The 53,917-nt window shown below is 67.6% G+C and carries 61 protein-coding genes (1 of these 61 cut by a window edge); 31 read left to right on the top strand and 30 right to left on the bottom strand.

Annotated elements, in window-relative coordinates; genetic code table 11:
• Both AB0H42_RS20560 and kstD read right to left on the bottom strand, forming a co-directional pair.
• Positions 1 to 627 carry the 5' portion of a MaoC family dehydratase gene (locus tag AB0H42_RS20560; protein WP_030522973.1) on the bottom strand. It extends 237 nt beyond the left edge of the window, so only the first 627 of its 864 coding nucleotides appear in the window; its start codon is at positions 625 to 627; its stop codon lies off the left edge, out of view.
• A 21-nt stretch (positions 628 to 648) separates the two neighbouring features.
• On the bottom strand, positions 649 to 2,337 hold the full coding sequence (kstD, locus tag AB0H42_RS20555; protein ID WP_357057979.1) for a 3-oxosteroid 1-dehydrogenase: 1,689 nt from the start codon (positions 2,335 to 2,337) through the stop codon (positions 649 to 651).
• A gap of 103 nt (positions 2,338 to 2,440) precedes the next feature.
• Here kstD and AB0H42_RS20550 point away from each other — a divergent pair, with 103 nt between their 5' ends.
• A complete protein-coding gene (locus AB0H42_RS20550; RefSeq protein ID WP_357057977.1) occupies positions 2,441 to 4,069 on the top strand; it encodes an FAD-binding protein in 1,629 nt (542 codons plus the stop codon).
• A gap of 150 nt (positions 4,070 to 4,219) precedes the next feature.
• Here AB0H42_RS20550 and AB0H42_RS20545 read toward each other — a convergent pair whose 3' ends face one another.
• The 3 genes from AB0H42_RS20545 to AB0H42_RS20535 all read right to left on the bottom strand — a co-directional run bounded on the left by AB0H42_RS20545 (position 4,220) and on the right by AB0H42_RS20535 (position 6,614).
• Positions 4,220 to 4,498 carry a hypothetical protein gene (locus AB0H42_RS20545; protein ID WP_357057975.1) on the bottom strand — a complete coding sequence of 93 codons (279 nt, stop codon included), beginning with the start codon at positions 4,496 to 4,498 and terminating at the stop codon, positions 4,220 to 4,222.
• A gap of 1,031 nt (positions 4,499 to 5,529) precedes the next feature.
• Entirely contained in the window at positions 5,530 to 5,733 is a 204-nt protein-coding gene (locus AB0H42_RS20540) for a DUF397 domain-containing protein (protein ID WP_357057973.1), read from the bottom strand.
• On the bottom strand, positions 5,730 to 6,614 hold the full coding sequence (locus tag AB0H42_RS20535) for a helix-turn-helix transcriptional regulator (RefSeq protein WP_357057971.1): 885 nt from the start codon (positions 6,612 to 6,614) through the stop codon (positions 5,730 to 5,732). The genes AB0H42_RS20540 and AB0H42_RS20535 overlap by 4 nt, the downstream gene beginning before the upstream one ends.
• Positions 6,615 to 6,952: 338 nt before the next feature.
• Between AB0H42_RS20535 and AB0H42_RS20530 the strand changes: the two genes are divergently transcribed.
• From AB0H42_RS20530 to AB0H42_RS20520, 3 genes are all read left to right on the top strand, one after another.
• Positions 6,953 to 7,102, top strand: coding sequence for a hypothetical protein (locus AB0H42_RS20530; protein WP_357057969.1), 150 nt, complete (start codon positions 6,953 to 6,955; stop codon positions 7,100 to 7,102).
• Positions 7,095 to 7,424 (top strand): hypothetical protein, encoded by a 330-nt coding sequence (locus AB0H42_RS20525; protein ID WP_357057967.1) that lies wholly within the window; start codon positions 7,095 to 7,097, stop codon positions 7,422 to 7,424. Before AB0H42_RS20530 ends, AB0H42_RS20525 begins: the two co-directional genes overlap by 8 nt.
• A gap of 223 nt (positions 7,425 to 7,647) precedes the next feature.
• Entirely contained in the window at positions 7,648 to 7,800 is a 153-nt protein-coding gene (locus AB0H42_RS20520) for a hypothetical protein (RefSeq protein ID WP_357057965.1), read from the top strand.
• Positions 7,801 to 7,976: 176 nt separating this feature from the next.
• On the opposite strand, the gene AB0H42_RS20515 is transcribed toward AB0H42_RS20520, so the two are convergent.
• The 3 genes from AB0H42_RS20515 to AB0H42_RS20505 form a co-directional block, all read right to left on the bottom strand.
• Complete coding sequence (locus AB0H42_RS20515; protein WP_357057963.1) at positions 7,977 to 8,246, bottom strand: Txe/YoeB family addiction module toxin; 270 nt, start codon at positions 8,244 to 8,246, stop codon at positions 7,977 to 7,979.
• Positions 8,239 to 8,496 (bottom strand): type II toxin-antitoxin system Phd/YefM family antitoxin, encoded by a 258-nt coding sequence (locus AB0H42_RS20510; RefSeq protein WP_357057961.1) that lies wholly within the window; start codon positions 8,494 to 8,496, stop codon positions 8,239 to 8,241. Before AB0H42_RS20510 ends, AB0H42_RS20515 begins: the two co-directional genes overlap by 8 nt.
• A gap of 111 nt (positions 8,497 to 8,607) precedes the next feature.
• Positions 8,608 to 9,219, bottom strand: coding sequence for a TIGR03086 family metal-binding protein (locus AB0H42_RS20505; RefSeq protein ID WP_357057959.1), 612 nt, complete (start codon positions 9,217 to 9,219; stop codon positions 8,608 to 8,610).
• 97 nt (positions 9,220 to 9,316) lie between these two features.
• On the opposite strand from AB0H42_RS20505, the gene AB0H42_RS20500 reads away from it, so the two are divergent.
• On the top strand, positions 9,317 to 10,270 hold the full coding sequence (locus AB0H42_RS20500; protein WP_357057957.1) for a WYL domain-containing protein: 954 nt from the start codon (positions 9,317 to 9,319) through the stop codon (positions 10,268 to 10,270).
• 135 nt (positions 10,271 to 10,405) lie between these two features.
• Here AB0H42_RS20500 and AB0H42_RS20495 read toward each other — a convergent pair whose 3' ends face one another.
• Complete coding sequence (locus AB0H42_RS20495; protein ID WP_357057955.1) at positions 10,406 to 11,500, bottom strand: alkene reductase; 1,095 nt, start codon at positions 11,498 to 11,500, stop codon at positions 10,406 to 10,408.
• A 65-nt stretch (positions 11,501 to 11,565) separates the two neighbouring features.
• Here AB0H42_RS20495 and AB0H42_RS20490 point away from each other — a divergent pair, with 65 nt between their 5' ends.
• Both AB0H42_RS20490 and AB0H42_RS20485 read left to right on the top strand, forming a co-directional pair.
• Complete coding sequence (locus AB0H42_RS20490; protein ID WP_357057953.1) at positions 11,566 to 11,943, top strand: MerR family transcriptional regulator; 378 nt, start codon at positions 11,566 to 11,568, stop codon at positions 11,941 to 11,943.
• Positions 11,944 to 12,176: 233 nt separating this feature from the next.
• Complete coding sequence (locus tag AB0H42_RS20485; RefSeq protein ID WP_357057951.1) at positions 12,177 to 12,926, top strand: hypothetical protein; 750 nt, start codon at positions 12,177 to 12,179, stop codon at positions 12,924 to 12,926.
• On the opposite strand, the gene AB0H42_RS20480 is transcribed toward AB0H42_RS20485, so the two are convergent.
• Complete coding sequence (locus AB0H42_RS20480; protein WP_357057949.1) at positions 12,905 to 13,318, bottom strand: helix-turn-helix domain-containing protein; 414 nt, start codon at positions 13,316 to 13,318, stop codon at positions 12,905 to 12,907. The two genes, AB0H42_RS20485 and AB0H42_RS20480, sit on opposite strands and share 22 nt — an antisense overlap.
• Positions 13,319 to 13,460: 142 nt before the next feature.
• On the opposite strand from AB0H42_RS20480, the gene AB0H42_RS20475 reads away from it, so the two are divergent.
• The 3 genes from AB0H42_RS20475 to AB0H42_RS20465 all read left to right on the top strand — a co-directional run bounded on the left by AB0H42_RS20475 (position 13,461) and on the right by AB0H42_RS20465 (position 16,006).
• Positions 13,461 to 14,342 (top strand): NAD(P)-binding domain-containing protein, encoded by an 882-nt coding sequence (locus AB0H42_RS20475; protein WP_357057947.1) that lies wholly within the window; start codon positions 13,461 to 13,463, stop codon positions 14,340 to 14,342.
• Positions 14,343 to 14,646: 304 nt separating this feature from the next.
• Positions 14,647 to 15,528 (top strand): NAD(P)-binding domain-containing protein, encoded by an 882-nt coding sequence (locus tag AB0H42_RS20470; protein ID WP_357057945.1) that lies wholly within the window; start codon positions 14,647 to 14,649, stop codon positions 15,526 to 15,528.
• A 52-nt stretch (positions 15,529 to 15,580) separates the two neighbouring features.
• Entirely contained in the window at positions 15,581 to 16,006 is a 426-nt protein-coding gene (locus AB0H42_RS20465; protein WP_357057943.1) for a thioesterase family protein, read from the top strand.
• 32 nt (positions 16,007 to 16,038) lie between these two features.
• Here AB0H42_RS20465 and AB0H42_RS20460 read toward each other — a convergent pair whose 3' ends face one another.
• The 6 genes from AB0H42_RS20460 to hsaA form a co-directional block, all read right to left on the bottom strand.
• Positions 16,039 to 16,455, bottom strand: a complete 417-nt coding sequence (locus tag AB0H42_RS20460; RefSeq protein ID WP_357057941.1) for a PIN domain nuclease — start codon at positions 16,453 to 16,455, stop codon at positions 16,039 to 16,041.
• A gap of 2 nt (positions 16,456 to 16,457) precedes the next feature.
• Positions 16,458 to 16,670 carry a type II toxin-antitoxin system VapB family antitoxin gene (locus AB0H42_RS20455; RefSeq protein ID WP_030522953.1) on the bottom strand — a complete coding sequence of 71 codons (213 nt, stop codon included), beginning with the start codon at positions 16,668 to 16,670 and terminating at the stop codon, positions 16,458 to 16,460.
• Positions 16,671 to 16,749: 79 nt separating this feature from the next.
• On the bottom strand, positions 16,750 to 17,367 hold the full coding sequence (gene hsaB, locus AB0H42_RS20450; RefSeq protein ID WP_357057939.1) for a 3-hydroxy-9,10-secoandrosta-1,3,5(10)-triene-9,17-dione monooxygenase reductase subunit: 618 nt from the start codon (positions 17,365 to 17,367) through the stop codon (positions 16,750 to 16,752).
• A gap of 98 nt (positions 17,368 to 17,465) precedes the next feature.
• A complete protein-coding gene (gene hsaC, locus AB0H42_RS20445; protein WP_357057937.1) occupies positions 17,466 to 18,365 on the bottom strand; it encodes an iron-dependent extradiol dioxygenase HsaC in 900 nt (299 codons plus the stop codon).
• 2 nt (positions 18,366 to 18,367) lie between these two features.
• Positions 18,368 to 19,246 (bottom strand): 4,5:9,10-diseco-3-hydroxy-5,9,17-trioxoandrosta-1(10),2-diene-4-oate hydrolase, encoded by an 879-nt coding sequence (hsaD, locus tag AB0H42_RS20440; RefSeq protein WP_357057935.1) that lies wholly within the window; start codon positions 19,244 to 19,246, stop codon positions 18,368 to 18,370.
• Positions 19,246 to 20,409 carry a 3-hydroxy-9,10-secoandrosta-1,3,5(10)-triene-9,17-dione monooxygenase oxygenase subunit gene (gene hsaA / locus AB0H42_RS20435; RefSeq protein WP_357057933.1) on the bottom strand — a complete coding sequence of 388 codons (1,164 nt, stop codon included), beginning with the start codon at positions 20,407 to 20,409 and terminating at the stop codon, positions 19,246 to 19,248. The genes hsaD and hsaA overlap by 1 nt, the downstream gene beginning before the upstream one ends.
• Before the next feature lie 262 nt (positions 20,410 to 20,671).
• Here hsaA and AB0H42_RS20430 point away from each other — a divergent pair, with 262 nt between their 5' ends.
• The 4 genes from AB0H42_RS20430 to AB0H42_RS20415 all read left to right on the top strand — a co-directional run bounded on the left by AB0H42_RS20430 (position 20,672) and on the right by AB0H42_RS20415 (position 23,000).
• Positions 20,672 to 21,916, top strand: a complete 1,245-nt coding sequence (locus AB0H42_RS20430) for a Rieske 2Fe-2S domain-containing protein (protein ID WP_357057931.1) — start codon at positions 20,672 to 20,674, stop codon at positions 21,914 to 21,916.
• A 1-nt stretch (position 21,917) separates the two neighbouring features.
• A complete protein-coding gene (locus AB0H42_RS20425; protein WP_357057929.1) occupies positions 21,918 to 22,247 on the top strand; it encodes a hypothetical protein in 330 nt (109 codons plus the stop codon).
• A gap of 124 nt (positions 22,248 to 22,371) precedes the next feature.
• Positions 22,372 to 22,629, top strand: a complete 258-nt coding sequence (locus AB0H42_RS20420) for a type II toxin-antitoxin system prevent-host-death family antitoxin (protein WP_265802785.1) — start codon at positions 22,372 to 22,374, stop codon at positions 22,627 to 22,629.
• Entirely contained in the window at positions 22,626 to 23,000 is a 375-nt protein-coding gene (locus tag AB0H42_RS20415; RefSeq protein WP_357057927.1) for a type II toxin-antitoxin system VapC family toxin, read from the top strand. Before AB0H42_RS20420 ends, AB0H42_RS20415 begins: the two co-directional genes overlap by 4 nt.
• 120 nt (positions 23,001 to 23,120) lie before the next feature.
• Here the strand turns inward: AB0H42_RS20415 and rsgA are convergent, their stop codons facing one another.
• Positions 23,121 to 24,167 (bottom strand): ribosome small subunit-dependent GTPase A, encoded by a 1,047-nt coding sequence (rsgA, locus tag AB0H42_RS20410; RefSeq protein ID WP_357057925.1) that lies wholly within the window; start codon positions 24,165 to 24,167, stop codon positions 23,121 to 23,123.
• 365 nt (positions 24,168 to 24,532) lie between these two features.
• Here rsgA and AB0H42_RS20405 point away from each other — a divergent pair, with 365 nt between their 5' ends.
• The 3 genes from AB0H42_RS20405 to AB0H42_RS20395 are packed head-to-tail and all read left to right on the top strand — an operon-like array spanning position 24,533 to position 26,502.
• A complete protein-coding gene (locus AB0H42_RS20405) occupies positions 24,533 to 25,471 on the top strand; it encodes a site-specific integrase (protein ID WP_357057923.1) in 939 nt (312 codons plus the stop codon).
• Between the two features lie 57 nt (positions 25,472 to 25,528).
• Positions 25,529 to 26,191: a hypothetical protein gene (locus tag AB0H42_RS20400; RefSeq protein ID WP_357057921.1), complete on the top strand. Its 663-nt coding sequence runs from the start codon at positions 25,529 to 25,531 to the stop codon at positions 26,189 to 26,191.
• Positions 26,188 to 26,502 carry a hypothetical protein gene (locus tag AB0H42_RS20395; protein WP_357057919.1) on the top strand — a complete coding sequence of 105 codons (315 nt, stop codon included), beginning with the start codon at positions 26,188 to 26,190 and terminating at the stop codon, positions 26,500 to 26,502. The genes AB0H42_RS20400 and AB0H42_RS20395 overlap by 4 nt, the downstream gene beginning before the upstream one ends.
• Positions 26,503 to 26,615: 113 nt before the next feature.
• On the opposite strand, the gene AB0H42_RS20390 is transcribed toward AB0H42_RS20395, so the two are convergent.
• The 6 genes from AB0H42_RS20390 to AB0H42_RS20365 form a co-directional block, all read right to left on the bottom strand.
• Positions 26,616 to 28,007 (bottom strand): DUF4158 domain-containing protein, encoded by a 1,392-nt coding sequence (locus AB0H42_RS20390; RefSeq protein WP_357057917.1) that lies wholly within the window; start codon positions 28,005 to 28,007, stop codon positions 26,616 to 26,618.
• Between the two features lie 220 nt (positions 28,008 to 28,227).
• Complete coding sequence (locus tag AB0H42_RS20385; protein WP_357057916.1) at positions 28,228 to 29,280, bottom strand: acyl-CoA dehydrogenase family protein; 1,053 nt, start codon at positions 29,278 to 29,280, stop codon at positions 28,228 to 28,230.
• Positions 29,281 to 29,354: 74 nt separating this feature from the next.
• Entirely contained in the window at positions 29,355 to 30,389 is a 1,035-nt protein-coding gene (locus AB0H42_RS20380; protein ID WP_357057914.1) for an acyl-CoA dehydrogenase family protein, read from the bottom strand.
• Positions 30,386 to 31,525 carry an acyl-CoA dehydrogenase family protein gene (locus AB0H42_RS20375; RefSeq protein WP_357057912.1) on the bottom strand — a complete coding sequence of 380 codons (1,140 nt, stop codon included), beginning with the start codon at positions 31,523 to 31,525 and terminating at the stop codon, positions 30,386 to 30,388. Before AB0H42_RS20375 ends, AB0H42_RS20380 begins: the two co-directional genes overlap by 4 nt.
• Positions 31,526 to 32,449, bottom strand: coding sequence for an enoyl-CoA hydratase (locus AB0H42_RS20370; RefSeq protein WP_357057910.1), 924 nt, complete (start codon positions 32,447 to 32,449; stop codon positions 31,526 to 31,528). It abuts the gene before it with no gap.
• On the bottom strand, positions 32,449 to 34,017 hold the full coding sequence (locus tag AB0H42_RS20365) for a FadD3 family acyl-CoA ligase (RefSeq protein ID WP_357057908.1): 1,569 nt from the start codon (positions 34,015 to 34,017) through the stop codon (positions 32,449 to 32,451). The genes AB0H42_RS20370 and AB0H42_RS20365 overlap by 1 nt, the downstream gene beginning before the upstream one ends.
• 193 nt (positions 34,018 to 34,210) lie before the next feature.
• On the opposite strand from AB0H42_RS20365, the gene AB0H42_RS20360 reads away from it, so the two are divergent.
• Positions 34,211 to 35,371 (top strand): acyl-CoA dehydrogenase family protein, encoded by a 1,161-nt coding sequence (locus AB0H42_RS20360; protein ID WP_357058108.1) that lies wholly within the window; start codon positions 34,211 to 34,213, stop codon positions 35,369 to 35,371.
• On the top strand, positions 35,368 to 36,165 hold the full coding sequence (locus tag AB0H42_RS20355; protein WP_357057906.1) for an SDR family oxidoreductase: 798 nt from the start codon (positions 35,368 to 35,370) through the stop codon (positions 36,163 to 36,165). Before AB0H42_RS20360 ends, AB0H42_RS20355 begins: the two co-directional genes overlap by 4 nt.
• Before the next feature lie 159 nt (positions 36,166 to 36,324).
• Here AB0H42_RS20355 and AB0H42_RS20350 read toward each other — a convergent pair whose 3' ends face one another.
• Complete coding sequence (locus AB0H42_RS20350; protein WP_357057904.1) at positions 36,325 to 36,831, bottom strand: nitroreductase family deazaflavin-dependent oxidoreductase; 507 nt, start codon at positions 36,829 to 36,831, stop codon at positions 36,325 to 36,327.
• A 351-nt stretch (positions 36,832 to 37,182) separates the two neighbouring features.
• On the opposite strand from AB0H42_RS20350, the gene AB0H42_RS20345 reads away from it, so the two are divergent.
• Both AB0H42_RS20345 and AB0H42_RS20340 read left to right on the top strand, forming a co-directional pair.
• Positions 37,183 to 37,743 (top strand): TetR/AcrR family transcriptional regulator, encoded by a 561-nt coding sequence (locus AB0H42_RS20345; RefSeq protein WP_357058106.1) that lies wholly within the window; start codon positions 37,183 to 37,185, stop codon positions 37,741 to 37,743.
• A gap of 43 nt (positions 37,744 to 37,786) precedes the next feature.
• Positions 37,787 to 38,941, top strand: a complete 1,155-nt coding sequence (locus AB0H42_RS20340) for an acetyl-CoA C-acetyltransferase (protein WP_357058104.1) — start codon at positions 37,787 to 37,789, stop codon at positions 38,939 to 38,941.
• Positions 38,942 to 38,980: 39 nt separating this feature from the next.
• Here the strand turns inward: AB0H42_RS20340 and AB0H42_RS20335 are convergent, their stop codons facing one another.
• The gene (locus AB0H42_RS20335) at positions 38,981 to 40,201 is read right to left on the bottom strand and encodes a cytochrome P450 (RefSeq protein ID WP_357057902.1); all 1,221 of its coding nucleotides are present in this window, start codon (positions 40,199 to 40,201) and stop codon (positions 38,981 to 38,983) included.
• Positions 40,202 to 40,368: 167 nt separating this feature from the next.
• Between AB0H42_RS20335 and AB0H42_RS20330 the strand changes: the two genes are divergently transcribed.
• The 4 genes from AB0H42_RS20330 (at position 40,369) to AB0H42_RS20315 (ending at position 43,708) form a co-directional block, all read left to right on the top strand.
• Entirely contained in the window at positions 40,369 to 40,917 is a 549-nt protein-coding gene (locus tag AB0H42_RS20330; RefSeq protein ID WP_357057900.1) for a helix-turn-helix domain-containing protein, read from the top strand.
• A gap of 19 nt (positions 40,918 to 40,936) precedes the next feature.
• Positions 40,937 to 41,407: a MarR family transcriptional regulator gene (locus tag AB0H42_RS20325; RefSeq protein ID WP_357057898.1), complete on the top strand. Its 471-nt coding sequence runs from the start codon at positions 40,937 to 40,939 to the stop codon at positions 41,405 to 41,407.
• A complete protein-coding gene (locus AB0H42_RS20320) occupies positions 41,404 to 42,870 on the top strand; it encodes an MFS transporter (protein WP_357057896.1) in 1,467 nt (488 codons plus the stop codon). Before AB0H42_RS20325 ends, AB0H42_RS20320 begins: the two co-directional genes overlap by 4 nt.
• Positions 42,871 to 42,964: 94 nt before the next feature.
• A complete protein-coding gene (locus AB0H42_RS20315) occupies positions 42,965 to 43,708 on the top strand; it encodes a DUF427 domain-containing protein (RefSeq protein ID WP_357057894.1) in 744 nt (247 codons plus the stop codon).
• A gap of 16 nt (positions 43,709 to 43,724) precedes the next feature.
• Here the strand turns inward: AB0H42_RS20315 and AB0H42_RS20310 are convergent, their stop codons facing one another.
• Positions 43,725 to 44,090, bottom strand: coding sequence for a helix-turn-helix domain-containing protein (locus AB0H42_RS20310; RefSeq protein ID WP_357057892.1), 366 nt, complete (start codon positions 44,088 to 44,090; stop codon positions 43,725 to 43,727).
• 53 nt (positions 44,091 to 44,143) lie between these two features.
• On the opposite strand from AB0H42_RS20310, the gene AB0H42_RS20305 reads away from it, so the two are divergent.
• On the top strand, positions 44,144 to 44,884 hold the full coding sequence (locus AB0H42_RS20305; RefSeq protein ID WP_357057890.1) for an antibiotic biosynthesis monooxygenase: 741 nt from the start codon (positions 44,144 to 44,146) through the stop codon (positions 44,882 to 44,884).
• Positions 44,885 to 45,245: 361 nt separating this feature from the next.
• Here the strand turns inward: AB0H42_RS20305 and AB0H42_RS20300 are convergent, their stop codons facing one another.
• The 4 genes from AB0H42_RS20300 to AB0H42_RS20285 are packed head-to-tail and all read right to left on the bottom strand — an operon-like array spanning position 45,246 to position 48,739.
• Positions 45,246 to 46,328, bottom strand: a complete 1,083-nt coding sequence (locus AB0H42_RS20300) for a nitronate monooxygenase (RefSeq protein WP_357057888.1) — start codon at positions 46,326 to 46,328, stop codon at positions 45,246 to 45,248.
• Positions 46,325 to 47,083: a CoA-transferase gene (locus AB0H42_RS20295; protein WP_357057886.1), complete on the bottom strand. Its 759-nt coding sequence runs from the start codon at positions 47,081 to 47,083 to the stop codon at positions 46,325 to 46,327. The genes AB0H42_RS20300 and AB0H42_RS20295 overlap by 4 nt, the downstream gene beginning before the upstream one ends.
• Positions 47,080 to 47,958, bottom strand: a complete 879-nt coding sequence (locus AB0H42_RS20290; RefSeq protein WP_357058102.1) for a CoA-transferase — start codon at positions 47,956 to 47,958, stop codon at positions 47,080 to 47,082. Before AB0H42_RS20290 ends, AB0H42_RS20295 begins: the two co-directional genes overlap by 4 nt.
• Before the next feature lie 16 nt (positions 47,959 to 47,974).
• Entirely contained in the window at positions 47,975 to 48,739 is a 765-nt protein-coding gene (locus AB0H42_RS20285) for an enoyl-CoA hydratase family protein (RefSeq protein ID WP_357057884.1), read from the bottom strand.
• Between the two features lie 65 nt (positions 48,740 to 48,804).
• Here AB0H42_RS20285 and AB0H42_RS20280 point away from each other — a divergent pair, with 65 nt between their 5' ends.
• The 5 genes from AB0H42_RS20280 to AB0H42_RS20260 all read left to right on the top strand — a co-directional run bounded on the left by AB0H42_RS20280 (position 48,805) and on the right by AB0H42_RS20260 (position 53,694).
• The gene (locus AB0H42_RS20280) at positions 48,805 to 49,602 is read left to right on the top strand and encodes an SDR family oxidoreductase (RefSeq protein WP_357057882.1); all 798 of its coding nucleotides are present in this window, start codon (positions 48,805 to 48,807) and stop codon (positions 49,600 to 49,602) included.
• A gap of 43 nt (positions 49,603 to 49,645) precedes the next feature.
• A complete protein-coding gene (locus AB0H42_RS20275) occupies positions 49,646 to 50,557 on the top strand; it encodes an SDR family oxidoreductase (RefSeq protein ID WP_357057880.1) in 912 nt (303 codons plus the stop codon).
• A 485-nt stretch (positions 50,558 to 51,042) separates the two neighbouring features.
• Entirely contained in the window at positions 51,043 to 52,158 is a 1,116-nt protein-coding gene (locus AB0H42_RS20270) for a hypothetical protein (RefSeq protein ID WP_357057878.1), read from the top strand.
• Positions 52,159 to 52,162: 4 nt separating this feature from the next.
• Positions 52,163 to 52,675, top strand: coding sequence for an ImmA/IrrE family metallo-endopeptidase (locus AB0H42_RS20265; RefSeq protein WP_357057876.1), 513 nt, complete (start codon positions 52,163 to 52,165; stop codon positions 52,673 to 52,675).
• Complete coding sequence (locus AB0H42_RS20260; RefSeq protein ID WP_357057874.1) at positions 52,672 to 53,694, top strand: hypothetical protein; 1,023 nt, start codon at positions 52,672 to 52,674, stop codon at positions 53,692 to 53,694. The genes AB0H42_RS20265 and AB0H42_RS20260 overlap by 4 nt, the downstream gene beginning before the upstream one ends.
• Positions 53,695 to 53,917 lie beyond the last annotated feature (223 nt).

Raw genomic sequence — 53,917 nt, 5'->3', positions numbered from 1 at the left:
GATCGGCGCCGGGAAACCCGCGCCCTTCGCGAATTCGGGGTCGGAGTGCAGCGGGTTGCGATCACCGCAGAGGCGGTAGAGCAGGGCCTGCTGCGGCAGGGTCGCGGTGGTGACGTCGAAATCCGGCGCACGGTCGGGGAGTTCGGCCTTGCTGCTCGGGCCGCGCTCACCGCCGAATCCGCCTTCGCCGCGGGCAAAGATGGAGGACCGCTCGGTCCACAGCGCTTCGCCGTCGGAACCGGTGACGGTGAACTCCTGCACGATCACCGCGTTGGCGCCCTTGTCCCACAGTTCGCTGATCCGGCCGGTGCGGGTCGCTTTGCCCGAGGCGGGCAGCGGCCGGTGTACCTGCACTTCCTGCGAACCGTGCACCACCTTGGCCAGGTCGATATCGACGCCGGGGAACTTCACCTTCGGCGGGTCGGTATCGCGCAGAGTATGGGCGACCGTGGCGAAAGTGGGCAGCACCTGCGGTTCCCGGTCGTCGAGGTAGCGCAGTTCGGCCGGCTCGGTCCAGCGGTGACCGGCGCCGATGCCCAGGTGGTAGAGCTGGACATCGGAGGCGGTCCAGGAGAATTCCTTGCTCGGGAGTTCCGCTCCGAGCGCGACTTTCGGATCGATGGGCATACAGATTCTCCTCGGATCGGCTCAGGCCGCGGTCTTCGAGCGGGCGATGATGTCGTGGACCGCGAGGTAGCCGAAGGCGATCGCCGGTCCGATGGTGGCGCCGGGGCCCGCGTAGGTGTGGCCCATGACCGGGGTCGAAACGTTTCCGGAGGCGTACAGGCCCTCGATGGGGGTGCCGTCCTCGCGCAGGACCCGCGCCGCGGTATCGGCGACCAGGCCGCCCTTGGTGCCGAGATCGCCGGGCACCATCTTGGCCGCGTAGAACGGGCCCTGGACCAGGGACGCGAGGCACGGGTTCGGTTTCACGGTCGGGTCGCCGTAGTACCGGTCGTACTGGCTGTCGCCGCGGCCGTAGTCCTCGTCCTTACCGGTTTCGGCGAACTTGTTGAACCGCTCCACCGTGGCCGCCAGCTTGTCGGCGGGCACGCCGATCTTCTCGGCCAGTTCCGGCAGGGTCGCGGCCTTGACGATGAGGTCGTTCTCCATCCACCGCGACGGGAACTTCAGGCCCGGCTGCAGGCTGGCGAACATGTACCGGTTGCGGTAGCGCTGGTCGAACACGAGCCAGGTCGGGATGTTCTCGCCCGGGCCCTCACCCTGCCCGTATTCACCGCCGTACATGGTGTGCACGGCCTCGACGTAGGGCGCGGACTCGTTGCCGAACCGCTCACCCCGCGGGTTGATCATGATCGAACCGGGCAGGTTGCGCTCGGACAGCGCGAACCAGGGCTTGCCGCCCTTGAAGATGGTGGGCCCCCACCAGGCGTCCTCCATGAAGCCGATCGCGGCGCCCGCGTCCATACCGGCCACGATGCCATCGCCGGTATTGGTGGCGGCACCGGTTGTCCACTCAGTGGTGATCGGCTCGCGCTGGTACTTGGCCCGCATTTCGGCATTGTGCTCGAACCCGCCGCTGCCGAGCACCACGCCGTGGCGCGCGGTGAAGGTGACCGTCTCGCCCTTGTGGGTGGCCTCCACGCCGGTGACCTTGCCGTTCTCGACGACCAGTTTGGTCATGGGAGTGTCGAGCAGCAAGGGTACGTTCGCGTCCATCAGGCCCTTGCGCATACCGGCGATGACCGCCTGCCCCATCACCATCAGATGTTTGTTGGTGAACTTGGCCCAGTAGGTGCGCGCCCCGACGCGCAGGGCCCGCAGCATGCCCTTCGGGTGGCGGCGGATCAGGTTCAGCCGCACGAAGTCGGCCTGGGTGACCGCCACGTTCAGCGGCGCCTTGGAATAGGGCGGATGGATATTGAACCGCTCCTCGCCGAGGATCTTGGCGTTGAACGGCTTCGGCTCGCAGGACCGCCCGCCCGCCCGGCCGCCGGGGGCCTCGGGGTAGTAGTCGGAATAGCCCTTGACCCAGGTCATTTTCAGCGGCGAGTGCGCGAGGACGAAATCCATGGCTTCGGCGCCGCGGTCGATATAGGTATCGATCCGCTCGGCGGGCACCACGTCGCCGATGATGCTGTGCAGGTACCGGCGCGCCTCCTCGCGGTCGTCGGGACCGCCCGATTCGCGCAGGGCCTTGTTACCGGGGATCCACACCCCGCCGCCCGAGCGCGCGGTAGATCCGCCGTAGTACGGCGCCTTCTCCAGGAGCACCACACTCAGCCCGTTGTGCGCGGCGGTGAGGGCGGCGGTCATCCCGGCGGCGCCGCTGCCGACCACCACCACATCGTATTCCCGATCGTTCATGTAGAACACGTTATAGAATGATGGCGCTGTTGGTCTATGTTGTCTGGCAGAAGACTTGTTCTGCGGCGTAAACAGCAGGGAAACTCGTTTCAGTTTGTGGTGGAGTTGGTAGATGACGCACGAATGGGACCTGACCGCGGACGTGGTGGTCGTCGGATACGGCGCGGCGGGCGCGGCCACGGCCTTACAGGCCACCGAGGACGGTGCGCAGGTACTCGTGCTGGACCGCTTCACCGGCGGGGGCGCGACCGCGCTCTCCGGTGGCATCATCTACGCCGGTGGGGGCACCTGGGTGCAGCGCGCGGGTGGTGTCGAGGACACTCCGGAACTCATGCTGGCCTACCTCGAACGCGAGGTCGGTGACGCGGTCTCCCCGGCGACACTGCGGCGTTTCGTCGACGACAGTCCCGCCATGATCGACTGGCTCACCGGGCACGGGGTGCCGTTCGAGGCATCGCTGTGCCCGTACAAGACCTCCTACCCGAACAACGACTACTACCTCTACTACTCCGGCAGCGAGATCTCCGGCGCGTTCGCCGATATCACCCCTGCCCAGCGCGGCCACCGAGTCAAAGGCTGGGGCACCTCCGGCAAGAAACTGTTCGCGCCGCTGGCCCGGTCGGCCGAGCGGCGGGGCGTGCGGGTGGAAACACTGACGACCGCTACCGCCCTGGTCACCGATGACACCGGCGCGGTCGTGGGAGTCGAATGCCGGAGTCTGCGCGAGGCACCCGCGCGCGTCAAGGCCCGTTACGCGCGGCTGGCCGCGATCGCCGCCAAACCCGGTATCTACTACCCGCCGCTGCGCCGGGCACTGGAGAAACGGCTGGCCCGGCTGGACCGCAGGTACGCGACCACACTCCGGGTGCTGGCCCGGCGCGGCGTGGTGCTGACCGCGGGCGGTTTCATCGCCAACCGCGAAATGCTGCACGCCCACGCGCCCGCCTACAAGAACGGGCTGGCGCTGGGTAGCTCCGGCGACGACGGTAGCGGCATCGAACTGGGCCGCAGCGTGGGCGCCGCGACCGATCGGATGGGCAATGTCTCGGCCTGGCGGTTCCTGCTGCCACCGAGTTCGTTCGCCGGCGCGCTGCTGGTGGACGGGAAGGGGCAGCGGGTCATCGACGAGACCCGCTACGGCGCGGCCGTCGGCGACGCCCTGATCAACCGGCACGACGGTATCGGCCGGCTGCTCGCCGACGACGCGCTCATGCGCACCGCCATCTCCCAGATCGGGCCACAGGCCGCCTGGTTCCAGCGGATGCAGTTCGAGGTGATGCGCCGGAAGGCGAAGCGCGGGAAAACCCTCGATGAGGTCGCCGCCGCCGCGGGTGTCGACCCGGCGGGATTGCGGGAGACCGTCGCCGCGCACAACAGCGCCTACGCGACGGGCGCCCCCGATCCGGTGGGTAAACCGGCCGAGTACGTGCGTCCGGTGGGCGCGGGCCCGTACTGGATGCTGAACGTTTCGATCGAACCGAGCCTCACCAACCCGTGCCCGATGTTCACCGTCGGCGGCCTGGTGGTCGACGAGCAGACCGGGGCAGTGCGCGATACGCACGGCGGTGAGATCCGGGGCCTGTACGCGGCGGGCCGGACAGCCGCCGGGATATGCGTGAATTCCTATGTCAGTGGTTTGTCCTTGGCAGATTGCATTTTCTCCGGCCGTCGTGCGGGCCGTAGCGCGGCGGGCGAAGCGTTGGCCGTGGAAGGCGTGACCGGAGAGCGCACTGTGGGGTAGGGCCGGTCCGTATCCGGCTGGAAGCCTGCGCCCGTACTCGCCGGGGCGCTTCGGAGGCAATGCTTACTCTGTGTGTGACGTGCCACCGGGTCGTTCGAACCGCCCGGCCGGTCCCACTGACGCGGCAGACCGGGGCCGGGCGGTGGGGGATCAAACGCCGGAGGCGCAGCCGATTTCGCGGCCCACGTCAGCGGGAACGCCATGCCTGTTCACGCAGTCGAGGCCTTCGCCGACATCGATTACGCGCCAGTGCAGGTGCCCGTCCTGCTCGGAGTACTCGAACAGATACATGACCGGGTGGAGAGTGCCCTCCGGTTGGGCCGAAGCCGATGCGAAGTTGCCGCTGCACCGTGCCTGTTCGAGATCGGCCAGGGGGTAGCGGGGCATCCCAGTCATCCGCAATGTGGTGATCAGGTACTCGTTGGTCACCTCGGCGCAGGGGTCGGCAACCGGCTGTGCGGCCGGTGGTTCGATTACGGGAGGTGCGGCCGGTGGTTCGGTTACGGGAGGTGCGGCCGGTGGTTCGGCCGCAGGAGGTGCGGCCGGCGGTTCGGCTACTGGAGGTGCGGCCGGTGGTTCGGCGACCGGCGGCGCGGTCTTCACAGCGGGCACCGTGGTCGGTGCAGTGGATGCAGTGGCCGCAACCGTGTTCGACGCCGACGGACCGGCATTGGAGCCACCGTCACCACCACACGCCGTGACAGCCATCGCGATGGTGGCCGCGGCGGCAGCGAATAGAACGGGTCGGATCATCTTGTCTCCCTTGTGCGGCCGTCCCCCGGGACAGCTGAAACAGCTGGGTCGGCTTCGCTCTCGTCCGAGCCGCACCGTTGCCGTGGCGGCCTGTGCCGATCGCTCGACCTTCGCCTGACAATCGATCGCGATTCGTGGGATGTTACAAACAGTGAGACAATGACCGTGACAGGCGTTGCAGTAGAGCACGTCTCAGGCGTCCGAGGCGTCGGCGAACGCAGATCCCGCCTTGAAATTGGTTGTGCTCCGATATCTTCGATCGATACGAGCAAGAATCCCGTGGACCAGCGTCCGAGCCCACTTGCTCGACAAGCTCTGGCAGCGTCAGATCGTACATATCATTTTGCTCTGACAGCTTCTCGTAGCCGCTTCGGATAATCCACAAAGGATGGCTCACGAGGCAGGAGGAGAGATACCGGTCGCCGAATGAGTCGGAAAAGTCAGTGTTGGTTTCCATCCATTCTCCTCCTCCATCAATTCGAGCATCGACTTCAGCGTCAGCAGCCGGAAGTGCCAGTGCCCAACCGCCTGGATCCACGCGGTGGCGATCAACGGTCCCGCTTCAACCCGCGATCCTTTGTGGGTCCGGGCGACTACTGCGAGTCGCGTAGCGTACCCAGACCCGGGACACCTTCTGTGTCGTGAAGCCAGGTGGAAGAGAACCCCCAACTTCTCACCAGATGAAGCCGGGGGTTGTCTGCGTGTCGTCAGGGGCGATCGAACTCGCCGTCTTTGGCGCCGGCCAGGAAGGCATCCCACTCACCGGGGGTGAAGATCAGGGCCGGGCCGGTGGGGTTTTTGGAGTCTCGCACGCCGACATGGCGGTTATCCAGGTGGGCGGCCTCGACGCAGTCGCTTCCCCCTTGGCTACGGCTGCTCTTGAACCATTCGGCCCGAGACAAGTCGGTCATTCTCGCTCCTTCGTAATCCACAGCATCAGATCCTGGGATGCCGACGGAGACAACGCTACATGCCGGATACGCTCGGCCTCGCGAGAAAACCTGGCGACCTCGAGGTCACGCTCGATGTAGAGGTCACCGGTGAGACCTTCCATGAAGGCAACTGGGGGCTCTTGGAGCTTGGAGGAAGGCAACGGAGGGAAGCTGAACAGAACGAATGATCGTGACATCAAGCCAACGGCGCTGGTCTCGGTGTTGGGCAGGATCCGAACCTCTACACTCGGCAACTCGGATTGCCCCAGCAGGTGCTTCACCTGAGCCCCCATGACAGTTGGGCTGCCGACGGTGTACCTGAGTACCGCCTCGCTCAGCAGGGCCTCGAAGCGAAAGTCCGCGCGGATCAACAGGTCTTGCCGTCGCTGTGCAATGTCCAGCGTTCGATCGACTTCCTCGGGTGACCACTCCGGGTTCGTGGCCCAGGTGAGTGCCTGCCGATAGTCGCGGGTCTGCAGTAGGCCGGGAATCACCGTGGATTGCCAGGAGGTCACCCAGTTCGCTGCTTCCTCCAGGGCGAGGTAGTGGTCGAATCCGGCAACGAGGGCATCAGCGTAAGCCCGCCACCATCCGCCACCTGATGCTGTTGCCTCCCGGATCTCCCGGGCGAGGTCGAGTAGAAGCCGCCGCTCCTCGTCCGTGGTCTCGTAGGCATTCGCCAGCGCGTTGAGTCCGAGATCGGTGACCTTCGTCTGCCGGCCGTCCTCGATCCGCCCGTAGGACTGTGGCGATACCTCGGCCACCCGGGATGCCGCGGACTGTGTTAGACCGGCTCTCTCGCGGAGTTTCCGCAGCTGCCTGCCCAGAGCACGGCGCGGAAGCGTAGATCCGTTTGCCATGTAGTTACCTTTGTTAATCGGATGCGTGCAATATGGAAGCCCCCATGTGGAAGCTGAGTTCTGGAAAACGCAATGCTGCAATCGTTGTGCAGGAATTCCAGAACTTCCCCTCGAATTCGCCGGCGTACGGCTTCTCGATTCCGCTGCGGCAGAGTTCTACTGAGGGGGCACCCGGTGCAGGCCACTCCCAGAGCCACCTGGGAGACACCAGCTCGACGCCAGGAGTTGCCGAAGGCTGGTGGTCAATTCGATTGGGTAAAGGGCGCACTGACACCATAGCCGCTCGTCGGACCCTGCGCCCGGTGCATACCAGAAATCTATGCCAGGAGCGGGGAATCATGTGTGCGACAACGCTGCCGACCAGAGTTCGCGGTGAGACCGATATTCCGGATGGGACCGTATGGGCGGTGCCGACGCTCGTTCATCTGGAGCATCTGCTGAAGGTGATGCGGCGGTGGGCGGAGGTAGCCGAGGAGCGCGGTGTCTGACCGGGTCCCGCTGCCGCCGGCAGTCGCCCTGATCCGGCTGAACCTCCCGATGAGCGATATCGACCTGCACGGGCTCGCCGAAAGATACGGGTACCGGCTGGTGTACACGGTCAAGACGGATACGGTCGCCCGGCTCGCCGTACATGCGCTGGCCCGGCACGCGGCCGAGGCCGGAGCCGAAGCTGTCGTGGTACCGAACTTCGAGCATGCCGACGACCTGCGCCACCTCATCACCGAGAACGCCGCGCTCATCACGCCGATACAGATCTACCCTCGTGGGTATCGCTGGCCCGGTGCAGATCCCGAGCGAGGGAGAGCCTGATGTGGGCCGATGCGGTGCTGGTACTACTGGTGGCAGGCCTGGTCGGTTTCACGATCGCGCTGTGCCGACCGGTCGAGGACCCGTAGGCGATGCCTTGTCGCCCAAGGCAGCCGAATGCGGGGGTACAGGGGTTTCGAGGTCGGTAGCTCGTGGGAGACTGTCCGATCGTGACCGATTCGCGCCGCCTCGTAGACAATCTGTAGTCAACCTCGACATCAACTGGTTGCGGGACGAGTCGCTCGAAGATACCGATGATTTGCCCGCACCCGAGATCATCGCCCGCGAGATCGTCGAAGACCTGACCGCCGCGCCGGCGGAGTTCGAAGCGGTCGCGGCAGCGTTGGAGCAGGCCGCGACGCCCGACGCTGCGAACTGAGCAGAGTCGACAAGATGGTGCGGTTGTGGGACCGCCGGGCGGGGCGGAGGTCGGCGGGTGAGGCGTCCGTGGTGACGGGTGCGACCGGAGCGCGGTTGGTCGGCGGTGTGCCGGAGGGAAGGCTCTTGTAGGCGGTCCCGCCTGGTACGGACCTGCGCGGTCGCCTCGCTGTGGCGCTACTCCTCGTAATGTCCGCCGACTCCGATGACCACCAATTCGGTGTCGGTGACGTAGTAGATCAGGCGGTGCTCGCGGGTGATCCGTCTCGACCATTTTCCCGCGAGCTGGTGTTTGAGCGGCTCTGGCTTGCCGATACCTGCGAAGGGGTCGGCAAGCGCCGCGGAGATCTGTTTGTTGGCCGCTTCGAGCACCGAGCGATCTCGGGCGAGCCCCGATGTGTAGGTCTCCCAGCCGTAGGCCGTGAACACCAGCTTGCGCTCAGGCATCGGGATCCAGCAGCTCCTGCGCTTCGAACCGCCCCTCTTCGGCATCACGTGCGGATTCGAGCAGCCGCACCCCGCCATGTGTCGCCAGAACGTAGAGCGTCTCCTGAATCGAATTCCAATCGGATTCCGACACCAGGACAGCGTTCTGGCCGCTCCTGGTGACCACTGTGACAGTGTCGTGGTCGTCGTTCACCTGCTGGACCAGTGAGAACAGCTGCTGGCGGACCGTGGAGATGGGTAGTGCGGTCATTGATGCCCCTCGATTGATTCGTACAACATATCGCACAACTTGAGGGTTGATCTGGTCCATCTCGGCGGACCGGGATTCGTCGCAACGGAACCCGGTCCGCGTCCGCGCTGATCAGCTCACCGGTCGGCGGCCCAGGTAACGCAGCAGCCGGTCCGTGCTGGAACCCTCGCCCGTGACGATCGGGCCGTAGGCGCCCCAGTCGCGCAGCGGTTCGATCCGGCCCTGGGCCGCGGCGAGGATCGGCGCCGAGAGTTCGTCGGTCAGCGGCGATTCCTGTCCGGTGGCGACCGCGATATCCCAGGCGTGCACCGCCGCGTCCAGGGCGCACAGTACCGCGGCCACCGGAGTGGGCAGCGGGCCGAAGGGGAGCGGGGTGGGGACGCTTTCGGTGTCGTCGGTGACGGTGGACCAAGCGGTCGCCGTCTCCTCGAGGGCGGCGGTGACCAGGGCGACGGGCCCGTCGGCGATCGTGCCGGTGGGAGCGAAGGGGTCGTAGGCCGGGCCGGCGCCCACACCGAGTGCGGCAGCGAAGGCCCGCTGATCCCCGGCGGCGTGCTCGGCGACCTGCGCGACATTCCAGTCCGCGCATGGGGTCGCCAGCTGCCACTGATCGGAGTCGACTCGCGCGATCACCGCACGCAGCGCGTCGTGGGCGGAGGTCAGTACCTCGCGCCAGATCGGGGCGAGCTGAGCGGTGATGTCCTGTGCTGCGGTGGTTTCCATTGTTCTGCCTCTCGGTCGTTTTCGGCGTTGAACTCAGACTATGGCCCTATTAGGATCATTTTCTTCCTGATAAGAACAGCACGGAAACGAGGAATATGTGACCTCCATCACAACCCGGGTTCTCCGGTTGCTGTCGCTGCTGCAGGACCGCGGACATACCGGTCCCGAACTGGCGCAACGGCTCGGCGTCACCGACCGCACCCTGCGCCAGGACATCGCCCGCTTACGCGAACTCGGCTACCCGGTGCACGCCACCCGGGGCCCGGTCGGCGGCTACCGCCTCGGTCAGGGCGCCACCATGCCGCCGCTGCTGCTCGACGACGACGAAGCGGTCGCGGTCGCCCTGGCCATGGGCCTCGCCGAGGACGGGTCCACCGGCATCGCCGATATAGACCACAGCGTCAAACGGACTCTCGCCAAATTGGAACGGATCCTGCCGAAGCGTTTACAGCGCACCGTCAACGCCCTGCGCGAGACCACCGCGGTCGGTCCGGCGACGATCGGCTCCCGGGAACCGGACGCGCCCGTTCCCGCGGAAACCCTCGCCACGATCGCGGCGGCGATCCGCGCCGCCCGGGAACTCGAACTCGACGACCAGCGGGTCGAGCCGTACCGGCTGGTCAGCTGGCAGCGGCGCTGGTACCTGGTCGCCTACGACCTCGATACGCACGCCTGGCGCGCGTTTCCGGTGGCGAACCGGCGCCGGGTGGTGGCGGGCACTCGCCGCTTCGCCGCCCGGACTCCGCCCGAGAGCGATCTGGTCGCCTTCGTACTCCGGGAGGTGGCCTCCGCCGGCTACGCCGTGCACGCCCGGGTCACGGTCCTGGCACCCGCGGAAACCGTTATCGCCCGCATCAATCCGGCGGTCGGGGTCGTGGTGCCGGTCGACGAGAACTCGTGCCTGCTGCTCACCGGAGCCGACGCGATGGAGACGATCGCCATCTACCTCAGCATGCTCATGATGGATTTCCGTATCGACGGCCCACCCGAACTCGTCGAGCACATCCGCACCCTGGGGCGGCGGTATCGGGAGGCGGTCGCCCACCTCTGACAGGGCCGGGTCTGTCTGACGAGCCGGTACCGCGAGCGGCGTACCGGGACCGATATGCGACCGGGCGGGGTCGGCCCCGCCCGCGCGCACGGGTTCATATCGCCGGAATACGCGGCCCGGCGCGGTGCCGGATACTCAGGCGGTCGCCGCGAGGGTCGGATAATCCGTGTAACCCTCGGCCCCGCCCACGTACATCAGATGCGCGTCGCGGATCGGGTTGAGCGGCGCGCCGGTGCGTAGGCGTTCGACCAGGTCGGGGTTGGCCAGGAAGGCGCGGCCGAGGGCGATGTGGTCGGCTCCGGCGGCGAGCAGACGCTCGGCCCCGTCGATGATGGCGCCCGGGTCGCGGGCATCACCCGCCGGGTTGGCGACGAGGTTGCCGGGCCACAGTGCACGGAGCCGGCCCAGCAGTGGATCGTCCGCGTCGACTCGGACGATGTGCAGGTAGGCCAGGCCCAGCTCGGCGACCGCGGTGACCAGCGCCGGATAGATGGCCTCGGTATCGCCCTCCGCTATGCCGTTGACGGGATTCGCCGGCGAGATGCGCAGCCCCACCCGTTCCGCGCCGATGGCCGCCGCCACCGCCTCGACGACCTCGACCGTGAACCGGATGCGATTCTCGACCGGACCGCCGTACTCGTCGGTGCGGCGGTTGGTGTTGCCGGCCAGGAACTGGTGCAGCAGGTAACCGTTGGCGCTGTGGACCTCGACCCCGGCGAAACCGGCGTCGACGGCGTTGCGCGCGGCGGTGACGAAATCCGCGACGGTCGCGTGGATCTCGTCGACCGTGAGTTCGCGTGGCGTCACGGCCGGCTGATGACCCGACGGGGTGTGCACGGTATCGGGCAGCGGGATCGGCGAGGGCGCGACCGGGACCAGGCCGCTGTTGTCGGGATGGCCGACCCGGCCGCCGTGCTGGAGTTGCAGGAACATATGGCTCCCGGCAGCCCGGACGGCCTCGGTGACGCGGCGCCAGCCGGCGATGTGCTCGGCACGGTGGATACCGGGGATATTGGCGTAGGTCTGACCCACCTGGTTCGGGGTGGCGGCCTCGGCGATGATCAGGCCCGCCCCGGCCCGCTGAGCGTAATAGGTCGCCATCAGGTCCGACGGGGTGCCGTCCGCGCCCGCGCGGTTACGCGTCAAGGGAGCCATCACCAGGCGGTGCGGAAGCTCGAGGCCGGCGAGACGGGTGGGAGCGAATAGATCACGGGGCGCTGTGGTTGTCATGCCTTGACGGTAAGACCTGACATTAATGTGAAGTTCAAGCCCGAACGGGAAAATGCGAGGTGAGTATGCGAATCGGAGAACTGGCGCGGCGGACCGGGGTCAGCGAACGATCGCTGCGCTACTACGAAGAGCAGCGGTTGCTCACCGCTGACCGCACCCCGGGCGGCCATCGCGACTATCCGGAGCACGCGGTGGACCGGGTCGTGCAAATCCAGGAGCTGTTCGCGGCCGGACTGTGCAGTAAGAAGATCGTGGAGCTCCTGCCCTGCATGCGGGCCGCCGACGGCGGCGCCAACGAATTCGCCACGCCCTCGCTGGTGCACGAGCTGCAGGTCGAACGGGACCGGATCGACCGCATGATCGCTGATCTGCTCCGCTCCCGCGAGGTACTCGACGAGGTCATCAAGCGGGCGGGGGCGAGTTTCACGGCGACGGCTGCGTGAGCGTCGGCGAATAGACCGTCCGCGTTCGGAATCCGTCTCCGACGTCGAACGCGGCGCTGCGCCGGTGGGTCGACGATTCCCGCGGTCCGCACCGGGTGGCACACGAAGCTGCCGTGAAACCGGAAACCGATCCGGCCGGTTCGCGTCCCGGCGGGTCACGTGCTCGATTCTGCCGACTTCGCCTCCGCCCCGGCTACACTCGGGCCCACTGTCCCCGAGTCAGGTGGTGACCCATGACGTTCGCGGTGTGGGTACGGTCGGTTCCGGTTTTCACGTCGCTGCTGGTGGCGGCGCTGAGTGGCTGTGCGTCGCCGAGCGGCGGCGATCCCGGCGCGGTGGTCTCCTCGGCCGCGCGCCCGGGGGCGGCGCAATCGCCCCCGGCCGCGGCGACCGAGGAGCAGCAGCCATCGGACCCGCCGCCCACCACAGTGGTTTCCCTGGTCGCCATCGACGGATCCGGTTGGCCGACCGACGGGTTCGACGTATCCGGTACCGCCCCCGCCGGTCGACTCGACTGCAGCAACGGCATATCCAGCCGTTCCGCGACCAGCCCGGGTATCTACCACTGCGGTGCCTCCGCCGATGCCGCCGATATCTGCTGGGCCCGGGCCGGTGGAACGGAACTGCTGTGCGCCGATGATCCCTGGAACCGTGAACTGCGCTGGTACAGCGTCGAGCCCCGGCTCGAACCGATCGGGAAAACCGCCGATCCCGAGCCGTGGGCGCTCGAATTGGCCGACGGCCGCCGCTGCCGTATCCGGGTAGGTGGGGCGTGGGGCGGCCGGGCCGACGGCCTGGTGGGCGCCTACTCGTGCACCGGCGGCGCCGAGGTCGTCCTGCAACCGTCCGACGCCCGGACCGCCATCGACACCTCGGCCTCCACCTGGCATATCCGGCTGGGCGAGCTCGGCGCGGGCTCTACCGATCTCCCCCCGCCGACGATCGTGGACGTACGGACGGCCTATTTCGCGGCGGCGTCCTGACGAAGGGCGGTGCCACCGAGCACCGCCGGGGCAGCGGCCGGCTGCGGATGGACGCGCGCGGCGCCGATGCGCTCGATGCGATCCCGCCCCCACGCACCGAGCGGTTCGAGCGCGGTATTGAGGGAGCGGCCCAGGTCGGTGAGACGGTATTCCACCCGAGGCGGGACCTCCGGGTAGACCTTCCGGTCGATCAGCCCGTCTTCTTCGAGCTCACGTAGCTGCTGGATAAGCATTTTCTCGGACACCCCGGGTAGCCCGCGGTGTAGCTCACCGAACCGCCGCACACTGTAGTTGTCCAGTTCCCCGAGAATCAGTCCTTTCCATTTACCGCTGATCACATCCATGGAGGCGTCGATTCCGCAGAAGTACGGCCCGAACCTTTTTTCTCCCATTTCGACCTCGCTACCTGTTCACACACCTTTTGGTAGGTACCCCACCGAATTGTAGGTACTTGCCCCGACGTCCGGTGTTGACGATCGTTGGTCACGGCGCGCCGTACACACGACCATTCGCCTCAGCAAGGAGTCGACAAATATGACCGCAAACGAACAGACAACCGTGGCCGTGCTCGGGCTCGGACCGATGGGCCAGGCCATTGCCGCCACCCTGGTAAAGGGCGGCAACCCCACCACCGTGTGGAACCGCACACCGGGGAAGGACACAGAACTGGTAGGCATGGGCGCCGTGAGCAGCCCCGATACCGCGTCGGCGATCGACTCCGCCGACGTGGTCGTCGCCGTCCTCGGTGATCACGCGTCTGTGCACGAGGTGCTTGATCCGGTAGCCGATCGGTTGCGCGGTAAGGCGCTGATCAACCTGACCAGCACCGCTCCAGAGGATTCCCGGGAACTCGCCCGCTGGGCGGCCGGACACGAGATCGACTTCCTCGACGGCGGCATCATGGCGATACCGCCGATGATCGGGGGGCCGGGCGCCTCCATCCTCTACAGCGGCTCGGAATCGGTTTTCCAGAGGTTCCGTTCGGACCTGGAGAAACTGGCCGCGGCGGACTACTTCGGTGCCGACGCCGGAACCGCGGCGCTCTACGATTTCGCACTGCTGGCCGGTATGTACGCGATGTTCACCGGCTTCTTCCACGGGGCCGCCATGGTGCGTACCGCTGGTGTCAGTGCCACCGACTTCGCTCCCCGGGCGACCGCGTATATCACTGCTATGGCGCAGTCGCTCCCGGCCTACGCCGGGGTGATCGACAGTGGCGACTACACCCAGTCGATCCAATCCATGAAGGTCCACAAGCCCGCCTTCGACGCGATCGTGCGGGCCAGCCGGGACGCCGGGGTCGCCCTGGACATCGTCGGCCCGATCAAGAACCTCATCGACCGGCAGATCGCCGACGGCCGGGCGGAGGAGGGATTCGAGCGGATCACCGAGGAACTGGCCGGGCACCGCGAGTAGGGCCCAGGGCTCCAGGCGCACACCCGGGCAGTAGGACGCGCGGGTAATTGCTGACTCGGTTTGCGGTTCCGGTTCGGGCTCAGGAGTGGTCGCCCGAGGAACTGATCGAGTTGTGGACGCCGGCTATCGCGAATTCTTACCCATCTCGGCCTCGCTGCCTGCTCGCATACGTTGTGGTAACTACCCCACCGAATAGTAGGTACTTGTCGCGGCACCCGGGGTCGGCGATTCTCGAACACGGCGCGCCGAAGCCAGTGTTCATCGAAGCGTGTGCAACGCATTCAGCAGAGGAGTCGGCACAGATATGACCGCGAACGAACAACCAGCCGTGACAGTACTCGGACTCGGACCGATGGGTCGGGCCATCGCCGCCGCCCTGGTCAAGGGCGGCACCCCCACCACGGTATGGAACCGCACACCCGGAAAGGACACCGAACTCGTCGGAATGGGCGCGGTGCGTGCCGCCGATCCGGCCGCCGCCGTCGCCGCGGCCGACCTGGTGATCGCGGTGCTGGGCGACCACGCCTCGGTCCACGCGGTACTGGATCCGGTGGCCGATGGGCTGCGAGGCAAGGCGCTGATCGATCTCACCAGCACCACTCCGGAGGAGTCGCGGGAGTTCGGCCGATGGGCCGCCGACCGCGGTATCGACTTCCTGGACGGCGGCATCATGGCGGTACCGCCCATGATCGGCGGGCCGGGCGCCTCCATCCTCTACAGCGGGTCGGAGCAGGTCTTCGAGCGATTCCGCACCGATCTCGAAAAGCTCGGCGCGGCAGACTATTTCGGCGACGATCCCGGAACCGCCGCGCTCTACGATTTCGCGCTGCTGGCCGGTATGTACGCCATGTTCACCGGGTTCTTCCACGGCGCCGCCATGGTGCGTTCGGCCGGGGTCACGGCCACATCCTTCGCACCCCGGGCGGCCGCGTACGTCACCGCCATGGCGGGACTGCTCCCGGCATATGCCGAGGTGATCGACAGCGGCGACTACACCGACGAGGTACAGCCCGCGCGATTCCACAAACCCGCCTTCGACGCGATCGTGCGGGCCAGCCGGGACGCCGGGGTCGCCCTGGACATCGTCGGCCCGATCAAAAACCTCATCGACCGGCAGATCGCCGACGGCCGGGCGGGGGAGGGGTTGGAGCGGATCACCGAGGAGCTGGCCGGGAACCGCGAGTAACGCGCACCGCCGGCGCCCGCCGCCTGTCGGTGGTGACCGGCATGATCCGGTCATGGCGTTCACCAACCGGATCGAAGTGCGAGTTTCCGACCTGGATCTCCAAGGACACGTGACCGGCGCGGCATATCACCAGTACGCCGATCACTCCAGGTTCGCGTGCGTGCAGGCGGCGGGTATCTCGGTGGCGGAGATGATCGCGGCCGGTTTCGGCCCGGTGAACCTGGAAACGGTCCTGCGTTTCCAGCGGGAGCTACGCGGCGGCGACTTCGTCGATATCACCTGCGACTGGGTGTGGGGGACGGGCAAGACCTACCGGGTCGAGCATGTCCTCACCCGCCCGGACGGGGAGGTCGCCGCGACGGTGACCCACGTCAGCGGGCTACTGGACCTGACCACCCGCCGCCTCGTCGCCGACCCGGCCGGGCAATGGCGGTCGATGGCGAGCCGGCCCGAACTGCTGCAGCTTGTCCGATATTGATGCACGTATAAAGGTTTGCGCCATCAAGCCTGTCAATCTGCTGTGCCCGGCCGGGCTACCCATCGCGTAGGTTGTCCCGTGACCGCAGCGATCATGTCGTAGTCGCCGTCGTAGTGCAGCACGGTGGTGTGGTGCCGTTCGGCGACGGCGGCAATGATGAGGTCGGCAACCGACAGTGCTCGCCAAGTTCCACCCTCTATCAGCAGGCCCTGGATCTCGACAGCGCGATCCCAGGCTTCGTCGGGGGTCGGCAACCAGTCGAAACCGCGCAATTCATCGCGAATCCGCTGGGCGTCGGTCTTCGACCGGGCCGAGTGCAATATCTCCAGCTCGACCGCCCCGCAAATGGCCAAGAGACCGGCATTGTGTAGCGGCTCGATAACCGCGCGGACGGCGGGCTTCGGGTAGCGAGCGAACGCCGACTTGTCGATGAGGTACCGGGTGGGCAACTTCAGGCCGCACCTTGGCCGGCCGGCGGATCGACTGGGCCGGTCAGGTCCGGGAGGCCGCCCGCGCCGATCCAGTCGAGGAAGGATTGTCGCCGACGGCGCTTGATCGCATCCTCGAGGGCGGCATTCACGGTTGCGACCTTGGTTGTCGTTCCGAAAATCTCGGCTGCGGCGGCCAACTTCTCGTCGTCTACGTCGATGACAGTTCGTGCCATGGCGCGTCACCTCCTGATATCGGTTCCCTTCAGATGATATCGCATACGCCTGAGGTTGATATCAATCAGCGGTACCGCCCTACAACCAGGTGTCCAGGGTCGTGGTGGTGAGGAAGTGGTCGAGATCGGCGCGCCAGGGGGCCGGGGTGGTCTTCTCCGGTTCGATGGCGGTGTACTGGCCCCGGTAGAACAGCAGCGGGCGGCCGTTGGTGGTGGCGGGGGTCTCCGACATGGCCAGGACGCGGCCGATGACGATGAAGTGGTCGCCGCCGTCGACCACGCTGTCCACCCGGCAGTCGATGGTGGCCAGGGAGTTGTCCAGCCGGGGCAGGCCGAGGTCGGAGGTGTGCCAGTCGGTTCCGGCGAACTTGTCCGGTTCGCGGGAGCCGAATTTCGCGCAGACCGGTTGCTGTTCCTCGGCGAGTACGTTCACGCAGAATCGGCCGTTGGCCTCGATGGCGGCCCAGGACCGCGAACCCTTGGTCGGGCAGAACAGCACCAGGGGTGGTTCGAGGGAAAGGGCGGCGAAGGACTGGCAGGCGAAACCGATGGGGGTTTCGTCGTCGGTGAGCGTGGTGATGACCGTGATGCCGGTGCAGAACTGCCCGAGGATATTGCGGAACTGCCGGGGGTCGATGGTGGCCTGCTCCGCGGCCGCTTCGCCCGCGCCGTCGGCCGGATCCGCTGGTGCCGTCACGTTCATACCGTCCTCGCCTCGTTCATGGAGCTGCCGGCGGACGGGCCGCCGGATTCAGCCGGACCCGATGCGAGTATCGCACCGGGTCCGGCCGGAGATCACTTGAAACCCACGGAGAAATCGTGGCCCCAGAGGCTCACCGCGGTGGATTCCCGGGCGGTCCAGCTGTGGTCGTCGACTTCCAGTCCTTCACAGCCGAATTCGACGTCGAACCCACCGGGAGTCTTCATATAGAACGACAGCATCTTGTCGTTGATATGCCGGCCCAGGGTGGCCGACATCTTCACCTTCTTGCGCATGGCCCGGTCCAGGCACAGGCCGACATCGTCGGAGTTCTCCACCTCGACCATGAGGTGGACGATGCCGGTCGGGTTGGGCAGCGGCAGGAAGGCGAGCGCGTGGTGCCGCGGATTGCACCCGTAGAACCGCAGCCAGGCCGGGTCCCCGTCCTCCGGCCGGCCCACCAGCTGCGGCGGCAGGCGCATCGAATCGCGCAGCCGGAATCCGAGTACGTCCTGGTAGAACGCCTGGGCCGCGGCATCGTCGTTGCAGGTCAGCACGACATGGCCCAGGCCCTGTTCGGCGGTGACGAATTTGTGGCCGTACGGGCTGACGAACCGCCGGCCGAGGTACTGCGCGCCGTAGAACGCCTCGAGGGTGTTGTCGGAGGGATCCCGGAAGCGGATCATCCCTTCGACCCGGCGCTCGGCGAGTTCCTCCTTGGTGCCTTCTTCGAAGTCGACGCCGTTCTTCTCCAGCGTCTCCCGGAGGCGTTGCAGCGCGGGACCGTCGGTGACCTCCCAGCCCGAGACGAGCAGGCGGTCCCGCTCGCCGGGCACGATCACCAGGCGGGCGGCGAAATCGTCCATCCGGAGATAGAGCGCCTCGGGGTTGTTCCCGTCGCCCTCCATCATGCCGAGCACTTTCAGGCCGTACTCGCGCCAGGCCGCCATATCGGTGGCCTCGATACGCATATAGCCGAGTGCCTTGATACTCATCGTCACTTCTCCTTGACGCCGAGCAGGAAATCAGTGGCCAGCCGGTTGAATTCGGCGAACTTCTCCAGCTGTGCCCAGTGCCCGCATCCGCCGAATACGTGCAGTTGTGCGCGCGGGATGCTTTTGAGCGCCACCAGCGCGCCGTCGAGCGGGTTCACCCGGTCCTCGCGGCCCCAGATCAGCAGCACCGGCTGGCGCAATTTGTACGCGTCCCGCCAGAGCATGCCCTTCTCGAAATCGGCGCTCGCGAACGATTTACCCATGGCACGGGTGGCGGCCAGCGCCTCGGGGGTGCTCGCCGAGGCGAAACGTTCCTCGATCAGTTCCTCGGTGACCAAGGACTGGTCGAAGACCATGATCCGCAGGAACGCCTCGAGGTTCTCCCGGGTGGGTTCGTAATTGAACTTGCCCAGCAGTTTGACGCCCTCGGTGGGGTCGGGGGCGAAGAGGCTGGTGCTCAGACCGCCCGGCCCCATCAGGATCAGTTTCCCGGCGCGATCGGGATAGTCGAGCGCGAAGCGCACCGCGGCGCCGCCACCGAGCGAGTTGCCCAGCAGGTGGACCCGGCCGGTGAGCTCCAGAGTGTCGAGCAGATCCTTCAGCGCCGAGGAGCTGTGTACGAAGTACTGCGGGTGCTCGGTCGGCTTGTCGGATTGCCCGTACCCGGGCTGATCGACCGCGATCACGTGGAAGTCGCGGGCCAGCACCGGAATGTTGCGAGAGAAGTTCGACCACGAGGACGCGCCCGGCCCACCGCCGTGCAGCAGCACGATGGTGGGACCGTTGCCGACACCGGCCTCGTGGTAGTGCAGTTTCAGATCCGGACGAACCTGGGCGAATCGCGAGGTGGATTCGTAGGTGAGTTCGGCGGTCGAGGTCATCACACCATCCCGTCGGAAACCGGCAGCCCGAATTCGTGCGTGCCGTACATGACGTAGGCGCGCTCGGGATCGTTGGAGGCGTGCACGCGCCCGGCGTGCGCGTCACGCCAGAACCGCTGCAGCGGGGTGCCGTTCACCAGCGCGGTGGCACCGGAGCTCTCGAAGAGTTTGTCGATCGAGGCGATGGCCCGGCCGGTCGCGCGGACCTGGTCGCGCCGAGCGCGTACGCGCAGGTCGAACGGGATCTCCTTGCCCTCGAGCAGCAGCGCGTATTCGTCGGCCACATTGCCCGACAGCTGACGCCAGGCGGCATCGATATCGCTGGAGGCCTCGGCGATCCGGACCTTGGTGAAGGGATCTTCCTTGGCCTTCTCACCGGCGTAGGCGGCGCGCAGCCGCTTGCCCTGGTGCTCGACGTGGGCCTCGTAGGCGCCGTAGGCCATACCGACGATCGGCGCGGAGATGGTGGTGGGGTGGATGGTGCCCCACGGCATCTTGTACACCGGGTCGGTATTACTTTCCAGGCCGGGCGATTTCAGGTCGTTCATGGTCTTGTAGCTGAGGAACCGGTGCGTGGGTACGAAAACGTCCTTCACCACGAGCGTGTTCGAACCGGTGCCGCGCAGGCCGACCACGTTCCAGACGTCGTCGATCTCGTATTCGGAGCGGGGGATCAGGAAGCTGCCGAAATCGACCGGTTTGCCGTTCTTGATCACCGGTCCGCCGACGAAGGTCCAGTCGGCGTGCCCGGAGCCCGAGGACCAGGCCCACGAGCCGCTGACCCGGTAGCCGCCGTCGACCACGGTGCCGGCACCCATGGGCGCGTAGGACGAAGAGATCCGCACATCGGTGTTCTCGCCCCACACCTCTTCCTGCGCGTCCTGGCCGAACAGCGCCAGATGCCAGTTGTGCACGCCGATGATCCCGGCGACCCAACCGGTGGAGCCGCAGGCGCTGGCGATCTTGCGGACGGTGTCGTAGAAGACGACCGGGTCCGCGGCGTGTCCGCCCCACTGCTTCGGCTGCAGCAGCCGGAAGAAGCCGGCTTCCTGCAGGTCCTTGATCGATTCCTCGGGGATCTGCCGAAGGTCTTCGGCCTCCTGTGCGCGGGCGCGCAGCGTGGGCAATAGCGCTTCGACCCGTTCGGTCACTTCTCGCGTCATCTCCGGCCCCTGCTCCTGCCTGGTCGTTTGCTAACCGGTAGTCATCTGCTCGGCGCAGAATTTACCTCTGAGACTAGAACAGGTTCTCGTTCATGTCGAGAACCGGTGCCGGAGGGCCGCATATATGCGACATGTGCTGGATGTGGCGTGAATAGCTGGCGTTCGGGGCGTCAGTTTTGTAACGTGTTCTAGTACAGCAGGAGGAGGAATTGCGATGGCAGTAACCCCCCCGTCGCCGAGCGATGGGCCCGGAGGAGGCAGCGTGCGTAACCACGGAGGGACCCGCGCGGCGGCGGATCCGGCGCAGCGCGGCGGTGCGAAGGTCCGGGAGCTCGACGTCGGCTCGGTTCCCACCCGGTACGCGCGCGGATGGCATTGCCTGGGGTTGGCGCAGAATTTCCGGGACGGCAAACCGCATTCGGTGCAAGCGTTCGGCACCAAACTGGTGATCTGGGCCGACAGTGCCGACGAATTGCACGTACTCGACGCCTACTGCCGGCATATGGGCGGCGATCTCAGCATGGGTGAGATCAAGGGCGACGATGTCGCCTGCCCGTTCCACGATTGGCGCTGGGGCGCGACCGGCAAATGCACGTCCATCCCCTACGCGCGGCGGGTCCCGCCACTGGCGCGTACACGGCGCTGGACCACGCTCGAGCGCAACGGCCAGCTCTTCGTCTGGCACGACCACGAGCGCAACGAACCGCCGCCCGAGGTCACCATCCCCTATATCAAAGGTCCCTACACCGATGCCGACGGCAATCCGGTGGAGGAACTCGACAGTGGCTGGACCCAGTGGACCTGGAACTCGTTGCTGATCGAGGGCGCGAACTGCCGTGAGATCATCGACAACGTCGTGGATATGGCCCACTTCTTCTATATCCACTACGCCTTCCCCACCTTCTTCAAGAACGTTTTCGAGGGACATGTCGCCACTCAGTTCCTGGAGACCAAGGGTCGGCCCGATGTCGGGATGGGCGCCAAATACGCGGGCGATCAGCTCCTGAAATCGGAGGCTTCGTACTTCGGGCCCTCCTACATGATCAATCCCCTGGTCAACAGCTACGGCGGTTACGAGATCACGGTCAACCTGATCAACTGCCACTATCCGGTGTCCCAGGATTCGTTCATGCTGCAGTGGGGTCTGACCGTCGAAAAGCCGAAGGGCCTCGACGACGAGACCGCGCAGAACCTCGCGAAGACCATGGCCGATTTCTTCGGTGACGGCTTCCTGCAGGACGTGGAGATCTGGAAGCACAAGTCCAAGGTCGAGAACCCGCTGCTCTGCGAGGAGGACGGTCCGGTCTATCAGTTGCGGCGCTGGTACGACCAGTTCTACGTCGACGTCGCCGACGTGACCGAGAAGATGACCCAGCGGTTCGAATTCGAGGTCGACACCGCCAAGGCGAACGAGGCATGGGAAGCCGAGGTCGAAGAGAACCTGCGGCGTAAACGCGAACAAGAGGCGGCCGCGGCGGACGCCGACCAAGCGGAGGCAGGAGTCTGATATGACCCGCTGGGCAAAAGCACCCGACTTCGCCGACCAGCCCGCCCGGCAGGCCGCGGTGCGGGCCCAGACGGTCGTGGACCAGCAGCGATACCTGGAGGACGGCCTGACACCGCTGCGGTGTCAGGCCTGCGACGCCGAGGTACGGGTCCGTAAGAGCAGCTCCCGGCAGACCTCGGTGCAATGGGCCGAGAACCCGGCTACCCGCTGTCCGGTCTTCGCCGAACTCAGCGCCAAGGGGTACGGGCCCGGGCGGCCGGATACCTGTGAGCGTTTGCAGAAGACCATCAAATGGGCCGTCGACGAGGGGTTGCTCGAGGTTCCGGAGTAGCCGTCCGGAATCAGGCGGCCTGGTACGGCCGAGGTGTCTCACCGGCGACATCCCTTCTGCGGAGTCGCACGGGCGCTGTGCTGGGACATCTCAGTGGGCTAACCTGTTAGCTAAGGAGGTGTCCATGGCGAGCAGCGCAGCAGAGCAGTTCAATATCCACGAGGCGAAGACCAACCTGTCCCGCATCGTGGAGCGGGTGGAACGCGGCGAGGAGATCGTGATCAGCCGGGCCGGGCATCCGGTAGCCAAGGTGGTGCCGCTGGTCCGGCGAGCCGACCGTACCGGTCGTGGGTCGCTCCGTGGAACGCTCGTGCTGGAAGCGGATTGGGATTCCGACGAGACGAACGAGGCGATAGCCGACGAGTTCGGCATGTCGCGATGAGCCTGTTGCTCGATACCCATGTGGTTCTGTGGTGGCTCGCGGACGCCCCCACGCTCAGCGGCGAAATGAAGGATCGGCTCGATCACGACCCGGATGTTTTCGTAAGTGCTGCATCCGTCTGGGAGGTGGCGATAAAGCAGGCAGGTGGCAAGCTGGGCGGACCGGCCGACCTTCCGGAGCGAGTGCGTGACAGTGGGTTCAATTTGTTGCGCATCGATGCAGAACACGCAATCGCTGCCGGTCGAATGCCACTGATCCACCGCGATCCGTTCGACCGCATGCTGTTGGCGCAGGCCAGTTCGGAAGGCTTGGTGCTGGCCACCCGCGACCCGTGGTGCCAGAAATACGAGGTACCGACGCTGGCGGTCTGACGGGCTACAGTCCGCGCCAGGGCGCAGGTGAAAGAGCACCGGTTGCATGGCTACGGCCGCTTCCAGAAATCTGGAAGCGGCCGTATTTCATTTGGTGATAGGATCGTATCGGCCGTGCGGTCAGCGCCGGGAGCCGCGCTCGCGATACATGCGCCGCTGTTCCTTGGCGATACCCCGCCACACCTTGTCGCGCTCGGCCTGGAGCCGCTTGTCCGCCCGCGCTTCCATCCAGGCGTTCTCCTTGTCCAGCTTGCGATAGCTGCGCACCCGCCGTTCCGGTACTTCCCCGGATTCGACGGCCGCGCGGACCGCGCAACCCGGTTCGGCGTCGTGGGCGCAGTCGGCGAACCGGCAGCCGGTGGCGAGTTCCTCGATATCGCTGAAGGTCCGGCTGATGCCCTCGGCTGCGTCCCATAGGCCGACACCCCGCAGTCCGGGGGTGTCGATGAGGGTGCCGCCGGTGGGTAGCGGCCGCAGTTCGCGGTGCACCGTGGTGTGCCGGCCTTTCTTGTCGGCCGCGCGAACGGTGTCGGTGGCGAAGACCTCCGCGCCGAGCAGTGCGTTGGCCAGTGTGGACTTACCCGCACCGGACGGTCCCAGCAGAACCACCGTGCCGCTCAGTACCGCGACCAGCACATCGAGACCGAGTTCGGCGGTCGCGCTGACCGCCAGCACCGGGGCGCCCGGCGCCACGGCACGGACCTCGTCGAGCGGAAGATCCTCGGTGGTATCCGCCTTGGTGAGTACGACCACGGGCTGGGCGCCGCTCTCCCAGACCAGGGCGAGCATCCGTTCGATGCGCCCCAGATCCACGTCGCCGTCGGCGGGCGCGCAGATCAGCACCGTATCGACATTGGCGGCCAGTACCTGGCTCTCCGACCGTCCGGACGCGGCGGAACGGGTGATGGCGGTACGCCGGGGCAGCAGGGCCCGGACATGTGAACGAGCATCCAGGCTCACCCAGTCGCCGGTGCACAGACCGCTCACCGAGGAGTCCGCGCGCGGGCAGGTGGCCCGGGCGGGCCCGGTGGGGGTCACCACATCGCATTCGCCACGATCCATCCGGACGATGCGGGCGGGGACGCAATCGGCGTCGAGGAGCGGGAGGTACTGCTCGGCTACATTTTCTGTCCAGCCGAAAGGGACGAGTGGGTCGAAGTCGACCATGAGGGAGGAAATCCTTCGTCGGGGCCGAGCCCGACCGGGCTCAGCGAGTGGAGTTCGAGAGGGAGAACGACGGGGCGGTACGAACCGGTGCGGTTCGCCGCGCCACGGCAATCCGGGCGACCGTCACGTTCTCCACCTCCTTCACAATTCGCTGTTGCCGGCTACTTTGGCACGGCACCCGTGCCCACGCAATTCTTTTTTCTCGCATCGCATGCCGCTGCTCGGGGTCGAGGAACATCGTTGAGAAATCCGGCGCTTAGCGGTTACCGCACATGGCAGCTCACTATGTGCGGTAGTGTCGCAGTCGTCCTGCTCACGCGGCGGCGGGTCGGGAACTATCTGCGGTACTGGTGGGAGGCCGGTCGATGGGACGGGATCGGATGCTGCCGACGCCGGTGAATGATGTGCGATTGGCCGACGCGGTGCGGATCTACCTGGCCACGATCACGGTGTCCAACACGCGTGCAACCTATGCGGCGGCGCTGGAGAAGTTGGTGGCAGATTTCGGCGCGGACACGAATGTGGCGCTGCTGGATCAGGAACCGGACCGGGTCAGTGGCTGGTTCACCTTCGTGTGGGGCAGCAAGGCCCCCAAGACGTTCAACATCCGGTTGACCGCGCTCGCGGCAGCGTGCGGGTATTGGCGCGAACAGCAGTGGCTGGCCGGTGATCCGTTGGTGCGGTTGCGGGCCCGGCCCGCACCAACGGATACCAGTAGGGCACTGAGCCGTGAGCGGGTCGCCGAGATTCTGGGATCGGATGCGGCGCTGCGGGAACGGGTGTTGTGGCACACGCTGTACGAATCCTCGGCGCGTGCCGAGGAGGTGCTGATGCTCGATGTAGCCGACCTGGATACGGCGAACCGGTGCGCGGTGGTGACCCGTAAGGGCGGGGCGCGGGAGGTCATTGCGTGGCAGACCGGCGCGGCGCGGTTGTTGCCGCGGATGCTGGCCGGCCGCAAATCAGGTCCGTTGTTTCTCACCGACCGCAGAGCGCGGCCTTCGGTGGCCCGCAACGATATCGACCCGTCGACCGGGCGGGCGCGCCTGTCGTATCGGCGGGCGGCGGAGTTGTTCGAGACTCACACCGAACGTTTCGACGACGGCCCGTACACGCTGCACCAGTTGCGGCATTCGCGGCTGACCCACGCCGCCGAGGAAGGAGCCTCGACGCCGGTGCTGATGAAACTGTCGGGGCATACCTCCGTACGCAGCCTCGCCAAATACGCGCGGGTATCCGACGACGGGCTACGGCGGTATCAAGCCGACAGCGACCCCGCCGCACGGCGGCGAGCAGGTCGGTGATCAACAGATGAGATCCGCGACCAGGCCCGATGCGCGCGTCGGAGGCGGCGGCAAGCGATGAAGGGCGTGCCCGGTGAGCTAAGGCAACAGTTGCAGCGGATGGCGGACGACATGATCGAACTGCTCAGCCGCCGGACCGGTACCCACCTGCACGACACGTTGGGCGACGTGGCCGATGAGGTCCGCGCCGCGCGCAGAACAATTGGCGATGCCTCCGAGCACGGCGCCCGCGAGATCGAAAAAGCAAGCGAGGGACGGAGCCCCGAACACACGGGAGCGACCCCACACGAAGACAATGTCCATTCACCACCGCGCCTGATCGATCGGTCCATCCCAGGTCAGCGATACTACAAACAGGATACGGCGAGCCCACGGCTCCACGCTGAGGGTAAGGTTTTGGGTAGCAGTCTCTTCGTGAGCCTCAGAACTGAACTGGAAAACGGACAACGGTCGACTCTGCTGAACGGTGCGGAACAGTTCCAAACAATTCTGAAATTCTTCGAAGGAAAGTTCACTTCGATAGTGGGAAATTGGCAATTCGGATCGAACCTTGCCGGCTTGAACGAGCTCACTGGTAAGGGATTGTCGCTGGAGGTCGCAGCGGCGAAGACATGGACTGGAAAACAAGCTGCTAAAGCGGGGTTCGAGAGGGTGGAAATTGTGAACGTCGAGGGGAGCCCCGGAGAGTACACCAGTGCAATGGTGGAGTTTAACCGATGAACTATTACGAGCCGAAGTTTGACGAAGGGGCTGCCGCGCTGGTGGCCTCAAAATATCGAGAAGGATGGGTTCCCTCTCGGATACTTCGAGAGATGGTGACACTGTACCCAGATGTGTCGACGCTCGACTTAATGGAATTGATGCAGACTGCATTCAATCTACCTTACCCGGCCGTTCAATGCATCGGGGGCTGGTGGATGGACGGGACTGGCGAACTTTCCGATACCGAACTCGACGCTTTCCTGATCGAAGAAATTGCGAAAGTATTACCACGATGCGGAAGAGATGGAAAAGGGGATTCGAAGCAATGAGCGAATATTCGGCTTGCGACCCTTGGATTTCGGCATAGACTGATCGACCCGTTCATGTATTCGTCGGCTTCGACACCAGTATTGCTGTGGGCACCCGGCCGGCAGCGAGTGCCTCATTCGTCGTTGTCCGCGTCCGGATCCCGTAACGAACGGTGGGTTCCGCCGAGGTCGGGCAGGTGGAAGGCGTAGTGCCCGTCCAGGCCGCTGTGGCTGCGGATGAACGCCGACAACCGGGCGGCGTCTTCCTCGCGTACCGGATAGTTCAGTGCGCGAAGCTGTTCCAGGGCGCGGTCGCTGTAGACGGTGTTCCACAATACGATACAGTTGAGCACCAGCCCGAGCGCGGAGAACTGGTCTTCCATGCCTTCGTAGTAGGCGCGCACCATCTCCCCCTTCTTACCGTGGTAGATCCGCCGTGCCAGGTCGTGGCGCCCTTCGACGAGGTTGGCCTGGGCCTTGCCTTCCAGCACCGCCGCACCCGCGGCGGTCGCGCCGAACTCGGCCACTCGCATCATCGGTGGCAGGAACGTGCGCACCGTCGCCAGTCGCCCAGCCAGCTCCTCGAGCCGCTGCCCATCCAACTCGGCGTCATCGACCGGCACCAACTCGTCGATCGCGGCCACCGCCCGGCGCAACTCGCTCTTGGTGACGGTGCTCTCGATGTGATCCCAGATCAGCTCCAGGCTCAGCTCCAGCCCCACCTCGGTCATCTCCAGCAGCACCTTCACCGCGGCGGCGAGCCTGCCCGCGTGCCGGAACACCCTGGGGTAGCGGCGAAGCTTCTCGTCCTTGGATTCGCGTTCGGCCTTGGAGTACAGGTCGGTGACCATCAGCAGGTCGAACAACTCGAGGACATCATCGGTGGCGCGCTCGATCAGCACCTTCACCGTCGCCACCAGCACCGCCAGCCGGTACTCGGGCGGCTCTAGCCGGCGCAACTGGGGTGCCTTACTCGACAACCCGTAGGTCGCCAACCCGACCAGCCGCCGCGGCACCTCCGAGACATCCAGGTTCATTCCGACCCCGATCAGGCCCGACAACCGGCCCACCGCCGCGACCATGCCTTTCGAGGTGGGCCGGAACACACCCTTACGCAGCCGCTCCAACTCGGTGACCCGCCCCTTGCCGTCGGCGGGCGGGCTCAGCAGCGACCGCAGCGCCGCCTTGGACGACCCCGGCAACCGTTCCGTGAGCTGAGCCCACAGCCGCCGATCGGCGGCCTTGCGGCCCTCGCCGACGAGGCGTTCCAATGTCGTGATTCCCGGCAGCAGGGCTTGGCGCTTCCGCAGCCAGGCCACCGCGCCGTCGAAAATTGCTTTCGGCCCGTCGCCGGTCATCCACGACTGATCCGCGATCCACGCCGACAACTCCGCCTCGACCTCGCCGAACGAAACCAGACCGCACTCACGCTGGATCTCCCAAGCGTGCTCAAGCTTGGTCTTCTCCCGATTCAAATAATTCTTCACGCACGACGGATCAGTGATACCGAGCTGCTCAGCGATCACCTACCAGCCAACCCCGTTCACCGAACCAGCTCACTAGCGCCGGATTCCGCGAAACTGTTCCTCGACCCCCTGCTCGTAGCGGGGACTCACGAAAAAGCTGTGGACGCCCCTCTCCGGCGATCGTGTCATCGCCCGGCCCCGGTTTCGAGCAGCTCGAACATCCGCCCGGGCTTCATCGATCACCCTGGCCGCGATGTACTCGCGCGAGTGCCCGAGCACGTCAGCCGGTGACCAGCGGACGCCGCGGTACGCCGAAGAGCTCGGCGTCGCCGTGGGCGCGTTTGAAGTACAGGTGCGCGTCGTGCTCCCAGGTGATGGCGATACCGCCGTGCAGCTGGATGGTTTCCGCGGCGATCGTGGAGAACGATTCGGAGCACTGCCGACGGGCGGCCCAGACGTCCTCGGCGGCCGACGGCGCGTCCTCGGCCACCGCGAAGCCGGCGGCCAGGGCGGCCGATTTCGCCGACTCGGCGAGTACGTACATATCGGCCATCCGGTGCTTGAGGGCCTGGAAACTGCCGATGACCCGGCCGAACTGCACCCGGGATTTGGTGTACTCGACCGTGGCCTCCAGGCAGTATTCGGCCGCGCCCACCTGTTCGGCGGCGACCGCGGCCCACGCGACGCGGTGCAGCCGTTCGATGATCGGGGCGGGGTCCGCGTCACCCAGCCGGCGCGCGGGCGTCGCGGTGAACGAGATCTCCGACAGGGCGCGGGAGGGGTCCATGGCGGCGACCCGGCGCCGCTCGACACCGTCGGCGCTCGGGTCGACCTCGAAGAGTCCGGTTTCGGTGACCACGATCAGAGTGTCGGCTACGGTGCCGTCGAGCACGTAGTGGGCCGTACCGCCGAGGGTTTCTCCCTCGGCCCGCACCCCGAAGTCGTCCCAGCCACGGGCCGAGGCCCAGCAGACGGCGAGGGTGCGCCGACCCTCGGCGACCTCGGGCAGCAGCCGCGCGCAGGCCTCCTCGTCACCGGAGAGCAGTACCGCCTGCACGCCCAGTACCGCCGAGCCCAGCATCGGCACATCGGCGAGCGTCCGGCCGAGTTCGCCGACCACGAGCAGGGATTCGGCCAGGCCCGCGCCGAACCCGCCGAACTCCTCGGGTACGGCCAGCGCGGCCACGCCGACCTGTTCGCACAGCTGCGCCCACAGCTGTGGGTCGTAGCCCAGGTCGGTGTCCATGGCCTTACGGACGCCGGCTCGCGCGTCACGTTTGGCCAGCAGCCCCCGGACCGCCGCCACCAGCTCCTGCTGTTCCTCGCTGATCATCTTTTCTCCCGTGGTTTCGGACCGACACCGGCAGCGCAACCCTGGCGTTCCCGCCGCACCTGCCGGTTCTCCGGTCAGGTGAGCGCGCCGGCCGGATCCGCGGCGGACCCGGCGCGCAGCGCCTCGGCGATCCGGCCGCGGTGCAGATCCGGGGTGCCCCAGGCGGTGCGCAGGGCGGTGACCCGGGTCAGCCACAGCGACAGGTCGTATTCGGCGGTGTAGCCGATGGCGCCGTGCACCTGCAAGGCGGCGCGGGCCGCCCGGTAGGCGGCGTCGGCGCAGGCGACAGCCGCGGCGGAGGTGTCGCGGGCCCGGTTGGCCGTCGCGGTGGTCAGCGCGGCCCGGTACAGCAGCGGTTCGGCGAGGTCGAGCCCGATGAGGACATCGGCCAGCTTCTGTTTGACCGCCTGGAATTCACCGATCGGGCGGCCGAACTGTTTGCGCTGCTTGACGTAATCGGCCGACGCGTCGAGCAGTGCCTTGCCCGCACCGAGCAGCTGGGCCGCGTTGGCCAGGGCGCCGGCGTCGAAAGCGGCCGCGGCGGCCGCGGCGGCCCGCGGTCCCTCGGCGAGAAGCTCATCGGTCTCGACCGTGAACAGCCGGCGTGCGGGATCCACCGAGCGCATCGATTCGCCGACCCGTCCCGTGCCGATCCGGTCACCGTCGGCCACCAGGACAAGATCGACCCGGTCGGCGTCCACGGCGATCGCCCGGCCGCCCGTACCGGCGAAGGCGACGGTGGCCGACACGGTGCCCTCGGAGACTCCGGGCAACCAGCGCCGGGCCGGTTCGGGGTCGGTGCCGACGAGCGTTTGGAGCAGCGCGGGGACCGCGGCCGCCGACTCCACCAGCGGCCCGGGTGCCGCGGCCCGGCCGATCTCGACGAAGGCCACCACCTGGTCCAGCGGTTCGGCGTCCAGACCGCCGAACTCTTCGGTGATGGTCAGGCCGAACGCTCCCGCGGCGGCCAGCTGTTCGATCAGTGCCCGGCCGGGCGCCGGATCGCCGGCGCTCCACGCCCGCACCGCGGCGGTCGTCGAACCGGACTCGAAGAGTTTGCGGATACTGGCACCGAAATCCTGATGCTCCGGGCTGAGCGCGAATTTCATCGGTTGCTTCCCCTCGGTAGGCCGAGGAGCCGCTCGGCGATGATGTTGCGTTGGATCTCGTTGGTGCCGGCGTAGATGGGGCCCGACAGCGAGAACAGATAGCCGTCGGTCCAGCGGCTCGCCTGCTCGGCTTCGGGCCCGAGCAGGTCCAGTGCGGTTTCGTGCATGGCGATATCGAGTTCGGACCAGAACACCTTGGTGATCGACGATTCGGCGCCGAGCTTGCCGCCCTGGTCGAGCCGCGTGACCGTCCCGAAGGTGTGCAGCCGGTAGGCCTCGCTGCCGAGCCAGGCGTCGACCACCGCGTCGCGGGCCGCGGTGCCGGTATCGCCGCGTTCGGTCCACAGGTCGATCAACCGCCGCGCGGTCGCGCTGAACCGGCCGGGGCTGCGCAGCGAGAGACCGCGCTCGTTGCTGGAGGTGCTCATGGCGACCCGCCAGCCCTCGTTGGGGGCGCCGATCACATCGCTGTCGGGAACGAAGACATCGTCGAGGAAGATCTCCGCGAACCCGGGCTCCCCGTCGAGCTGGGGGATCGGGCGGACGGTGACGCCGTCGGCGTCGAGCGGGAACATCAGGTAGGTGAGGCCGCGGTGCCGCTCGGCGGCGGGGTCGCTGCGGAACAGGCCGAACGCCCGGTCGGCGAACGCCGCCCGGGAACTCCAGGTCTTCTGGCCGCTGAGCACCCAACCGCCCTCGGCGCGCCGGGCGGTGGAGCGGATACCGGCCAGATCGCTACCGGCCTCCGGCTCCGACCAGGCCTGGGCCCAGATATCGTCGCCGCGGGCCATCCGCGGCATGATCCGCTCCAACTGCTCTGAGGTGCCGTGCTCGAACAGGGTGGGGGCCAGCAGGAAGATACCGTTCTGACTCACCCGGCCCGGGGCGCCCGCCGCGTAGTACTCCTGTTCGAAGAGCACCCATTCCAGCAGCGACGCGTCCCGCCCACCGAACTCGCGCGGCCACGACACCACCGACAACCGGGCCTCGGCCAGGGTGCGTTCCCAGGCGCGATGGGCTTCGAAACCGGCCTCGGTGTCCATGGACGGCAGCGGTTCCGCGGGCACGTTCGCGGCCAGGAATTCGCGGACCTCCCGCTGGAATTCCCGGGTGCCTTCGTCGAGATCGAGATCCATTCAGTCTTTCCCGTCCGTATTCTTCGCGTCGGCCGTGCTCGCCTGCGCTTTCATCGTTCTGGCGTTCATACCGCCGAGGGAATCCGCTCCGACCTCGGCGTTGTGCGCGTGCGCGAAATGGTGGAGCCCGAACACCGAATCCATTCCGGCGCGCATTCCCATGAGGTCCTCGGACTGGTTGACCGCTTTCTTCGTCAACGCCAGCCCGAACTGCGGCATGGCCGAGATCTTCTCGGCCAGCGCCATGGTCTCCGATTCCAGGTCGGCGCGCGGCACGACCCGGTTGACCATGCCCCACTCCTTGGCCTGCGCGGCGCCGAACCGGTCACCGGTGTACAGGAATTCCTTGGCGGCCCGGGGACCCATCACCCACGGATGGGCGAAGTATTCGACACCCGGAATCCCCATGCGCACCACGGGGTCGGAGAAGAACGCGTCGTCCGCGGCGATGATCAGATCGCAGACCCAGGCCAGCATGAGACCGCCCGCGATACACGCGCCCTGCACCATGGCGATGGTCGGCTTGGGGATCTCCCGCCAGCGGCGGCACATCCCCAGGTACACCTCCATCTCGCGGGCGAAGCGCTGATCACCGCCGGGGCGGTCGATATGGTCCCACCACAGCGCGGCCTTGTTCGGGTACTTCACATGATGGTCGCGTCCGGGGGTGCCCAGGTCGTGGCCGGCGCTGAAGTGTTTCCCGTTGCCTGCCAGCACGATGACCTTGACCTCGGGGTCCGCCACCGCACGCTCGAACGCGGCGTCGATCGCGTAGGTCATCACCGAGTTCTGGGCATTGCGGTAGCCGGGCCGGTTCAAGGTGACCACCGCGATCGCGCCGCGGCGTTCGTAGGTCACCACATCGGGTTCGTAGGGAATGCTCCCGTCGCCGTTCGCGGGGTTCGCGGCAGGGCCGTCCGACATTACGAATTCTCCTCACGTAGCCTGCGTTTGAGCACCTTGCCGCTGGCGTTGTAGGGCAATTCGTCGCGGAATTCGACGAATCGCGGCACCTTGAAATTGGCCAGCACCTTGGTGGCATAGGAGAACACCTGGTCCTCGCCGATCGCGGCACCCGGTTTCCGGACGATATAGGCCTTGCCCACCTCACCCATCCGGGTATCGGGCACGCCGATCACCGCGACGACGGCGACACCGTCCAATCCGGCCAGGGACTGTTCGACCTCGGCCGGGTACACATTGAATCCACCGCTGACGTACATGTCCTTGAGCCGGTCGGTGATCTTCAGATAGCCGCGGTCGTCGATCACGCCGATATCGCCGGTGTGCAACCAGCCGTCCGCGTCGATCGTTCTGGCGGTGCTTTCCGGGTCGTCCAGATAACCGAGCATGACGTTGGGCCCGCGCAGCAGAATTTCCCCCGCGTCGCTGAGTTTCAGCTCGAATCCGGCCATGGGGCGGCCGCTGGTGGCGGAAATGGTCTCGGCGTCGTCGTCGACCCGGCACATGGTGCCGAATCCGGTGGATTCCGAGAGCCCGTACGCGGTGAGCACCACATCGAAATCCAGTTCCCGGCGCATCCGCTCCACCAGGACCACCGGTACCGGCGCCGCGCCTGTGACGGCCACGCGCAGGCTCGCCAGCCGGTACTCGCCGCGGTCCGGGAAATCCAGGATGGACTGGTAGATGGTGGGCGGGCCGGGCAGGACGGTGATCTGCTCCTGATCGATGAGCCGCATGGTGGTCGGTACGTCGAAAACGATCTGCGGGACCATGGTCGCCCCGGTGAGCAGGCAGGCGATGATTCCGGCCTTGTAGCCGAAGCTGTGGAAGAACGGGTTGACGATCAGATAGTTGTCGTCGCTGTTCAGCGTCGAGCATTCGGTCCAGCCGCGGACCGCGGACAGCGTCTGCCGGTGGGCGATCAGGACACCCTTGCTGCGGCCGGTGGTGCCGGAGGTGAACAGGATGTCGGACAAGTCTTCGGGGCTGATCGATTCCGCCCGCTCGCGCGCCTGCTCGCGGGTGATCCCGGCGCCGGCCGCGGCCAGCTCGGACCAGTTCAGCGCGTCCTGCACCGGCTCTTCGGTGCCTTCCACCGGGAGCACGATCACGGTGCCGATCCGCAGGTCCGGCGCGGCCGTGCGCAACTCGGCGAGCCGGTCGCGTTTGAGGAAGGTGCCCGCGATGAACAGGCCCTTGGCGTCGACCCGCCGCAGCACATCGGCCACCTCGTCGGCGACGTAGCGGGTGTTGAGCGGGACCAGTGTCGCGCCGGCGTAGTGGGCGCCGAGTGCGGCGATCACCCAGTGATGGGTATTGGGGGACCAGATGCCCACGCGATCACCGGTGCGGATGCCGCGGGCGAGCAGGGCGCGTGCCACGTCCTGGACCTGTTCGAGCAGTTGGGTCCAGTCGAGCCGGACCGGTCCGTCGGCCAGCGCGGGCGCGGCGCCGTAGTTCAGGGCGGCGGCGTGCAGGGCCAGTGGCGTGGTCCGGTCCGTCGGTGGGGTGTGCGCAGGGGGTGTCACGGGTGTCCTCGATGTCGTGCGGCCGTGGGCGGGTGCGCGGTCTGCGAGTTGCGGTCTACAAAGCAAGTGCTTGGTAGGTTATCCTACCGGCGTGGGTGCTATCCAGACCTCAGAATCCGGTACCGGTCGCGACGGCGGGCGGCAATCGGCCGAACACGCCGCCGGGGCGCGGTCGACGGCCGAACGGACCAGCGTGGCCGCCCTGAGCGCCGGCGAATTCGCCGAGCAGGTGCGGAGCTGGCTCGCCGAGCAGCTCAGCGGGGAATTCCGGGCACTGCGCGGGCTCGGCGGACCCGGCCGCGAACACGAGGCCTTCGACGAACGGCTGGAATGGGACCGCGCGCTGGCGGCCGCGGGCTGGACCTGCCTGGGCTGGCCGGTGGAATACGGCGGGCGCGCCGCGAGTGTCGCGCAGCAGATCATCTTTCACGAGGAGTACGCGAAGGCGAACGCGCCCGCGCGGGTCTCGCACGTGGGTGAGGAACTACTCGGCCCCACCCTGCTGGCCTTCGGGACCGACGCCCAGCGCGACCGCTTCCTGCCGGGAATCCGCACCGTCACCGAACTGTGGTGCCAGGGCTACTCGGAACCGGGCGCCGGCTCCGATCTCGCCGCCGTCTCGACCTCCGCCCGCCTCGACGGCGACCAATGGTCGATCAACGGGCAGAAGATCTGGACCTCGCTGGCGCATGTGGCCGACTGGTGCTTCGCGGTCTGCCGCACCGAACCGGGTTCGAAACGCCACAAAGGGCTTTCGTACCTGCTGGTGCCGATGGATCAGCCCGGTATCGAGGTCCGGCCGATCGTGCAGCTCACCGGCACCTCCGAGTTCAACGAGGTGTTCTTCGACAACGCGCGCACCGATGCCGACCTGGTCGTGGGCGAACCGGGCGACGGCTGGCGGGTCGCGATGGGCACGCTGAACGTCGAACGCGGTATCTCCACGCTCGGCCAGCAGATCCGCTTCGCCCGGGAACTCGCGGCGATCGAGAACCTGGCCCGCGAGTCCGGCGCCCTCGACGATCCACTGCTGGCGGACAAGATAGATCGTGCCTGGGTGGGGCTGCGGGTGCTGCGCGCCCACGCGCTGCGCACCATGGCCGAGACCGCCGGCGACGGCGGCCAGGCCTCGGTGGGCAAACTGCTCTGGGCCAATTGGCATCGTGGGCTCGGCGAACTCGCCATGGCGGTGCGCGGCGCCGCCGGACTCGTCGCCGCGGACGGTGATCTCGACGAATGGCAGCGGCTGTATCTGTTCACCCGCGCCGACACGATCTACGGAGGTTCGAACGAAGTGCAGCGCAACATCATCTCCGAGCGGGTGCTCGGTCTCCCTCGTGAGGCCCGGCAGTGAGCGGGCCGCTGTCGGCCGCGCCCCCGCAGACCCCGGCGCACGGGCTGCTCACCGGCCGCCGGGCCGTGGTCACCGCGGCCGCCGGTACCGGGATCGGGTCCGCGACGGCTCGCCGGCTGCTCGCCGAAGGCGCCGATGTGGTGGTCTCGGATTGGCACGAACGGCGGCTGGAGGCCACGCGTGCCGAACTGTCCGCGGAGTTCACCGGCCGCAAGGTCGCCGCGATCGCCTGTGATGTCACCAGCACCGGGCAGGTCGACGAACTGGTCCGTGGGGCGGCCGTGGCGCTGGGCGGCGTCGATATCCTCGTCAACAACGCCGGCCTCGGCGGTGAGACGCCGGTGGTCGATATGACCGACGAACAGTGGGACCGCGTCCTCGACATCACCCTCAACGGCACCTTCCGCTGCACCCGGGCCGCGCTGAACTACTTCCGCGACGCGAAACACGGCGGCGTGATCGTCAACAACGCGAGCGTGCTCGGTTGGCGGGCCCAGTACGGTCAGGCGCACTACGCCGCCGCGAAGGCCGGTGTGATGGCGCTGACCAGGTGCAGCGCGGTCGAGGCGGCCGAGCTGGGCGTCCGGATCAACGCGGTGTCGCCGAGCATCGCCCGGCATGCGTTCCTGGACAAGACCAGCTCCAGCGAACTGCTCGACCGGCTCTCCGAGCGCGAGGCCTTCGGCCGGGCGGCCGAACCGTGGGAGGTCGCGGCCACCATCGCGATGCTCGCCAGCGACTACACCACCTACCTCACCGGCGAGGTGGTCTCGATCAGCAGCCAGCGCGCCTGAGGAGAACCCGTGCGTACGGTGCCGCCCGAGGCCACTTCGGGGTCGGCCGATGATCGCGCCGGCGCCGGTCGGGGACTCGTGCGCCGGGTTCGGTACTGCCGGAGGCGGTGCTGTGCCCGCAGTGGGTTCGCGTGCCCGACGGAGTGCGGGAGAAGCGGGTCAGGCGCGGGTGAGCGCGAAGATACGCAGTTCGCGGTCGGTGCGGTGCCGGTAGGCGGTGTAGGCGCCGGTGATCTCGACGAAACGCTGGAAAATCGTTTCCGCCGCCGCGCCCTCGACCCGGGTGGCGGTGACCGGAATGCGTTCTCCCGCGATGGCCACGGTCGCGCTGGGCTCGGCGAGGAGGTTGGCGGTCCAGGCCGGGTGGCGGGCGCCACCGAAGTTGCTGCCGATGACGTAGAGGGTGGCACCGTCGTGCACGCACAGCAGCGGCTGGGTGCGCGGCTGTCCCGATCGGCGACCCGTGGTGGTCAACAGGATCACCGGTGCCCCGATCGGCCCGAGCGCGGTGTAGCGGGCGCCGGTGCGTTCGAGTACCCGGCGGTCCAGTGGGGTGAGGGCCCGGACCAGCCGGGAGCCGAACTTCGTGCCGGCGAACCTGTCTGCCACGCGGGCCAGCGGACTCTCGGGGGAACCCCACTGTCGCTGCGGGAACGGCGTCGTCATCCGGCGAATATACCGACGGGACCGGCGCGCCCTCCGGTATGTGCCGGGCCCGGGCCCGCTGCCGCACGTCTCGCAGCGATCGGCGGTTCTCCGATTCGGTTGCCGGAATTCGGTATGCGGCGGAACCGGTTCCGGATATCGGCCGTCCAAATAAACGGAAGCAGTGCGGGATTCGTATCTCTTCCGCGACGCGGGCCCGAGGGGTCCGGCTCCGACAGGGAGGGGGGAGCCGGAAACCTCGGGCCCGCCGGTCACCCACCGCCCGTGGACCAAGCAAATGCTTGGTTGTATCATGGCGGGGTGACCGCACCCGACCCCTCGAAATCGGCCCGGCGAACCGAACTACTCGATATGGCGGCAGAACTGTTCGCCGAACGGGGCGTGCGTGCCACCACGGTGCGTGATATCGCCGACGCGGCGGGCATCCTCTCCGGCAGTCTGTACCACCACTTCTCCTCGAAAGAGGGGATGGTGGACGAGATCCTGCGCGGATTCCTCGACGAACTGTTCGGACGCTACCGCGAGATCGTCGCCGCCGGGCTGAATTCGCGTGCCACGCTGGAAGCCCTGGTGCTGGCCTCCTACGAGGCCTTCGACCGATCCCATGCGGCGGTCGCCATCTACCAGTCCGAGGCCAAACGCCTGCGGGCCGCCGAACGTTTCGCCTACATCGACGACTACAACCGTGAATTCCGCGAGCTCTGGCGCCGCGTCCTCACCAGCGGCGTCGCCGACGGCAGCTTCCGCCCCGAACTCGATATCGACCTTGCCTACCGCTTCCTGCGCGACACGGTCTGGGTCGCGGTCCGCTGGTACCAGCCCGGCGGTGGGTCGATCACCGTCGACACGCTCGCCAAGCAGTACCTCACCATCGTGCTCGACGGGCTCACCGTGCCGGGCCACACCGATTAGGAGAAACTCCATGGCAACAGCTGCCCGCCGCCCCTACGCACCGTTGCGTGAGGCGTATGTGATCGATGCGGTGCGCACCCCGGTCGGGAAGCGCGGTGGCGCGCTGGCGGAGGTCCATCCGGCCGATCTCGGCGCGGCCGCGTTGCAGGGCCTGCTCGGCCGCAATTCGATCGACCCCGCCCGGGTCGACGATGTGATCGTCGGCTGTGTGGACAATGTCGGTCCACAGGCCGGCAATATCGGCCGGACGATGTGGCTGACCGCCGGATATCCGGAAGAGGTCCCCGGCGTCACCGTGGACCGGCAGTGCGGGTCCAGCCAGCAGGCCATCAACTTCGGCGCCCAGGCCATCATGAGCGGTACCGCCGAGGTCATCGTGGCCGGCGGGGTGCAGAACATGAGCGCTATCCCGATCTCCGCGGCCATGATCGCCGGTAAGGAGTACGGCTTCGATTCGCCGTTCGTCGGCGCCAAGGGCTGGGATCACCGCTACGGCACCGGCGAGGTGTCGCAGTTCCGCGGCGCGCAGTTGATCGCCGAGAAGTGGGGAATCACCCGCGAGGATATGGAGCAGTGGGCGTTGCGCAGCCACGAGCGCGCCCGCGCCGCCATCAAGGCGGGCCGGTTCGACAAAGAGATCGTGCCGGTGGGGGATTTCTGGATCGACCAGGGTCCGCGCGAGACCAGCCTGGAGAAGATGGCCTCGCTGCCCGCGCTGGAAGAGGGCAGCCCGCTGACCGCCGCGGTCGCCTCGCAGATCTCCGACGGCGCCAGCGCCGCCCTGCTCGCCTCGGAGTGGGCGGTCGAGGAATACGGTCTCACCCCGCGCGCCCGCATCATCCACGTCAGCGCGCGCGGCGCCGACCCGCTGTACATGCTCACCGCGCCCATCCCCGCCACCCGGTGGGCGCTGGAGAAGACCGGCCTGACCATCGACGATATCGACGTGATCGAGATCAACGAGGCCTTCGCCCCCGTGGTGCTGGCCTGGTTGAAGGAGACCGGCGCCGACCCGGAGAAGGTGAACGTGAACGGCGGCGCGATCGCACTGGGTCATCCCCTCGGCGCAACCGGCGCGAAACTCTTCGCCACCCTGCTGAACGAACTGGAGCGGATCAACGGCCGCTACGGCCTGCTCACCATCTGCGAGGGCGGTGGCACCGCCAACGCCACCATCATCGAGCGGCTCGACCGCTGACGAGGGGGTGGCGGCAAGGCCGCCACCCCCTCGGCTCTGTCAGTGGACCCGGACCGGCACGTTGGCCCACCCGGCGACATTGGTGACCGTCGCCCGGCGCAGACCTGCCCGGTCCACGGTGTACTCGGGCATCACGTCGAGCAGTGCATCCAGTGCGATCCGGCCTTCCAATCGGGCCAGTGCGGCACCCAGGCAACTGTGGATGCCGTAACCGAAGCCCAGGTTGTGCCCGGAATGCGGCCGGTCGATATCGAAGCTGCCGGCGTCGGGGAACGCCTGCTCGTCGCGCGTGGCCGAGGCGAGCAGCATCAGCACGTAGCTACCCTGCGGAATGGTCCGGTCGTGCAGCCGTACCTCGGTGCGGGTGTAGCGCAGGTCGTACTGCACGGGCCCGTCGTAACGCAGCACTTCTTCGAATGCCGCGGGAATCTTGGACCGATCGGCGCGCAGGGCTCGCCACTGCTCCGGGTGGTCGGCGAACAGGACGGCCGCGATGCCGACGAGCTTGGCGACGGTTTCGGCGCCCGCGCCGCCCAGCAGAGAGATGAAACCGGCGATCTCGATATCGGTCAGCGCGGTCTTCGTCCCGTCACCGCGGTCGACCTCGGCCGCGATCAAATGGCTGATCATGTCGTCGCGTGGGCGGGCCCGTCGCTCGAGGATCAGTTCGAAGTAGTACCGCCCGGCTTCCCGGATCGCCTCCGCCGCTTCGGGCCGCATCCCGGTTTCCCCGGGCCGGCGTTCCAGCGGGAGTGCGTGTAATTCGCGCAGGCGGGCCCGGTCCGGTGCCGGGACGCCGAGCATGGAGCTGATCACCTCGATCGGGAAATGGTTCGAGAAGTCCGCCACCACATCGAATTCGCCGCGGGGCAGCCGTTCGACGTATGTCGCGATGATGTCCCGGACCATGGGTTCCAGCGCCGCTATCGCGCGCGGGGTGAACACCTTGCGCACGAGGTTGCGCATCCTGGTGTGCTCGGGCGGGTCCATCATGATGATCATCGGCACGGACGGTTTCGGATGGCCGGGGTCCAGGACCATGTCCAGGGTGATGCCCTCGGCCGAGGAGAAGGTTTCGAAGTTCTTCATCCCGGCCGCCACGTCGGGGTAGCGCGAGAGTGACCAGAGGCCGTATCCGGGATTGAAGTGGACCGGGGCCTGCGCGCGTAGGCGGCGGTAGATTTCGTGCGGGTCGGAGAAGAATTCGTCGGAGAACGGGTCGAAGACGATCCCGTCGCCGGATACACAGGTGTCCGTCATCGGACTCACCTCGATACAGCTGGAGCTGGATGGAATGTGCCGCGCAGAGCCGTCCGTACGATTCGGTGGTGGCCGCTCGGGTTCACCAGCTGAAACGGGCTATCAGACCAGTTCTGGCGGTACTCGATAGAGTGTTACATAACTTACAAAAAGTGTAAAGGATGTAAATGCCGTCTTCGGATGCCAACTCGAACGGGCCGACCCGGGAGCGAATCCTGCGCGCGACCTTCGAGGTGCTGAGCCGCCACGGCCACAGCAAGCTGAACCTGTCCGATGTCGCGGCGGCGGCCAAGGTCTCCCGGCCGACGCTGTACCGGTTCTTCTCCTCGAAGAACGAACTGCTCGCCGCCTTCGGGCGCTACGAACAGCAGAACACGCAGGATGCCTTCGCGGCCGCGACCGAGGGGCTCGCCGGTGCCGCCCGGCTGGACGCGGCGCTGCGATACATGGTCGATCATCAGGAGTCGTATTCGCTGGGCCGGCTGGTCGATGTGGAACCGGACCATGTGCTGGCCGAACTCGCCCGCGTCATGCCGATCATGCGTGCGCTCATCCGGCCGATGGTCGAGGGTGCCGACGCCGATATCGTCGCCGCGGCGATCATCCGGCTGGCGGCCTGTCACTACGTGGTCCGGGGGGACGACCGGGCGACCTTCCTCGCGCAGCTGCGGCATGTGGCGGGTATCCCATCGGGTGGCCTGGAAATAGATAGTTAGCCTATGTAATAATATCTGGGTGCCGCCGGACCCGATGACCGATGTGGACGACACCGTCGTCGATCTACTGGTCACCGCGGGTCGGCTCACACGCGCGGCGGGAATGCTCAGCGCCGACGACCTGCCGCGCGCCACCGTGCGCGCACTGGCAGTGCTCGAGGAACACGGTTCGCTGCGGGTCAGCGAATTCGCTCGAATCGATCGCACGTCGCAACCCACGGCGACCGCGCTCATCGCCCGCCTGGTGCGGGAGGGATACGCCTCCCGGCACCGCGACCCGGACGATTCGCGCGCGGTCGTCGTCCAACTCACATCGGCCGGGCGTGCCCGGCTCGCCGCCACCCGCGCCTCCATGCGTGCGGCGCTGTCCGGCCCGCTACCCGGCTTCGACGCCGAACGCCTGACCGGACTCGCAGCCGATCTGGGGGAGCTGCTGGCGGCGATCCGGGAATCGGCCGGGCACCACCCGCAATCGAGGAAGGACCGATGAGCACCAGGACCAGGACGGCCACCGAGCCGGACAGTACGAGCGCGTCAGGCCCGGAGGCGGTAGCGCAGCGTGACCACGCAGGGCCCGCGCTCGTACTCGATCGACACAGTACGAGCGCGTCAGGCCCGGAGGCGGTAGCGCAGCGTGACCACGCAGGGCCCGCGCTCGTACTCGATCGACACAGTACGAGCGCGTCAGGCCCGGAGGCGGTAGCGCAGCGTGACCACGCAGGGCCCGCGCTCGTACTCGATCGGCACAGCACATCGACCGGGCAGCCGAAGGCGGTCTGGGCCGTCGCCTTCGCCAGCGTTATCGCGTTCATGGGCATCGGCCTGGTCGATCCGATTCTCAAACCCATCGGTGAACAGCTGCACGCGTCGCCGTCGCAGGTATCGCTGCTGTTCACCAGCTATATGCTCGTCACCGGCGTGGCCATGCTGGTCACGGGCGTGGTCTCCAGCCGGTTCGGCGCGAAGAAGACGCTGCTCGCCGGCCTCGCGCTGATCATCGTCTTCGCGTCTCTCGCCGGTATGTCGGGGACGGTCGGCCAGATCGTCGGCTTCCGCGCGGGCTGGGGGCTCGGCAACGCCCTGTTCATCGCGACCGCGCTGGCCACCATTGTCGGCGCCGCGAGCGGCGGGGTCGCGCGCGCGATCATCCTCTACGAGGCCGCGCTGGGCATCGGTATCGCCACCGGGCCGCTGCTGGGCGGGGTGCTCGGCGGAATCAGCTGGCGCGGGCCGTTCTTCGGGGTGTCCGTGCTGATGGCCGTCGCCTTCATCGCGATCGTCGTGCTGCTGCCCGAGGGGCCGAAAGCCGCGACACCGACTTCGCTGACCGCGCCGTTCAAGGCGCTGCGCCACCGCGGCCTGCTGGTCGTGAGCATTACGGCCCTGCTGTACAACTTCGGTTTCTTCACCCTGCTCGCCTACACCCCGTTCCCGCTGGACATGGGCACCTACGCGATCGGCTTCATCTTCTGCGGCTGGGGCATCCTGCTCGCCGTGGCCTCGGTGTTCTTCGCGCCCAAGCTGCAGCACCGTTTCGGCACGCTGCCGATGATCGCGGTGGCGGTCGGGCTCTTCGCCGCGGATCTGGCGGTGATGGCGTTGTTCGCCGAGCACAAGCCGGTGCTGATCGCCGGTGTCGTCCTCGCGGGCCTTTTCCTCGGTGTGAACAACACGCTGATCACCGAGGCCGTGATGATCTCCGCTCCGGTGGAACGCTCGACCGCGTCGGCGGCCTACAGCTTCGTCCGCTTCGCGGGCGGTGCCGCCGCACCGTGGCTGGCGGGCAAGCTCGGGGAGACCAGCGTTTCGCTGCCGTTCTGGGTGGGCGCGGTCTGCACCGCCGCCGGTGTGGTGGTGCTGCTGGCCGGCCGCTCGGCACTGGCCCATATCGACGACCACGACCCCGCCCCGCACAGTGTGGAGGAGGCGCAGGCGGTCACGGTCGGTGACTGACCTCCACAAGAGGTCTTTCGCGGGCCCCGCCGACAGGCGGGGCCCGCTTTTTCGTGACCACCCGGACAATCTGCCCGGCGTAGGGTCGGGGAGTATGACCGAAGCACAGCCAGACGAGGTCCGGGTCGAGACGATCCAGAAGCGCGTGCGGGTCTACCTCGGCGGACATCTGGTCGCCGATACCATCCGCCCCGCGCTGGTCTGGGAGAATCCGTATTACCCGGCCTACTACATTCCGGTCGGCGATCTGCGCGCGAAACTCGAGTTCGACGGCAGCACGCGCACCTCTCCCCGCCTCGGGGAGGCGACCGGTTACCACGTCGTCGTGGACGGCACCACGGCCGCCGGCGCCGCCCTGCGCTACGCGGATCCGCCGTTGCACGATCTGGTGCGGTTGGACTGGGACGCGATGGACGAATGGTTCGAGGAGGATGAGCCGATCTACGTCCACCCGCGGAACCCGTACTCGCGCGTGGACATCTTGGCCAGTTCCCGGCATGTCCGGGTGGAACTCGACGGTGTGACCGTGGCCGAATCGCGGTCCCCGCGGATCCTGTTCGAAACCGGGCTCCCCGCTCGCTTCTACCTGCCGCTCACCGATATCAGGATGGACCTGCTGCGGCCGTCGGACACCCACACCGGCTGCCCGTACAAGGGCAACGCCGACTACTGGAACATCCGCGTCGGCGAGACCGAGCATCCGGATCTGGTGTGGATCTACCGGACCCCTACCCCGGAGAGCCAGAAGATCGCGGGGCTGGCCTGCTTCTACAACGAGAAGGTCGATATCTATATCGACGGTGAGTTGCAGGAGCGGCCGCGGAGTCCGTTCGGCTGAGGGAACCGGCGGGCGGCTACGTCGCGATTCCGCCGGAATCCTCGCGTGGGGAGCCGATCTCGATACCGTCCCGAGTCGCCAGGGTCCCACCCCAGGCGTAGAGCGCCTGCAGGACCGGCCGCAGTCCGGGATCGATCAGCCGATAGGTCACGGTGCGGACCGGACCCTCGTGCACCGTCCGCTCGATCAGGCGGGCGGCCTCGAGTTCGCGCAGCCGCTGGGTCAGCATCTTCTCGGTGATCTCGGGAACGAGCCGGCGCAGTTCGCCGTAGCGCCGCGGCCGCTCCTTCAGATAGCCGAGGATCACGACCGCCCACTTGCCGCCGAGGGTGTCCATCGCCAGTTCGACCTGGCAGGAGTAGAAGGTCCGCCGCACGCTCACGCACCACAAAGTACGTTCTTGTGCCGCTGTTCCCGAAGTGGTCGACTTCATCCATGATCACCGAGTACATCCGGTACCGCGTTCCCGAGCCGGCCGCGTTCGAGGATGCCTATCGCCGCGCTGCGGTGTCGCTGCAGTTCTCGCCGTACTGCCGAACCTACGATCTGGATCGGTGCGTCGACGACCCGGAGGTCTATATCCTCCGGCTCACCTGGACCTCGGCGAGCGATCATCTGGAGAAGTTCCGCGCCAGCGCGCACTTCCGGGAGTTCTTCGCCGAAATCAAGGATTACGTCACCGGTATCGAGGAGATGCGGCACTACGAGCCGGTCGCGTTGGTGCCGTCGCTGTACGACTGGGCGGGCGGCGCGGAAGCGTTCGGGAAGCTCTTCGACACCTTCTACGACCGGGTTCCCGAGGATCCGGTACTCGGCCCGGTTTTCGAGGGGATGCACCCCGACCACGCGAAGCATGTAGCCGCCTGGCTGGGCGAGGTTTTCGGCGGACCCGCCGTCTACTCGGAGCGGCACGGCGGTCACCAGCACATGATCTCCCGCCACCGGGGACGGGCCTTGACCGAGGAGCAGCGGCAGCGCTGGGTGAGCCTCCTGGTCGATACCGCCGACCGGGTCGGCCTGCCCGCCGACGCCGAGTTCCGGGCGGCTTTCGTGGGATATCTGGAATGGGGAACCCGGATGGCGCTGCTGTTCTCCGGGCCGGATGCGCCGGCGAGCGGCAGCGAACCCACACCCACATGGGGCTGGGGTGAGGTACGTCCCTGGCCGCGGGATTGAGCCCGTACCCGGATCGCTGGGGTACACGCGCGCACGGCGCGCCTCGCGGCACACCGCCCCCACCGCCACTGCGGTGATCGGTGATGCCGCACAGTTCCGGCCGGTGTGGATGCCCGGCGAGTCCACCCATCGGGTCGATACGGCAGCAATGCGCTCGGCGAAGACACAGTGACCGCCTCACCTGAACCGTCCTGGCCGATATGGGCACGGCCGCGGGCTGTCGTCATCGCGGCGCTGCACCGATGCCACCGGCGGCTGCGGGCGCCGGGCCGCGGCCACGGTTGCCGCCGGGTCGGCAAAGCGCGTCCGATATGAAAAGGGCCCGTCCACCGGCGGTGGACGGGCCCGGGAGCCGGATGCCTCAGCTCTTCGATTCAGTGCTCTGGGGCAGTTCGGCGAGGGTTCCGATCCGGGCGACCGCGTCCGTGACGATACGGTCGATCAACTCCTGGCAGGTCGGCAGATCCTCCAGGATGCCGCTCACCTGGCCCGCCGCCAGCACCCCGGCTTCGGTATTGCCCTCCACCAGCCCGGCGCGCAACAGCATCGGGGTGTTGGCGGCCATGATCACCTGGGACCAGGTGAGGTCCTTGGCCTTGCGCATGGCGAGACCGTCGCGGACCAGCGTGGACCATTTCATCCCGGTCATGCTCTTGAACCGGGCGGCATTGCCCACGGCGGCCGTGAGGCCACGGACTCGCCCCGAATTCTCCAGCTTCTGTACGAGTTCGGTGTTGAGCACCCGGTGCGGCATACCGTCGACCTTGGTGGACACCACTGTTTCGCCCAGTTGGCGGCGCAGGTACTCCTGCTTCACCGAATCCGGGACGCTGCTCTCCTGCGTGAGCAGGAAGCGGGTGCCCATCGCGACTCCGGCGGCACCGTAGGCGAGGGCGGCGGCGAGGCCGCGTCCGTCGAAGAAGCCACCGGCCGCGACCACCGGGATATCGACCGCGTCCAGAACCGACGGCAGCAGCAGCGTGGTGGCCACCGGGCCGGTGTGCCCGCCGCCCTCACCACCCTGGACGACCACGGCGTCCGCGCCCCAGGAGGCGACCTTCACCGCGTGCTTGGCGGCGCCGATCGACGGAACCACTACCACACCCGCGTCTTTCAGCTTGGCGATGAGGTCCTTCTTCGGCGCCAGAGCGAACGACGCGACCTTGACGTTCTCGCGGATGAGCAGGTCGATCCGCTCCGGCGCGTCCGAGGCGTCGGCGCGGATGTTCACGCCGAACGGTTTATCGGTCTGCGCCTTGGTTTTGGCGATGGCCGTTTCCAGCTCGTCGTAGGTCATGGTGGCCGAGGCCAGAATGCCCAGCCCGCCGGCATTGGAGGTGGCCGAGACCAGGCTCGGGCCCGCCACCCAGCCCATACCGGTCTGCACGACGGGATGTTCGATCCCGACCAGTTCGGTCAGCGGGGTCCGCAGCCGGGGAGTCACTGCGGAACCTCCCGGTCGCGGATCTTCTTCGGATCCAAGACCTCGCGGATGATCCGCAGTTCCTCGGTGGTGGGCAGGCGGGACTCTTCGGCCGTGCCCAGGTCGGCGATCTCGAACGAGGTGTTCTCCGCGACCTCACCGGCGGTGACCCCGGGGTGCAGGCTCAGCGCGCGCATCGTGTGGTCCGGGCCGTCGAAATCGAAAACGCCCAGATTACTGACCACCCGGTGGATGTGATGGAAGCGGAACGCGGGGTTGTCCGGGTCGACCTTGTCGTAGCCGACACCCGCGACGATATCCACCTTCTCGCCGAACACCCGCTTGTTATGCCGTCCGACCCAGTAGCTGGTGGGGTGGTTGATGGTGTTGCCGGGTGCGCCGCGGACGCCGAACATCTGCCGGGTCGGCTGCTGCAGCGGGCCGAAGGCCGAGAGGTTCTGGTTGCCGTAGCGGTCGATCTGGTTGGCGCCCATGACCACATGGCGGCGGCCCGAGGCCAGCACATCGAAGACCTTGCGGAACGGGATCCAGCCCTCCACCGGCGCCTTACCGCCGATCGGCGGGGTTTCGGCGAGGAAGAACGCCTCGCCGTCGGAGATCAGCAGATCGGGTTCGAAAGTGAGTTTCGCCAGCCGCGCGCCCAGCTGCGCCATCGGCGACATGGGACTGGCGAAGATTTCCCCGGCGCCGCGGAAGATCTCGGCACAGGCGACCGCGCACACTTCGGCGCGGGTGATGGTTTCGGTGCTGGTCACCGCTCCTCCTTGAATCGCGCGACGGCGGCCTGGTAGTCGGCTTCGGAACCGCTGAGGTAGGTGTCGACGAAGGTCTGCCAGGTCTCCGGTGACCCGGCGGCCTCGACATAGTGCCGCTGGAACTTCTCGTCCCGGCCGTAGCTCTCACCACCCAGGGTGAAATGCGCGCCGTTCGGTGCCTCGACCACCGCGTCCACCATCATGCGGTTGAGCAGGAGCGCCTGCTGGGGAACGGTTTTCACCAGCTCCTCGGTCTCCACGACGCGTTCCACCGAAAGGTAGCGCTTCTCGGCGGCCAGGCAGAACAGATCGTCCATATAGGGGTCCACGCCCTGGTAGGCGGCATTACCGTGCGCGTCGCCGATGTTCAGGTGCACCAGCGCGGCGTCGAGGGTCAGGGCCGGCATGGCGATCAGGGTTTCCGGACGGCCGTCCGGGCCCGGGTACGGCGAGGTCACGGTCCGGAGTTCGCCGTCCCAGAAGTTCGGCACATCCGACCCCAGGCCGGCGCGGATCGGCAGGAACGGCAGTCGCGCCGCGGCCGCCTCCAGCCCGCACTTGAGCATGCCCTCGTCCATCTCGCGGGCGACGAGCTGCCCGGCGGTGCGGGCCTTCGCGAACCAGGGGTCGTAGAACGGCGCCGAGTCGAGGGAGACGAAACCGTAGTAGGCCTTCCGGACCTTCCCGGCCGAGAGCAGCAACCCCAGATCCGGGCCCCCGTAGGTGACCACCGTCAGGTCGGTGACATCGGACCGCAACAGGGCGCGTACCAGGGCCATCGGCTTACGCCGGGAACCCCAGCCGCCGATGCCGATGGTCATCCCGCTGCGCAATTCGCCGACGATCTCGTCCAGCGTTTTCCGCTTGTCTCGCATGGTCTTCCGTTCCATATCAGTTCTTGTCCTTCTGGGCCGCCAGGTCTTCGTCGAAGCGTTCGCGGATCTCGTCGGAGGCTCCGGAAAGGTTCAGTTCGAAGGTGAACCCCTGTTCGAAGCGGTAGCTGCGGTGCACGTCCTGCAGGTCGATGCCGTTGAGGGCGCGTTTGGCGGCCCGGATGACCCGGCCGTCCTTGGCCGCGATGTCCTTGGCGACCTCGAGCGCGGCGGCGTCGAGTTCCGTCCGGGGAACCACCTTGAATACGGAGCCGAAATGGTGCAGCTGCTGGGCGGTGGCGGTGCTCGCGGTGAAGAAGAGCGCGCGCATGAGGTGCTGGGGGACCAGCCGGGCGAGGTGGGTGGCGGCACCGAGCGCACCGCGGTCGACCTCGGGCAGGCCGAAAGTCGCGTCCTCGGAGGCGATGATGATGTCGGAGTTGCCGACCAGGCCGATCCCGCCGCCCAGGCAGAAGCCCTGGACCGCGGTGACCACCGGGACCGGGCAGTCGTAGACCGCGCCGAATGCCTCGAAGCATCCGTGGTTGGCGTCGATGAGCGCCTGATGCCCGGGTTTGCGCTGGATCTCCTTGATATCCACGCCCGCGTTGAAGCCGCGGTTCTCGGCGCGCAGCACCACCACGCGGGTCTGCGGGTCGCGCCCGGCGGCGCGGATCTCCTCGGCGAGGGCGAACCAGCCGTCCGAGGGTATGGCGTTGACCGGCGGATAGTCGACCGTGACCACGGCGATACCGGCGGATTCCGAATGGCGCTTGATCCCCATCGCGTATCCCATCTCGCATCTCGAGCATCTTGGCTAAGCAAGCAATTGCTTGGTAGGTTAACACGGTGGCCCTCGAAATCGACCTGTCCGATCGCGTCGTTCTGGTAACCGGCGGCGTCCGCGGCGTCGGCGCCGGGATCAGCCGCGTCCTGCTCTCCGCCGGGGCGACCGTGGTGGCGTGTGCCCGCCGTCCCGGCGATACTCCGGTCGAGGTGGACGGGCGGGAGATCGACTTCCTGCCGTGCGATGTCCGCGACCCGGCAGCCGTGGCGGAGCTGATCGCCGAGATCGTCCGGCGGCACGGGCGGCTGGATCACGCGGTGAACAATGCCGGTGGTGCCCCCTATGCCCTGGCGCAGGACGCCAGCCCCAAATTCCACACCAAGATCATCGAGTTGAACCTGCTCTCCGCCCTGCACGTTGCCCAGGCGGCACATGCGGTGATCAGCAGGCAGGAAGACGGCGGCTCGATCGTCAATATCTCCAGCCTCAGCGGCCACCGGCCCTCCCCGGGCACGGCCGCCTACGGGGCGGCCAAGGCGGGAGTCGACGCCCTCACGGTCTCCCTCGCCGCGGAATGGGCCCCGAAGGTCCGGATCAACTCACTGGTGGTCGGCGCGGTGGAAACCGAACTGAGCGCGCTGCACTACGGTGACGCCGACGGAGTGGCCGCCGTCGGGCAGACCATCCCGATGGGGCGGCTGGCCCGGCCCGAGGATGTCGGCAACGGCGTGGCCTTCCTGCTCTCCCCGCTGGCCGGATACATCTCCGGGGCGACCCTGCAGATCCACGGGGGCGGCGAACCCCCGGCCTTCCTCTCGGTCGCGACCGCCACCCACCCCGGTGCCGCGGCGAAGGCCTGACCTCAGCTCGAACAGATATCGACCATCGACGATAGGAACGGACATGGCAACCGAGGGCATCTGCGCCGGACGGATCGTGATCATCACCGGTGCCGGCCGGGGTATCGGCCGGGCGCACGCCCTGGCCTTCGCCGCCGAGGGAGCGAAGGTCGTGGTGAACGATCTCGGCTCGACCCTCAGCGGTGAGTCGACCGCGGAAACCCCCGCCGAGCAGGTGGTCTCGGAGATCCGCGCGGCCGGAGGCGTTGCCGTGGCCAACGGCGACGACGTGGCGAGCTGGGCGGGCGCCCAGCGGCTCATCCAACAGGCCGTGGACGACTTCGGCGGCTTGGACGTCCTGGTCAACAATGCCGGATTCGTCCGCGACCGGATGCTGGTCAATCTCGCCGAGGACGAATGGGATTCGGTGGTCCGCGTCCACCTCAAGGGTCATTTCGCCACCATGCGGCACGCGGCCGCGTACTGGCGCGCGGAATCCAAGGCGGGTCGTCCCGTGGACGCCCGGATCATCAACACCAGCTCCGGCGCCGGCCTGCAGGGCAGTGTCGGCCAGGGGAACTACGGCGCCGCCAAGGCGGGTATCGCCGGCCTCACTCTGACCGCCGCGGCCGAATTCGGGCGGTACGGCGTCACGGTGAACGCGATCGCCCCCTCGGCACGCACCCGGATGACCGCAACCGTTTTCGCCGACATGATGGCCGCACCCGAGGACGGGTTCGACGCCATGGCGCCGGAGAACATCTCACCGATCGTGGTGTGGCTGGGCAGCCCGGAATCGGCCGGTGTCACCGGCCGGATGTTCGAGGTCGAGGGCGGTCGCCTCGCCTTGGCCGAGGGCTGGCGCCACGGGGTGCCGGTCGACCGCGGCGCGCGGTGGAATCCGGCCGAACTCGGCACCGTGGTCTCGGAGCTGATCGCGAAAGGCGCGACCCCGGAACCCGTTTACGGCGCGTAGAGATTCGCCACTGTTCGAACGGGTCCGTCCCGTCGTCGGCCGGCGACGGGACGGACCCGTCGCCGTAGGAATATCCGGCTGCCCAGCTACTGCACCCAGCACCGGGTGGTTGTGATCTATTCCATGCTCTCCGGGGCACTGTCCGCTGTGTACTCGGCCTCCGAGCAGCGGATAGCCGGGACCGGTCGCTCGGTGTCGCCACTTCGTCATGCACCGGTGAGTGTGCTGGTTTACCATGGGCAACCATCTGTTCGTTCTACCCGGAAGGCGTCATCGCCGGGCGAACCCGCACTATCGATCGAGGGGTTGACTGGCGCATGGCCGTGGGTCGCATCAAGCGATTGCTTGCAGTAGCCGGAGCGGCCGGATGCCTGGGACTGGTCGGGGGGCCGACACTCGCTCAAGCGAATCCGGGCCGGGGACCGGTGACCGATCAGGGCCCCTCCGGCAGTGGAGGTGACGGCCTCGTCCCGCCACTCCCGGGCGTGCATCCTCCCGAGGGCGGCCCACTCGTCATACCGGGCAGCGAACCGGAGTCGGGCGCCGCCACCGGAGAGCGGGTTCCGGCCGAAACGGGCGCACCCACCGGTCTCGGAACGGGCAGTAGTGCGCCGGATTCCGATACCGGTAGTAGCGGCGCGGATTCCGGTGACGTCGCGCAATGGCAGCCCCTGGGCATCCCCGGCCGGGTCCAGGAGCCGGAGCCGGTCGACACCGCCGAGCCCGCGCCGGTCGCTGCCCCGCGACCGGATCCGGTGCCGGTTGCCGAACCGCTCGGCCCGGTGGGGCTGGGCACCGCTCTGGGTACCATCCTGGCCACCGGCTCGGCCGCCACCGGCTCGGCCGCCGCCGGCTCGGCCGCCGCCGGCTCGGCCGCCGCCGGCTCGGCCGCCGCCGCGCCCTTGCGGGGCACCGGCTCCGCCGCACTCGGTGCCGGATCGGCAGTCCTCGGAACAGGTTCGGCCGCAGTGGGTTCGGCCGGTCTCGGGGTGGGTGCGACCGGGTCCGCCGCACTGGGCACCGGTTCGGCAGCTCTCGGTACCGGTTCGGCCGGTGTGGGTTCGGCCGGAGCCGGGATACTCGGCACCGGTTCGGCCGGTGTGGGTTCGGCTGCCGTGGGTTCCGCGGCCACGGGGTCCGCTGCCGCCGGTTCGGCGGCCACCGGTTCCGCCGCGCTGGGTTCGGCCGGTGTGGGTTCCGCGGCCCCGCTGCTGCTCCTGCTGCTTCCGGTGCCCCCGGTTCCGGCACCCCCGGCCGGGCCGCCACTGGCATTACCGGCGCCCGGCGGCGGTGCGGGGGCCGGTGCTCCGGCGATCGGTGTGGCCGCTCCGGCGCCCGCGGTCGCGCCGCCCACCGCTTCCGCTGCGCCCGCTTCCGGTGAATCCGCGCCGTCGGTCGCCGCCGCGCCACCGAATCATGCGGTGCGCCCGGCGAACGCCGCGGGTCTGCTGCCCGAACCCAAGGTCCTGTCGGTGATCGGCGGGCTGATCGCCTTGGCCATCGCCGGCGGCGGTTCGGCCGTGATGAGCTATCACAGCGCCGCCCAGGCGCAGGCGCGGGTCGACGCCGCGCGGGCCGAATTCTTCGGAACAGGTGCGTGATCCGATGACGCAGAATCGGACACAGAGGGCCCGGGCCTATCGGCGGGTCGCCGCCGCGGTCGACGCGGTGTGCGCGATCGCCGCCGATGCCGACGCCACCACACTCGAGGAAGTGGTGGACGCGGTGGCCGCCGAGCGGGGCCGCCCGATCGAAATCGCCGACGCCGAACTCGGTCCCGGGGTCTGCGGCCAGCGTCGCTACTACCCGGCCAAGGACATCATCGTGCTCGCCAGTGCGCTGCCGAGCCGGGACCATACACTGGCCCACGAGCTGGGGCATATCGTCTTCGATCACGAGGGCGCCCCGGCCCCCGAGGTGACACTGGAGGTGAGCGACGAGCTCATCGCCTACATGCTGAGTCAGCGCGCCCATCAGACCGCACTCGAGGACGGCGAGGACGATCGGTCCGAGTGGGAGGCCGAAACTTTCGCCGCCATGCTGATGACGCGGCTGCGCGTGTTCAACAGCCGGGGCGCGGGCGTCTCGGTCCTTCGATTCGATGAGGCTCTGGGATGACGTTCTGGTCGACCGCCCTGATCGTCTGGGTCGCCGCGGGCGCGCGAGTGGGACGGGTACTCGTCAAACCCGCGACCACCGCGCGGGTGGCGATAGTGGTGGCCGTTTCGGCGGTCGCGCTGGCCTGTACCGGCGCGGTGCCCGATGTGGCATTGGCCGTCGACAATCTACTGCCCGGCGGATTGCCGGCGGGCCGGCTGTCGGAAGGGCTGGTGGTCTCCGCCTGGCTGCTCTTCGCCGCCGCGACCTCGGTGGTCGCCTCGGCGGCCTGGCCTGTGGTCTCGCGCCGTAATCTGCGCCAGATCGCCGGAGGCATATACGGAACCGCGCTCTTCGTCGTCGCCGGCACCCTCGGCGCATCGTTTACCGCGGGTTGGGCGGTCACCGCGGCGGCCGGTGTCTTCATCGTGGTGACCGGTCTGCGCAACCTGAGCTGGACCGCGCTCGGCCGGGGTATCACCAGCTACGTGACCGGGACCGCGCTGGTGGTCGCGCTGGCCGTCGGGCAAGTGCGGCGGGGGCTCACCGGAGCTACCCGTTCCGGGCCGGGCGAGCCGGCCTGGGCCTGGCCGTTCTGGCAGCTGGCCGCAGTGCTCGTCGCCTTCGGCGCGGTGTGGATCGTGGTGGAGATGTGGGTGCGGGCACGGTGGCTGTTGCGCCGGGTACAGACGTTGCACAAAGTCCTGGTCGAACGCTTTCCGGAGGTGGTCCAGGAGGAGACCGGGACGTCGACCCAGCTCGAGGCGTCGGATCGGGTCGCGCAGATCATGGATGCGCTGTATCTGCAGTCGGGCGGTGGTGTCGAGATTGCGGCCGCCGGGGAACCTCCCGCCGCGGTGTCCGCCCGCGCGGAACGGGTGGCGCAGTGGGCCCGGAATCCGCTGGGCCGGGCCGTGGTGGACTGCCGCTGGATCGCACCGCCGGAGGGCATCAGCCCGCGCGGATGGGTGCAGGCGATCGCCGCGGCTTTCGAAGCGCAGGCGGAACCGATCGAGCGCCCAGCAGTCACGGTTACGTAGTTGCCCGAGGTATGCGGTACGCCCGTTACGTCACTGTGATTATCCCCCGCGGGGCCCAGTAATCGTGCCGAGCGGTCGGTCTGTATTTTTCCGTGCCGCAGAACTTCAGGCGCACCGCGAGCTTCGCCGAAGGAATTTTTCCCGTCCACGGGAACATCGCGCGGGGATTTCCACGGCACAGGCGTCGGCGCGGTCACGCAACCGACGCCGACCTCGACGATCT

Origin of the sequence: Nocardia sp. NPDC050799, assembly GCF_040654015.1 — a bacterium.
Taxonomy (GTDB): Bacteria; Actinomycetota; Actinomycetes; order Mycobacteriales; family Mycobacteriaceae; genus Nocardia.
Note: the sequence above shows the minus strand (reverse complement) of the source record. Positions and strands in the feature narration are given on the sequence as shown.

Coding starts and splice junctions, on each gene's coding strand:
- AB0H42_RS20415 (WP_357057927.1), top strand. CDS start 22,626: ATGAGCCTGTTGCTCGATACCCATGTGGTTCTGTGGTGGCTCGCGGAC.
- AB0H42_RS20480 (WP_357057949.1), bottom strand. CDS start 13,318: ATGGGAGAAAAAAGGTTCGGGCCGTACTTCTGCGGAATCGACGCCTCC.
- AB0H42_RS20405 (WP_357057923.1), top strand. CDS start 24,533: ATGGGACGGGATCGGATGCTGCCGACGCCGGTGAATGATGTGCGATTG.
- AB0H42_RS20305 (WP_357057890.1), top strand. CDS start 44,144: ATGATCACCGAGTACATCCGGTACCGCGTTCCCGAGCCGGCCGCGTTC.
- AB0H42_RS20490 (WP_357057953.1), top strand. CDS start 11,566: ATGCGAATCGGAGAACTGGCGCGGCGGACCGGGGTCAGCGAACGATCG.
- AB0H42_RS20290 (WP_357058102.1), bottom strand. CDS start 47,958: ATGCGAGACAAGCGGAAAACGCTGGACGAGATCGTCGGCGAATTGCGC.
- AB0H42_RS20370 (WP_357057910.1), bottom strand. CDS start 32,449: ATGTCGGACGGCCCTGCCGCGAACCCCGCGAACGGCGACGGGAGCATT.
- AB0H42_RS20350 (WP_357057904.1), bottom strand. CDS start 36,831: ATGACGACGCCGTTCCCGCAGCGACAGTGGGGTTCCCCCGAGAGTCCG.
- AB0H42_RS20400 (WP_357057921.1), top strand. CDS start 25,529: ATGAAGGGCGTGCCCGGTGAGCTAAGGCAACAGTTGCAGCGGATGGCG.
- AB0H42_RS20485 (WP_357057951.1), top strand. CDS start 12,177: ATGACGTTCGCGGTGTGGGTACGGTCGGTTCCGGTTTTCACGTCGCTG.
- AB0H42_RS20470 (WP_357057945.1), top strand. CDS start 14,647: ATGACCGCGAACGAACAACCAGCCGTGACAGTACTCGGACTCGGACCG.
- AB0H42_RS20510 (WP_357057961.1), bottom strand. CDS start 8,496: ATGACCGCACTACCCATCTCCACGGTCCGCCAGCAGCTGTTCTCACTG.
- AB0H42_RS20530 (WP_357057969.1), top strand. CDS start 6,953: ATGTGTGCGACAACGCTGCCGACCAGAGTTCGCGGTGAGACCGATATT.
- AB0H42_RS20335 (WP_357057902.1), bottom strand. CDS start 40,201: ATGACGGACACCTGTGTATCCGGCGACGGGATCGTCTTCGACCCGTTC.
- AB0H42_RS20535 (WP_357057971.1), bottom strand. CDS start 6,614: ATGGCAAACGGATCTACGCTTCCGCGCCGTGCTCTGGGCAGGCAGCTG.
- AB0H42_RS20285 (WP_357057884.1), bottom strand. CDS start 48,739: ATGGGGATCAAGCGCCATTCGGAATCCGCCGGTATCGCCGTGGTCACG.
- AB0H42_RS20475 (WP_357057947.1), top strand. CDS start 13,461: ATGACCGCAAACGAACAGACAACCGTGGCCGTGCTCGGGCTCGGACCG.
- AB0H42_RS20275 (WP_357057880.1), top strand. CDS start 49,646: ATGGCAACCGAGGGCATCTGCGCCGGACGGATCGTGATCATCACCGGT.
- AB0H42_RS20320 (WP_357057896.1), top strand. CDS start 41,404: ATGAGCACCAGGACCAGGACGGCCACCGAGCCGGACAGTACGAGCGCG.
- AB0H42_RS20315 (WP_357057894.1), top strand. CDS start 42,965: ATGACCGAAGCACAGCCAGACGAGGTCCGGGTCGAGACGATCCAGAAG.
- AB0H42_RS20385 (WP_357057916.1), bottom strand. CDS start 29,280: ATGATCAGCGAGGAACAGCAGGAGCTGGTGGCGGCGGTCCGGGGGCTG.
- AB0H42_RS20420 (WP_265802785.1), top strand. CDS start 22,372: ATGGCGAGCAGCGCAGCAGAGCAGTTCAATATCCACGAGGCGAAGACC.
- AB0H42_RS20505 (WP_357057959.1), bottom strand. CDS start 9,219: ATGGAAACCACCGCAGCACAGGACATCACCGCTCAGCTCGCCCCGATC.
- AB0H42_RS20260 (WP_357057874.1), top strand. CDS start 52,672: ATGACGTTCTGGTCGACCGCCCTGATCGTCTGGGTCGCCGCGGGCGCG.
- AB0H42_RS20330 (WP_357057900.1), top strand. CDS start 40,369: ATGCCGTCTTCGGATGCCAACTCGAACGGGCCGACCCGGGAGCGAATC.
- AB0H42_RS20395 (WP_357057919.1), top strand. CDS start 26,188: ATGAACTATTACGAGCCGAAGTTTGACGAAGGGGCTGCCGCGCTGGTG.
- hsaD (WP_357057935.1), bottom strand. CDS start 19,246: ATGACCTCGACCGCCGAACTCACCTACGAATCCACCTCGCGATTCGCC.
- AB0H42_RS20540 (WP_357057973.1), bottom strand. CDS start 5,733: ATGACCGACTTGTCTCGGGCCGAATGGTTCAAGAGCAGCCGTAGCCAA.
- AB0H42_RS20375 (WP_357057912.1), bottom strand. CDS start 31,525: ATGGATCTCGATCTCGACGAAGGCACCCGGGAATTCCAGCGGGAGGTC.
- AB0H42_RS20345 (WP_357058106.1), top strand. CDS start 37,183: ATGGCGGCAGAACTGTTCGCCGAACGGGGCGTGCGTGCCACCACGGTG.
- AB0H42_RS20455 (WP_030522953.1), bottom strand. CDS start 16,670: ATGGCACGAACTGTCATCGACGTAGACGACGAGAAGTTGGCCGCCGCA.
- AB0H42_RS20380 (WP_357057914.1), bottom strand. CDS start 30,389: ATGAAATTCGCGCTCAGCCCGGAGCATCAGGATTTCGGTGCCAGTATC.
- AB0H42_RS20495 (WP_357057955.1), bottom strand. CDS start 11,500: ATGACAACCACAGCGCCCCGTGATCTATTCGCTCCCACCCGTCTCGCC.
- hsaA (WP_357057933.1), bottom strand. CDS start 20,409: ATGACGCGAGAAGTGACCGAACGGGTCGAAGCGCTATTGCCCACGCTG.
- AB0H42_RS20265 (WP_357057876.1), top strand. CDS start 52,163: ATGACGCAGAATCGGACACAGAGGGCCCGGGCCTATCGGCGGGTCGCC.
- AB0H42_RS20465 (WP_357057943.1), top strand. CDS start 15,581: ATGGCGTTCACCAACCGGATCGAAGTGCGAGTTTCCGACCTGGATCTC.
- AB0H42_RS20425 (WP_357057929.1), top strand. CDS start 21,918: ATGACCCGCTGGGCAAAAGCACCCGACTTCGCCGACCAGCCCGCCCGG.
- AB0H42_RS20515 (WP_357057963.1), bottom strand. CDS start 8,246: ATGCCTGAGCGCAAGCTGGTGTTCACGGCCTACGGCTGGGAGACCTAC.
- rsgA (WP_357057925.1), bottom strand. CDS start 24,167: ATGGTCGACTTCGACCCACTCGTCCCTTTCGGCTGGACAGAAAATGTA.
- AB0H42_RS20550 (WP_357057977.1), top strand. CDS start 2,441: ATGACGCACGAATGGGACCTGACCGCGGACGTGGTGGTCGTCGGATAC.
- hsaC (WP_357057937.1), bottom strand. CDS start 18,365: ATGAGTATCAAGGCACTCGGCTATATGCGTATCGAGGCCACCGATATG.